This window comes from Blautia sp. AF34-10, from assembly GCF_003477865.1.
Classification (GTDB): Bacteria; Bacillota; Clostridia; order Lachnospirales; family Lachnospiraceae; genus Fusicatenibacter; species Fusicatenibacter saccharivorans.
This window is the reverse complement of record NZ_QUED01000008.1, coordinates 56,876-114,546: the sequence shown is the minus strand read 5'-3', so window position 1 is coordinate 114,546 and position 57,671 is coordinate 56,876. Positions and strand designations below refer to the sequence as shown.

Sequence of the window (57,671 nt, the reverse complement as noted above, 5' to 3'; positions counted from 1 at the left end):
ACATAAACTTTCTCGAGACCCTTACGTTTTGCCAGCTCCAGAAGTCCGAATACGTGGGTGATGTGGCTGTGAACACCGCCGTCAGAAAGAAGTCCGAACAGGTGCAGTGCGGAATTATTTGCTTTTGCATTTTCAACAGCCTTTACCAGCTCTTCATTCTCGAAGAAATCACCGTCCTGGATTGCTTTCGTGATTCTGGTCAGCTCCTGATATACAACGCGGCCTGCGCCCATGTTCAGATGGCCTACCTCAGAGTTACCCATCTGTCCGTCCGGAAGACCTACAGCAAGTCCGCTGGCCTGTCCTTTTACGTACGGGCACTGGCTCATCAGCTGGTCCATAATCGGAGTTTTTGCTTCGCAGACAGCGTTATGCTCGCATTTGTCATTCAGTCCATATCCGTCAAGAATCATTAATACGGTTGGTTTTTTACTCATTGTGAATTCCCTTCTTTGATTTAATTTTGGGGTAACAATCCAGATCCCCATCTCGATTCCGCTTACGCTGCATCTCGATGTTGCTTTTCGCCATATGAAACTCCAGAAAAAGCGCTCCTTCATGCAAGCATGATTCGCGATTTTTCTTCCATTTCGCATGGATCTGAATTGTTACATTTTGTTAGTATACCCGGATTGTCGAAGAAATCTCCTGGATCATCGACATTCCGCCTAAAATCTGCATGGCATCCTCAAAATGGCGCTCTTTGACCTCGTCCGTAATGACGACGATCTCGGCGTATTTTCCATTGACACGTTTCTGAAGCATCTGTGCAATCGAAACCTTGTTGTTTCCAAAGACAGAAGCTACCGATGCCAGCGTTCCATACCGATTTTCAATCTGCATGCGTACAAAATATTTCGACTTAATTTCGCCGACACGCTTGATCGGGCATTCCCGGTAGCATGTGCAGCCGATTCTGCCGCAGCAGTTCCATAAAATATTGCGCACGACATCGAAAATATCACCCACAACAGCACTCGCAGTCGGAAGCTCTCCGGCACCTCGTCCGTAAAACATCGTATCCTGTACGGCATCGCCTGTCAGGAATACGGCATTGTAGGAATCATTGACAGTCGCAAGCGGATGATTGCTGTCGATCAGCATCGGATGAACGCGAGCTTCGATTCCTTCCGGGGTATCTTTTGCCACGCCGAGCAGCTTGATCGTGCATCCCATCTCTTTTGCGTACTGGATATCGGTCGCCGTGATTTTGGTAATGCCTTCGGTGTAAACATCTTCAAATGTCACTCTGGAATTGAACGCTGCTGAAGCAAGAATTGCCACTTTCCGGCCGGCATCAAGACCTTCCACATCTGCGGTCGGGTCTGCTTCCGCATAACCCATGTCCTGCGCCAGACGGAGTGCATCGCCAAACTCCATGCCTTCCTGCGACATTTTTGTCAGAATAAAATTTGTGGTACCGTTGAAAATACCCATCAGCTCTGTGATATGATTGGCTGCAAGGCACTGTTTCACCGGACGGATAATCGGAATTCCTCCCGCCACGGATGCCTCGTAGAGAAAATCCTTTCCGTTTCTCTTTGCTGCCGCAAGGATTTTTTTACCCTCAGATGCCACCAGGTCTTTGTTTGCCGTTACAACATTCTTTCCTGCATCCAGGCAGGCAAGAATGTAATTCATAGCCGGCTGTTTTCCACCCATAACCTCAACAACAATCTCAATCTCCGGGTCATTGGCAATGTCCTCAAAGTTCATGGTAACGATCGACGGATCATCAACCTTTGCAGCTGCTTTTTCCACATTGCGCACGAGAATTTTTTTCAGCTCCACACGCGCTCCCAGCTTCGGAAGCATTTCCTCCTGCTGGCTTTTCAGCACTTTGTACACACCGGTACCGACGGTGCCAAGACCCAGCATTCCGATTTTAATTACTCTTTCCTCTGCCATACTCATCTCTCCCTCTTATTTCAGGGATACGATGCATTCAATTTCTACTTTTGCTGCTTTTGGAAGAGCGGCAACTGCTACACAGGAACGAGCCGGTTTGGACTCGCCAAAGAAAGCACCGTATACTTCATTTACCTTGGCAAAATCGTTCATATCGGTCAGGAAAATGGTTGTTTTCATCACTTTCGTGCGGTCAGTTCCTGCTGCTGTCATGATTGCGTCCAGATTCTTTAAAGAGAGGGTTGCCTGCTCTTCTACGGTTTCCGGGATCACGCTGCCATGCTCTACATCAAAGCCAAGCTGTCCGGAAATAAATAAAAGGCCATTGTCTGCGACTGCCTGTACATAAGGTCCGATTGCTGCCGGTGCTTTTTCTGTATTAATGATTTCTCTTGCCATAATCATATTCTCCTTTATGCTTTCTTTCGCGTCGTCTGATTTGCCGCGTTTTTTCCCTCTATCATGCGGTTTTTCCGACACTTTTGTCGTTCCCATCATATCACATGTGGGAGATGTCCGCAAGTGCGAAAAAGCCGCTCCCGGACACAAGAAAAGTTCAGAATCGTTCATTTCACATATCCAAATTCTATTAATTCATGTATGAACGCACTCCGTCTAGGATATCTTTTGTGATATGTCGACATAACAGCAATCACTTGTTTCTTTGATAACTGTTCTGTAAGTTCGTCTGATTTTCTTAAAAAAGCCGGTAAATTCATTTGCCTTTTCCAATCAAATCATCAATCCTATTTCATTTTATCCGTCAATATCCATTTTCCTTTTCGATTAGACCCCTCACGGATAACTTTACCTTCATGCTGCATTTTTGTAAGCATACGCTTAATCGTTGCCGTAGAAACTGCAAGCGCTTTTGCTAATTCTTTCTGAGTCAGTTCCGGATTTTTATAAATCATTTCTGACAATTGAATTTCAAGGTCATCTTTGGGATCATGATTGGGGTCATTGGGATCTCGATCGAGGTCAACAGGCTCATGATTGAGATTATCGGGCTCACGATTGAGATCATTTGACCCATGATTGAGGTCATGATCTCGATTTTTGACCTCAATGACCTCATTCTGGCCGCGATAAAGATTGATGCGGAAAGCTACTTCCATATCAATAAATTCCGGTTCACGCAATCCGTATTCCTGCATAGCCTGCATAAGTTTCGGAATACCACTTCCCCATGCTTCCACAAGGTTCATATAGGCAAAAGCATTGGCAAGCGAACGATTTCGGATTTTTGAAAATCCTTCCTTCATCAACTCAATCGTTACGCCAGGAAGCAGTCCACCAGGAGATGTGATCTCCAAGCGATCATCATAAATTGCCACCTGAATATTAGAATTCTGAATGTAACTGCAATTCATAACTGCATTAACGATCAACTCACGGATACTATCCGGCGGCAGTTCATAAATATCCTGTCGATATACTCCTTCCAGCCGACATCCCATACGAATATTTCTAAGGACAAACTGCACCGCTTCCTCTACTTGCTTCCAAAGCGGTCCTTCATAATTACGTCGATCCAAAAAGACAGCTCGCGTCGTTCCCTTAAACACAGCGCACTGTATCATGGAACGGAGTCCACCTTGTCCCGTTAAATAAATATACGCATTTGTCGGATAGATTTTTTCATTCTCATCTTTTTTCAAAATTCCCCAACTGAGCAAAACATTTTTCGTTACATCTTTAACTGCTGATCGCTGAAGATTGGATTTGCAGTTGGCAATAGCAACTTCCTTCATTTGTTCACAGAGACTTTTAATATCTTCATCGGTCACTTCTATATCTCTGCGGATTATTGAATCAAAAGAGCGGGCATCGCATTCATAATATAATTCTCTTGACATATCACGGTCAGCAGGGCGTGTTGTTCCAGAAACTCGAATATATACGCCATTCTCCAGCCCCTCTGCCTTAATATAATATGGTTTCCGACGTCCCGTCCTGATTTCTGCAACAATTACAGGTTTATCATTTATATTTTGCAAATAAACATCCGGGATAATTGTAGGTTCACAACTGTCAGAAATAGCATTCGTAATCGCATCAATCTCCCGAAAAACTTTATCCTCCGGAATGCCAACAACTTCTCTTGTTTTATCGTCAATACCAAATATAATCCTCCCACCTTTTCCGTTAGCGAAAGCAACAACCGTTTTCATATATTTCATGCTCTTGTCTGGACGTTGTACTTTGAATTCAACGTTCTTGGATTCTCCAGCAAGGATTTCTTCTATTGTCATCCGATCACCTCCATGATTAAGTTTTGTCCATGATGACTCTATTATTTTGCTTTTTGCTTCCAATGTGGTTCCATTCATTTATGACTATTTTCCGTATGGTGCTTCAGATTCTGCCGCCATCAACACTGTTTCCTGATCGCTCAGATCGTATGTCACGGCTTTATGCTCTGGCTCATTAAAGGAATACGAACCACCGATACCGAAATATTTTTCAAAAAACGTTTTCAGTTTTTCAATGACTCTCTGTTTTTTCTTGGCTCTTCCGCCACCACCAAAACGAGAAATTGGCGGCATGATTTTATCTATATCCGTTCCCGCTGTTTTGATCTCTCCGTCCCGAAACGCATTCTCTATGAACTTTCGTGTGTCTTTCGGCTTCAATTTTTCTTCCACAATAATTACATTAAGATCATAATCACGCTGTTCCACAACAAATTCATGCCACTCATCCATAACATCGTCCACATCATTGATTCCTGCAATAAAGGTTTCAATAGCTGTTTCTTGCTGCGCAGCTCCGGGCTGGCATCAATCGCTTTATTGATGGTTATCAGCACTTCCTTATCTTCACAGTGGGTATCATGATACTTCTTTACAAGCATCAGAATATAATCAATGTTGATTTCTACCTGCCGGATCAATTCAATTTCAAACACCACATCATCTGTAATATCCGTACTTTCCCGGCGTTTCCGTTTCCACTCGTCACGCAAATCCTGATAACGTCCAATGTAGTCTTGCAAATTGCGCTCAGAAATCAGCTCATTCCCCTTAAATTCGTCAAAGGAAAGCAGAAGGTTTCTCATACGAAGAATAGCACCAAACAAAGCAATAAAATCCTTCTGGTTCTGCTCTCCGACAATCTGCGGTTCTGACAGCGGAAACTTATGATTCAATTCCTCCATCAGATCCACATACCCTGGCATTGGCTTACCATCTACGGATTCATATCCGTAATAGTAATCCTTAAAGCTCTGCAGCAAAACAATGCCCCCGGCATTCTTATCCCCAAACAAGGAAATGGCACTATCTACTCGCTTCTGCAGATTTCTGAAACATACAATATTTCCAAAGGTCTTGATAGAATTCAGAATACGGTTTGTACGGGAAAACGCCTGTATCAGTCCGTGCATTTTCAGATTTTTATCCACCCACAGCGTATTCATAGTCGTCGCATCAAAACCGGTAAGAAACATATTGACTACGATCAGAATGTCCAATTCCTTATTCTTCATGCGAAGCGACACATCTTTATAATAATTCTGGAATTTATCACTTGAGGTATCGTAGTTCGTATGGAACATTTTGTTATAATCCTTGATTACTTCTTCCAGAAACTCTCTGGACGGCTGGTCGACAGATATAAAACAAGCATATCACGAAAACGTGAATTTTTCAATCCGCGCAAAAAATCACTCCGCTTCAAAACACAGAAACGAAGTGATTTCTTTTTGCACAAACTGGCACTCTCTATAGCTAAATCAAGGATTATATGTTGCATAAAAAACAGCAAAGCGCCACCAAACATCTCACCTTCAGCATTTCTGCCAAATTCACCGTGTTTGGTGGCGTCTTAGTCTGTTTTATTTATTGATTTCGTATAAAAATCAATTATTTATTGTAGTTTACGATAGCTCCGAAATCTGGTTTCAGGGATGCTCCGCCTACCAGGCCGCCGTCGATGTTCTCCTGTGCGAACAGTTCCGGTGCGGTTTTTGCGTTTACAGAGCCGCCATACTGGATACGGATAGCTGCTGCTGTTGCATCATCATAGATTTCAGCGATGCACTCGCGGATGCCTTTGCAAACTTCCTCAGCCTGCTCTGTTGTAGCAGTTTTGCCGGTTCCGATTGCCCAGATTGGCTCGTAAGCGATAACGGCTGTTTTTGCCTGATCTGCTGTTACATTCAGGAATCCAACCTTTACCTGCTGACGGATGAAATCCATCGTTACACCCTGCTCTCTCTGCTCCAGAGTTTCTCCGCAGCACATGATCGGGGTGATGCCGTGCTCGAAAGCTTTCAGCATTTTTTTGTTTACGGTCTCGCTGGTCTCTGCGAAGTATTCTCTTCTCTCAGAGTGGCCAAGTACAACGTATTTCACGCCAGCGTCTGTCAGCATAGCCGGGGAGATTTCGCCTGTGAAAGCACCTTTCTCCTCAAAATACATATTTTCAGCACCAATCTGGATGTTGGAGCCTTTTGCAGCCTCTACAACCGGGATGATATCGATGGCCGGTACGCAGAAAACCACGTCAACGTCGTCATTTGCCACCAGTGGTTTTAATGTATTAACTAACTCTACTGCCTCGCTCGGAGTCATGTTCATTTTCCAGTTTCCGGCGATAATTTTCTTTCTTGCCATGATCGTTTGATCTCCTTAGTTTTACTTATTGAAACGGTTCAGAGCCACCTCTCGATTCCGCTTGCGCTCTGAATCGTTGTTTTATTTGTCGTTTGCTGCTGCAACGCCCGGCAGTTCTTTTCCTTCCAGGAATTCCAGGGAAGCGCCGCCGCCAGTGGAGATATGAGTCATCTTATCGCCATATCCAAGCTGATTTACAGCTGCTGCGGAATCTCCGCCGCCGATGATCGTAACTGCATCTGTTTCAGCCAGTGCTGCTGCAACTGCTTTGGTTCCTGCTGCGAAATTCGGCATCTCGAAGCATCCCATCGGTCCGTTCCATACAACGGTTTTAGCAGTTTTAACAGCGTCAGCGAACAGTTTTGCAGTTTCCGGTCCGATATCCAGACCTTCCCAGCCATCCGGAATCTGTCCGGCCGGAACAACCTGTGTATTTGCGTCGTTTGAGAATGCATCTGCAACAACGTTGTCTACCGGAAGAAGCAGTTTCACGCCTTTTGCTGCTGCTTTTTCTTTCATTTTGTTTGCATAATCCAGATAATCCATCTCAAGCAGAGAATCACCAACGGTGCCGCCTGCTGCTTTTGCGAAGGTATAAGCCATACCACCGCCGATGATCAGGACATCAACTTTATCGATCAGGTTGTCGATAACAGAAATCTTGCTGGATACTTTGGATCCACCAAGGATGGCAACAAACGGACGCTCCGGATTGTTGACAGCATTTCCAAGGAATGCGATCTCTTTCTCCATCAGATAACCAACAACTGCAGTGTCAACATATTTAGTAACACCAACATTGGAGCAATGAGCACGATGTGCGGTTCCGAATGCATCGTTTACGAATACGTCGCACAGGGAAGCCAGTTCTTTGCTGAACTCCTCACCGTTTTTGGTCTCTTCCGCACGATAACGGGTGTTCTCCAGAAGGATTACATCTCCGTCTTTCATAGCCTCAACAGCTGCTTTTGCGTTCGGTCCTACAACCTCAGGATCTGCTGCAAATTTAACTTCCTGTCCGAGAAGCTCGGAAAGGCGAACTGCAACCGGTGCAAGAGAAAGCTCTGGTTTTGGTTCTCCTTTCGGTTTTCCAAGATGAGAGCAGAGAATTACTTTTCCGCCGTCAGCGATCAGTTTTTTGATCGTCGGAAGAGCAGCTACCAGACGGTTCTCATCTGTGATTTTTCCATCGATCAGCGGAACGTTGAAGTCGCATCTTACAAGGACTCTTTTTCCTTTTACGTTGATATCATCTACGGTTTTTTTGTTTAACATGGGCGTTTCCCTCCATATATCCAACTGCATCTGCCGCGCCGTTTCTTTGTTTTTGCGGCATCGCGGTCCTTATTTAAAAATGCAGTTTATAATTTTTGCACACGGAAAAGGGCTGTTTTTGTGCCGTATTTTTCCGCCGCATTCGCAAAAAGGGTCCGGTCCTTAACAGACCGGACCCTTTGGGCTCTGAAATTTTGCCGTTCAGTTTGTTAAATTATGCTAACTCGCTGAAGTATTTGATGGTACGAACCATCTGGCTTGTGTAGGAGTTCTCGTTATCATACCAAGAAACAACCTGTACCTCTGTTGTTCCGTTGTCCAGCGGAAGAACCATGGTCTGAGTTGCATCGAACAGAGAACCATATCTCATACCAACGATGTCGCTGGATACGATTTCATCTGTGTTGTATCCGAAGGACTCGGTTGCAGATGCTTTCATTTTTGCGTTGATCTCGTCAACAGTTACAGTTCCTTCTACAACTGCTGTAAGGATTGTGGTAGAACCGGTTGGGGTTGGAACACGCTGTGCAGAACCGATCAGTTTGCCGTTCAGTTCCGGAATAACAAGGCCGATTGCTTTTGCAGCACCTGTGCTGTTTGGAACGATGTTAACTGCAGCTGCACGGGATCTTCTCAGATCGCCTTTTCTCTGCGGTCCGTCCAGAGTCATCTGATCTCCAGTGTAAGCATGGATAGTAACCATGATACCGGATTTAATCGGAGCCAGTTCGTTCAGAGCTTTTGCCATAGGTGCAAGGCAGTTTGTGGTGCAGGATGCAGCGGAGATGATGTTATCGTCTGCTGTCAGGGTCTCATGGTTTACATTGTAAACGATGGTCGGAAGGTCGTTACCAGCCGGAGCGGAGATAACTACTTTACGAGCACCTGCATTGATGTGTGCCTGAGCTTTTGCTTTGGAGGTGTAGAATCCGGAGCACTCCAGAACTACGTCTACGCCAAGCTCTCCCCATGGGCAGTTGTTAGCATCCGGGAAAGCATAGATTTTGATGTTTTTGCCATCTACTGTGATGGAATCTTCATCGGATGTTACGGTATCAGCCAGAGCATATTTTCCCTGAGAAGAGTCATATTTTAACAGATGAGCTAACATCTTCGGGGATGTTAAATCGTTGATTGCTACTACTTCATAACCTTCTGCTCCAAACATCTGTCTGAATGCAAGACGTCCGATACGGCCAAAACCATTGATTGCTACTTTTACTGCCATGATTTTCAATTCCTCCTAAAAAGTGAATTTTAATTTTGAGTCTCTGTACTTTGTTAAAGAAACATCAACCTTATCTGTATAATACCTAATTTCGTCGGAAAATTCAAGTTCTATTTTCAAGAAAATACGAAATTATTTCTAAAATTTGTGAAGAGGCCGGATGCCGATCCGTATTTCTGCAAAATTTCGAAAGATCCGTCTATTGCAGAAAAAGCCGGAATCCAGCCTTTCTGGGGCTTTTTTCCGGCTTTTCCTGCGCGTTTTCTATTGGATCGGCAGATATTCCGGCTTCTTCTCTTTAAACCGCACGTAGTACCGGAATCCGGCTTCCTGCGCGATGGCTGCCGCGTCCGCGAAATGAAACGCTATATGTTCCGGTTTGTGGGCATCGGCACCGAAGGTGATCTTTTCGCCGCCCAGTTCCCAGTATCTTCTGATAACATCCGGCGTCGGATTCGGCACGCCAAGGCCTGCCTTGTAGCCGCCGGTGTTGATTTCCAGCGCGATATCGTACTGAATCAGCTCTTTTAAAATGGTATCGATCTCGTCCGCAAATGCGCGGTAGCTGTAATCTTTTCCCTTTTCTCTGCAGTAGCGTACCACATAATCCAGATGACCAAGCGTCTGGAAATTGTGGAAGAACCGGATATTTTCTGCTGTAGCCCGAAAATACGCCCGGTACAGCTCTTCTGCTGTCCAGTCCGGGAAAGCATCCTCATAATAGGGGTCTTTTCCGTCAATGACATGCATGGATCCGATCACATAGTCGAACGGCCACGCATTTACATACTCTTCCATCCGTTCTTTTAAGTGGAGCTGCAGTCCCAGTTCCACGCCGAATCGGATATCGATTCTGTCGTAGTATTTTTCCTGCAGTTCCCGGATTTTTGCCGCATATGCCGGTGTATCGAGCTGGAACTCGCCGGTACTGTAATCCATATCGTAGTGATCCGTCAGGCAGATTGCCGGAAGTCCCAGCTCGACTGCCCGTTTTACCATCTCTTCTGTTGGTGCTTCGCTGTCACTTGAAAAGAAACTGTGCATATGACAGTCCGCTATTTTCATCTTTCGGCCTCCGTAATCGTTCCGCCTCCGCCGACACAGCCGTCCACGTAGAAGACAACAGCCTGTCCCGGTGTCGGAGCACGCACGCCGTCCGGGAAGGTACAGGTAATCTCATCTTCCCCGGTCCGTTTGATCACGCACGGGGAGCCTTTGTGCCCGTACCGGATTTTTGCGGTGCAGGAGAGCTCTTCTCCAAGTTCCAGCGGCGGAATTGCCATATAGTTTACTTTGTTTGCTTTTACTACTTTTGCGAAAACCTCTTCATTTTCGCCGACCACAACCTCGTTCGTCTCCGGACGGATTTCCAGTACGAACACGCGGTGTCCCATCGGAAGGCCGAGTCCGCGGCGCTGTCCTACGGTGTAATGGGTAATCCCCTCATGGGTACCGAGGATTTCACCCTTTGTATTCACGAAATTGCCTTTCGGTGCCACGATTCCTGTCTCGTTCTGGATAAAGGAAGCGTAATCCTGATCCGGCACGAAGCAGATTTCCTGGGAATCCTTCTTTTTTGCTACCGGAAGACCGATTTTTGCTGCAATCTCACGAATCTGATCTTTTGTGTAGTCTCCGACCGGCATCAGCGTATGCGAAAGCTGCTCCTGGGTCAGATTATACAGTGCATACGTCTGGTCTTTTGCCGCTGTTACCGAATTTGCAATCGCATACCGTCCATTGGCAAGCTGTTCGATTCTTGCATAATGTCCGGTCGCAATGTAGTCCGCTCCAATGGAAAGACTGCGCTGAAGCAACGCTTCCCATTTCACATAGCGGTTGCAGGCGATACACGGGTTCGGTGTTCTGCCGCAGAGATATTCGTTCGTGAAATAGTCCATGACGTTCTCACGGAACTCTTTTTTGAAGTTCATGACATAATACGGAATGTCCAGCACCTGTGCCACGCGCCTTGCATCATCAACAGCAGAGAGGCCGCAACAGCCCCCGTTTTCCTCCTGGACTGTCTCGGCCTCATCCTGCCAGATCTGCATGGTCACCCCGATGACATCGTATCCTGCTTTTTTCAGGAGATACGCTGCCACCGAGGAATCTACGCCGCCGGACATTCCAACGACTACTTTCTTTTTTCCCATACTTAGTATTCTTCCTCTTCCTCGCCCTCGCTGATATCAGACTTCGGTTTTGCAAGACCTCGATCTTGATGTGGTGTTTCTCTGCGTAATCCCAGAGTGCAGCGTGAATTGCTTCTTCTGCAAGCAGAGAACAGTGAACTTTGACCGGCGGAAGTCCGTCGAGTGCTTCCATAACAGCTTTGTTGGTTACTTCCAGAGCTTCCTGGATGGTTTTTCCTTTTACCAGCTCGGTTGCCATACTGCTGGTTGCAACTGCGGCGCCGCAGCCGAAGGTTTTGAATTTGCAGTCCTGAATGATTCCGTTATCGTCGATGTCAAGATACATTCTCATGATATCGCCGCATTTTGCATTTCCAACGGTACCTACACCGCTTGCGTTCTCAATTTCTCCTACATTTCTCGGATGCTGGAAATGATCCATTACTTTTTCACTGTACATTGTTATTCTTCCTCCTGAACTATTTCAAAGCAGTCCTCCTCCGGCACAGCTTTTACCTGAATTTTTCTGTACCGGCTTTCTGGATGGACTGTCTTATTTTTTTAAACTTATTTACCCTGCTGTTTTTTGATGTAATCCTCATACAGCGGGGACATGCTGCGCAGACGGTCTACGATCGCTTTAATCTGCTCTACAACAAAATCAACGTCCTCTTTTGTGATCTCCTCACTTAAAGTCAGACGTAAGGAACCGTGTGCTTTCTCGTGCGGCAGTCCGATGGCCAGCAGTACATGGGACGGATCCAGGGATCCGGAAGTACATGCAGAACCGCTGGATGCGCAGATACCTTTCATATCCAGCATGATCAGAAGGGACTCTCCCTCGATGAATTCAAAGCTGATGTTGCAGTTGTTCGGCAGACGTTTTACCGGATCGCCGTTGAGACGGCAGTTCGGAATCTCGGTTAAAATACGGTTGATCAGATAATCACGTACTTCGATTTCTTTTGCGGTACGCTCCGCCATAGTTCTTGCCGCACGCTCTGCCGCAACTCCATATCCTACGATGCCCGGTACATTTTCTGTTCCGGCACGGCGTTTTCTTTCCTGCGCACCGCCGTGTACGAAGGAGCGGATTTTCACACCCTTTCGGATGTAAAGGAAGCCGATTCCTTTCGGTCCGTTAATCTTATGACCGCTGGAACTGAGCATATCAATATTGCACTCATCCACATTGATCGGGATCTGGCCAAATGCCTGTACAGCATCTGTGTGGAATAAAATATTGTGTTCTTTTGCAATTCTTCCGATTTCCTTGATCGGCTGAATCGTTCCGATTTCGTTGTTTGCCGCCATAACGGAAATCAGAATGGTCTCAGGTGTGATGGCTGCTTCGAGTTCATCCAGATTGACAACGCCGTTCTCATCGACGCGATATAGGTGATTTTCGCACCGCGCTCTTTTTCCAGATACTCACAGGTATGAAGAATCGCATGATGCTCGATTTTTGTGGTGATGATGTGGTTTCCTTTATTTTTATATGCTTCAAAGGTAGCTTTTAACGCCCAGTTATCGGACTCGCTGCCGCCGGCTGTGAAATAAATTTCCTCCGGTTTTGCGCCGAGCACGTTTGCGATCTGCTCTCTTCCTTTGGTGATGGCTTCTTTGCTTTTTCCTGCAATTGCATAAATACTGGATGGATTTCCGTAGTATTCGCTGAAATAAGGAAGCATAGCCTCGACAACTTCCGGGGCTGTTTTTGTTGTTGCCGCATTGTCCAGATAAATCATTGTTGTTCACTCCTTGTCATTTCTATCGCTGTTTCTGTTTTTCTCTAATTGCCGGCTCTGCTGAACCAGCTCTCCGAGGCTGATGGAATCCACAGCGTTCGTAATTCCCTCATTGATCCTCTGCCACACAAAACGCGTGACGCAGAAATCGGCCGCATCGCAGCCGCCCAGGCCTTCATTGACCGAGCACGTGACTGCCTCGAGTCCGCCCTCCAGCACACGGAGAACATCTCCTACCGAAATGGAATCTGCCGGTTTTGCAAGTACATATCCACCGCCTGCTCCCCGCACACTCTCAATGAATCCGGCTTTTCGAAGCGGACGCACCAGCTGCTCCAGATAGCTCTCTGAGATATTCTGGCGTTCTGAAATGCTGGCAATGGACACTGCACCCTCTTCTTCGTGACTCGCCAGATCGATCATGGCACGCAGACCATATCTTCCTTTGGTCGATAATTTCATTCCTGGTTCTCCTTTTTCCTGTGCTGTCGTTTTCCAATTCCGACAGTTTTAATCGGATTTATTTCTCACTCAGAATAGCACCTATCACGGGGTTCTGTCAAGGAGTTTTTTCGCATATTTTAGACTATCTGCGCAATGCCGTGAAAGGAGTCTATCCCATGCTGAAAATCACAAGAAAGAACACGCTTCTTCTTGGCACACTGATCCTGACCGCGTCCGGGATCATCTGCAGAATTCTTGGATTTCTCTATAGAATATTCCTGTCGCGCCGGATCGGTGCGGAAGCCTTTGGTATCTACCAGCTCGCCACACCACTCTACGCACTGATGCTCTCCCTTGGCGCAGGCGGCATGCAGACGGTGCTCTCGCGCTTTGTCGCATCGTACCTTGCCAAAAAGGATTCCAGACGGGCAAAGATCTGTCTGGCGGCCGGATGCGGCATTGTAGTGATACTTTCCTTCTCCGCCTCCATCTTTCTCTTTTTCAGCGCGGATTTTATCGGAACACGGCTTCTTTTTGAGCCGCGGACGATTCTGCTCCTCCGGATTTTATCACTCGGCATTCTCCCCTCCGGGATCCACAACTGTCTCTCGGCATGGTATCTTGGCCAGAATCAGACGGCACTGCCTTCTTTTTGCCAGCTTTTGGAACAGTTCGTGCGCATGGGCGCTTCCTACCTTGCCTGGCTTTTCTGTCTTTCCACAAGCCTCCCCTCTGCCGCTGTCGCTGCATTCGGTACTGCCGCCGGCGAACTCTTTTCGTGTCTCTTTCTGATGGCCTGCCTGTCCGTCTCGCACAGCAGGTCCCCTCAGAAACACCGCCCGATTTCTGTTTTTTTCAAAGAAAAGACCCTCTGGTACGATACCTTCCGAGAGCTTGCCGTTTTGAATCTTCCGCTTACGCTGAACCGTATTCTTCTGAATGTCCTCCACAGCATTGAAAGTGCTCTGCTCCCCGGCTGTCTGGTCACCTTCGGTCTTTCCCGGAAAGCAGCGCTCTCGCAGTATGGCATTCTCACCGGTATGGCACTTCCTATGATCTTTTTTCCATCTGCCATCACCCACGCGGTGTCCGTCATGCTTCTGCCCGGCGTAGCAAAACAGCAGGCCGACGGTACGCCGGAGCAAATATCAGACACGATCCGTTATACAATTTCTTTCTGTGTGCTGCTTGGCACTTCCGCTGTTTTTGCCTTTTTCTTTTTCGGTCCGTGGCTTGGACGTTTCCTTTTTCAAAACGAAGAAGTCGGCGTTTTTCTGCGTATCCTTTCATTTTTAAGTCCTTTTCTCTATCTGGAAACGACACTTGGAAGCATTTTAAACGGCCTTGGAAAAACTTCTCTCGTTTTTTTCCAGAACCTTGCCGGAGATGTAATTCGTATTCTTGCAATTCTTTTTCTCGTCCCGGTTTTCGGCATCCGTGGCTATCTCTATGGTATTCTTGCAAGTGAACTTACCATTATGACAATGGCACTTTTGTTCCTGCATCGGGAATCTGCAAACGGATTTGCTGTTCATTGATACCTTTTTTCTATCTTTTTTAAGAGAAACAGAATTTTCGCCGAAAAAATATCGACAATCTTCGCGTTATGTATTATAATTTATAGATAGTTTGCGACGGGGCACACAAGAACGCTCCTCTGTCCGCAGCTAGAAAAGAAGTGCATCTAAGATAAAGGAGAACGAAAATGAGCCTTGAATTTGTAAGAAAACTTCCCACCCCAACAGAGATCCGGGAACAATATCCCTTAAGCGCCCGCGCAACCGAAATCAAAAAACAGCGTGACGCTGAAATCGCAAAAGTCTTTACCGGGGATTCCGATAAATTTCTTGTTATCGTAGGACCTTGCTCCGCAGACAACGAAGACGCTGTTCTGGAGTACAATCACCGTCTGGCAAAGGTTGCCGACAAAGTATCCGACAAACTGATCATCATCCCGCGTGTCTATACCAACAAACCGCGTACCACAGGTGAAGGCTACAAAGGTATCGTTCATCAGCCGGACCCGGAAGGAAAGCCGGACCTGCTGCACGGCCTGATCGCCATGCGTAAAATGCATATGCGTGTAGTAGAAGAGACTGATCTGACTTCTGCAGACGAAATGCTGTATCCGTCCAACTGGAGCTATCTGTCCGATATTCTCTCCTATGTTGCGGTCGGCGCACGTTCCGTAGAAAACCAGGAGCACCGTCTGACTGTTTCCGGCATCGACATTCCGGCCGGCATGAAAAACCCGACCAGCGGTGATCTTTCTGTTATGATCAACTCCGTCATTGCCGCACAGGGCTCCCACTCCTTTATTTACCGTACCTGGGAGGTAAAGACAAGCGGAAATCCGCTGGCGCACACCATTCTCCGCGGTGCGACCAACAAGCACGGCAACTCCGTGCCGAACTATCACTACGAGGACATTCAGCTTCTGCTGGAGAAATACAACGAAACACATCTCGTAAACCCGGCTACCATCATCGATGCCAACCATTCCAACTCCGGAAAGAAATACGAGCAGCAGATCCGTATCGTCAAAGACGTTCTGCACACAAGACGATGCAGCAAGGATATCGAAAGTCTCGTAAAAGGTGTTATGATCGAAAGCTATCTGGAGCCTGGCAATCAGAAAATCGGATGCGGAACCCATGTTTACGGAAAATCCATTACCGACCCGTGTCTTGGATGGGATCAGACCGAACGACTGATTTACGATATTGCTGAGGAGTGCTAAATTTTCTCCTTCGTTGCAAAAACACATATGAAAGAAACCTCTGTCGCAGATTTTACCGGTCTGCACAGAGGTTTCTTTCTTTTGTTATGATAAGGTTGTTAAATCAATACCGTTGCAATGCTATTGCCCCAGAAGGTCAGGCGGGTTGTGGTTCCGTTCATGCGGAGATTGACTACTTTCGTCTCTTCTGACGTATTTAATACAACGAGTGCAATCGTTCCATCCGGGTTTTTCGCTGCTGTAACCTCAAGATCCGGCGAATACGTGGAGCTTGCGATGCGGACGGCGCCCGGTTTGATGTATTTTGAGAAGTGGGCGATCGCGTGGAACATCGGTTTTACTTCGATTGTGTCGGTCGTTCCGTCGCAAATGATCGGTGCGCCGCAGAAGTTGTCCACGTGGTTCGGGCCGCCGATCTCATCAAGCACGAGGTTCCAGTCAATCCAGTAATTCATGCCATGGTTCAGATCGCCGATGATGTCGTGCGCATACTGTTTTGCATGGCGCAGAGAGTTTCCGGCAGCCGCACCGTACCGTGCCAGCTCTACGCAGCCCTCACTGTGCATCAGCATCAGATCCGGGTAATCTTCTCTTACCATCGAGAGGGTGTCAAAATGATCGCCTGAATACCAGTGGTATGCAACACCAGCAATCATATCTTTCGTTGTCTCATCCACAATGTCGCGGGTTCTCTCGTACGTTCTCTCTTTGTTGTGGTCCCAGATGTACAGTTTTACGTGATCAAGGCCTTTTTCTTTTAAGGTCGGGTACAGATAGTCACGCAGGAATTCTTTTTCCTCTTCTGCCGTATATTCGCAGGAATCCCAGGTCTGAACAGCCAGCGGCTCATTCTGTACCGTCATCCAGGAAATCGGCAGGCCGAGTTTTTCGTACTCGGTGATGTATTTTGCAATATAATTTGCGTAATCCGGATAGCTTTCTTTTTTCAGGTGGCCGCCGCCGTTTCTCACGCCGGTCTCTTTCAGGAAGGCTGGCGGGGACCACGGGGAAAGCAGCAGTGAGACCGGTTTGCCAAGAGTTTTGGAAACAGCTTTTACGAGCGGCTGCACGTATTTTGCATCTCTTTCCAGGCTAAAATCCCTGAATTCCGGATCGTCCGGGTTTTCGACTGCGCAGTAATTGCCGATGGAGAAGTCACAGCTGTCCATGTGAATCCGGCCGATCGTATAGCCAATGCCGTCTTTTCCATAATACGCTTCTACTACTTTCTTACGGTTTTCCTCACTCATGCGGGACAGTGCATAGCCTGCGGACTCGGTGAGTGCGGCGCCAAATCCCTCAATTTTCTGATACGTCTTGTCCGGGTACAGGTTGATGACCTGCATTTCCTGATTTTTCGCGTCCGGGATCAGTGCAGTTTCATAGTCTCTTGTTTTGATGCCATCTTCCCCAAAGATGGTTGCGTGTAATGTTACTTTTGCCATAAGTTTTCTTCTCCTTTTCTCTGCTTTTTGCAGATCATTTTATCGCTCCGGATCCTTTTCCAGGCAGTCCGGGTAATAACTGAGTCTTGCGGTTCCGTGTTCGGCATAGAGCATGCCTTCCCGCGGTGCGGTTTTTCCTTCTGCTTCGCCGGACAGAATCTGCTCGGCGGTTTTGATGCAGTCATCGAGAATCGTCTCTGGCTGGCTGAAATAGCCCTGCATGCCGCCGAAACCGATGTGCCCGCTGTAGGATCTCTCATAGCGGGTTTCGTATGTTTTCAGGTGATACAGCCCTTCCAGCGTTTTTCTCACGCTGCAGCCGAGGACAAGAAGATTCTGGTTGCAGGCATCGCCGGAGAACAGGATTTTCGTCGCTTCATCAAGAAAACAGATGCCGCCCGGCGTGTGGCCGGCCACCTCGATGCACTCGACGCGGCGGTTTCCCAGTTCGAAAACATCGCCCTCGTGCAGGGCATGGAATGTCGGCATTTCGAACGGCTGAATTTTGTTGAGATCATACTCATATGCCTGATAGCCGCCGTTTCTTCCAATTTCATCAGCAAAGCCGCGCAGCTGTTCTGCGTTCAGGTTCCGTGTCATAGCAAAATCTGCCTCGCCAAGATAGACATCCGTAAACGCACCGATTCCGCCGACATGATCGAGATGGCCGTGCGTCAGGACAACGTCGTACGGCTTGTCCGTCAAGCTTGCCGCGATGCCTTTCAGATCAGAAAGGCGCATGCGGTGTCAATCAAAAGCGCACGCTCCTCTCCGACCAGAAAATAACACGCGGACAGACCGAATTCGTTGATGGCGTAGGTGTTTTTCGCAATTTCCATTACCATTGGTTCTTTTATCATAGTTTTGTTCCCTCCCATACATGATGGCTGTTTTCGGAAAAAGCAGGCACCGCACGCATACCCCCACGATATGTTCTGCTCCAGTACCTGCTTTTTGTCCGTCTGTTCTGCCTGCGGCAGAAGTTATATAGTCTTTGCGTTTCCCTTTCGGAAATTCGTTTTATTTCAGGCCTGCTACGTAAGCGTCAAGCTGTTTCTGAGCTGCCTCTTTCATGGTCTCGATTCCTGCTGCTTCCATCTGGGACTGATAATCAGCCAAACCAGATTCTGCATCTGTGTATCCGAGCTCAAGCGGCCACCAGTACTGCTGCTGTACATTGTTGCATGCAGCAAGCTGGGTCTCGAAGGAAGAGGTATCCAGTACAAATCCTGTGAATTTCTCATTTCCCTGTCCAGAAACGATGTGGGACTCAAACTCATCAATGTTAGTCTTATAATCGTCCGGAGTACCGATCGCCTGACGGTTCAGAGCATCACTTCTTGCAGACCACATTGCGCTCGTTCCATAGTTGTCCGTATCCAGAACCTTGAACTGTCCTTCATCGTTCAGCTCATAAGAAGTTCCTTCAATGCCGTAGTAGAATGCATCGTATACTTCCTGATCATTGGTGATCAGATCCCACAGTGCCATTGCTCTCTCCGGATTCTTGGAAGTATTGGAGATTACCATACAGTCCTGCGTATATGGAAGATGTGCAACATCTTTTACCATGTTAGAATAGTGAATATCGTATTCCGGATGAAGAATTGCCTGTCCCACATAGGAATCAATGTTATGGATCTTCAGAGCTGCTTTACCATTCTGAAATTTCGTGCTGTCCGTGTCTGACAGAGCAGATTTTGAATAAAATCCTTTCTCATTCCATCTTGCCATCATTTCCAGGAATTCCGGTGTTTTCTCCAGCTCATAGGAAGTCATAACAGTTGGATTTTCTGCATTTGGATCATACCACAGATAACGGATTCCGTTGAAGGCTGCCAGTCCCTGATTTTCCATATACATGAAGAAGATTTCCGGTGCTGTAGAGTACAGATCGATGCACTCCATTTCCGGATGCGTTTCTTTGATGATATCGCAGTACTCTTCAATATCTTCAAAGGTCTCCATCTTTCCGTCCCATTCGGTTCCCTCTACCAGGTCACCACGATAGATAGGACCATATGAATTGTAGGTAGACAGCAGGGAAGGAACACAATAATAGCTTCCATTTACTGTTGCCTGCTGTTTTGCTTCCTCAGACTGTGCTGCAAAGTTCTTCGGTGCGTAGGTTGGCCAGAGCTCATCAAGGCTCTTGAAGGCACCCTTCTGCGCCAGAGATGCAAAGTTCAGCCAGGATGCACTGTATGCCATATCAAACTCTTCTCCCGAAGAGAACAGCAACGGATATTTGTTTGCGTACTCCGCCCAGCCGATCCAGTTGATTTTCAAAGAGCAGTTCAGTTTCTCTTTTAAGAGTTTGTTCAGATTCTCGTCGATTGCATCCTGTCCTGCCGGACGGTCACTGATGACATACATGGAAAGCTCCACAAACTCGGATGTGTCAAGCTCACCGCTTGCGGATGATGTAGATCCGCTCTTTGCAGCTCCACCATTGGAAGAGCTGGAATTGTTGCTTCCGCAGCCTGCAAGCAGGCCTCCGGTCATGGCGATTGCCATGGATACAGCAAGTGCTTTTCTTAATTTTTTGTTTTGCATTTCTTTTTCCTCCTTTTTCGTTGCCTTTATCTAATCGTTCCATCAGCCTTTGACGGAACCGATTGTAACACCTTTTACAAAATATTTCTGTATAAACGGGTAAACCAGAATGATCGGGCCGGTTGCCACAACTGCCATGGCCAGCTTCAGGGAGTTGGATGGCATATCCTGCAGCGGAATGTTTGCAGAGCTTGCCATCTGGGACATTGCCTGCGTTTTCTGCATCAGGGCATACAGCATGTACTGCAGCGGATATTTTGTTTCTGTATTCATATACAGCATTGCATTGTACCAGTCATTCCAGTAACCAAGCGCAAGGAACAGACCGATGGTTGCCATTCCGGATTTCAGAAGCGGAAGGATGATGCTGAAAAATGTTTTAAACTCGCCTGCGCCGTCAATCTTCGCAGATTCGATCAGTGCGGTCGGAATTGCGGATACGAAGGTTCTCATGATCAACAGGTAGAAGACATTGAACACACCCGGTAAGATCAGGGCAAGGTAGCTGTCTTTTAAGTGCAGATACTGGATGTAGAAAATATAGGAGCAAACCATACCGCCGTTAAACAGGGTCGTAAAGTAGAAGAAGAAGGACAGAGCATTTCTGTACTTGAAATCTTTACGGCTGATCACGTAAGCGGTCATTGTCGTAAGCAGAAGTCCTACTGCAGTTCCGGCGAGGGTGATAAAAATAGATACCCCGTAAGCACGGACAACGGTCATCGGGCTCTTGAAGATCAGTGCGTAAGCGGCTGTGGTAAATTCTCTTGGGAGAATGCCATAACCCTGAAACCGAATCGCCTGCTCAGATGAAAACGAACCGGAAACCACCATAATAAACGGCAGTAAACATACCAGAGCCATCAGCGCAACAAAGGTGTAACAGATGACATAAAATACTTTTGTAGAAGTACTTTTCTTGATTTTCTGTGATTTTGCAACAGCTTGCATAACTAATTCCTCCTTTTTTCTGTCTTAGAACAGTGCAAGATCTTCTTCTACATGTTTTACGATTGCGTTTACGATCAGAATAGTCGCAAAGCAGATGACGGACTGATAGAAAGATGCTGCCGCTGTCATACCGAGGTTGGAGTTCTGAATCAGGGAACGGAATACATAGGTATCAATAACATCGGTCTTGTTGAAGAGCTGTCCGTTGTTTCCAACGATCTGATAGAACATCTCGAAATCACCACGGAGAATTCGGCCAACCTGCAGAAGAAGCATGGTGATAATGGTCGGAAGAATGCTCGGAAGAGTGATGAAACGGATTCTCTCAAAAATATTTGCACCGTCGATGGAAGCTGCTTCGTGAATCTCAGCATCGACACCGGTAATTGCTGCGATGTAAATAACGGAGTTATATCCACACCATTTCCATGAGTTGAACAGACAGATGATCCATGGCCATATACCGGCTTTGGATGCATCGTACATATTGATCTTCTCCCCTCCAAAGAAGGTTACGATACTGTTCAGGATACCGGTTTCATAGTTGAAGATATTGTAAACAAAAACTCCAACGATAACCCAGGAGATGAAGTACGGTAAGAAAATGATTGACTGTGTCACTTTTTTAAAGATTTTTTTGTTGATCTCAGAAATAAAAATTGCGATCAATACCGCAAGAAGCTGTGAAGTAACCAGGTTTAACAGGTTGTACACAACTGTGTTTCTCGTAATCAGCCATCCGGTTCCGGATGAGAACAGGTATTCGAAGTTTGCAAATCCATTCCATTCACTTCCGAATACGCCAAGATCATATCGATAGTTCTTAAATGCAAGCACCAGTCCGGACATCGGAAGGTACTGCATAATCAATACCAGCAAAAATGCAGGCATCGCCATAACAAAAAGGGCTCTGTTTTTCTTTACTTCTGCTACAAAACTTTTCACATGCTTTCCCATTTGTTGACTTCCTTTCTTTTTCATCGTTCCTGCACTGTATGCAACTGCCGGCCTGTACAAGAGTGCTCCCAAGACCCTCCACGCATCGCTTTGTCTTGGGCTTGTTCTCAACTGATGACCCTATTATACCGAAGGATTTAGCTATTTTGTACCCAACAAAACTTCGATTTCTAGTAATTTCTTATGATTTTTGTGATCTTGCACAGGAAAAATCTTGTTTTTCTTCCTGTTTCTTGTCAATTTGTCAGCGTACTTTCCACATCTCTCCGCTCATTTTCACAATTTTTATACAAAAAGAAAGAGAGTTTTTCCTCTCTCTTTCTTTTCAGATCTTCTCTTCCGCTTCTGCCATTGTCATAACCGGAATTTTGATCTCAACATGCGTTCCTTTTTCACTTTCCAGATACGTAACACCATACTTTTCACCGAAGCAGAGCTTCAGGCGAAAGTTGATGTTCCGCACACCATAGCCATGCTGTGCTGTCCGGATGTCCTGCTGTGTCTCTTTCTGCATCTCTTTCACATCGACACCGGGTCCGTCATCCTGCACAGAAAAAACAATATCCTGTTCCTCTCTTCTCGCGCAGATCCGGATCTCACAGCTTTCAATATCCGGTTTCTCCGCAATCCCATGGACGATCGCATTTTCCACAAATGGCTGGAGAATAATATTGAGACATGCATAGCTCTTCAGTTCTTCCGGTACATCTACCTCGAGAGAAATGGCGTTATCAAAGTGATAATTTTCGATATTGACATAAACCTCAACATGCTCGACTTCTTCCCCGATGGAAATCAGGCTCTTTCCATGATTCAGACTCAACCGATAGAACCGGGCCAGATTCCACGTCAGCGTTCCGATCTCCTCTGCACCGTAGTCCATGGAAATCCAGTTAATCAGATCCAGCGTATTGTAGAGAAAATGTGGGTTGATCTGCGCCTGCAGTGCCCGTACCTCTGCCATTTTAACTTCCTTACCAAGTTGATAATGCTCCTGCATCAGCCGCTGGACTTCCTGCACCATACCGTTAAAATTGTGATAAATTTCCTCAATTTCATCTTCCTCGGTTGTGATTGGCAGATTTGCGTTCAGATTTCCGCTTTCCAGACCCGTCATTTCCACATTCAGCTTTTTCAGTCTTCCAACGTAGTAACCGGAAAGAAGATATGACATCAATACAATAACGGCAATCATACTTCCAAGCATCAGAGCCGCTGAGAGCCACAGAAACCTGTACTGATCCTCATATTCATTTTCGGGAATTATCAAGATCATCTGCCAGGATGCACCGTCCACATTTTGCCGGGTAATGTAATATTCCTTCTGTCCCTCCTTCTTTTTTTCCATAAAAAGCTCCGCGCCATAGTTTAAAAGTATTCCTTTTTTCTGCATTTTTTGAAGAATACTGCTGTTAGAGCTGGTAATCATCCTGCCGTTTTCACTCATCAGATAAACAAGACCTTCTGATGTGATATTGGCATTTTTCATAATATCCTGGAAATATTTCGCAGAAACACTGATGCTGCAGATACCAAGTTCCTCTTCTTTTTCTTTTTTGGATGCAATCCGGTGATACAGGGTAACCATCTGCGAGGTATCCTGCTGATCCACACCGTCTCTCTCACGACTGATTGCAACGTAATCTTCTCCCGTGTTCAGAGCATACCGCAGATCAACGTAATCGCTGCGTTCCTTAAGCCTTGATACTCCATCGAAATAATATTGATTTCCCGCATACATCACCTCATCCGGCACGTACAGGCAGAAACGATAGATCGAGTTCGAAATCTCGTAGGAATTAAATTCTTTATTCAGCTCATAGTATTCCAGCCACTGCTCCATGTATGGTCTTTCTTCTCCAAAGCCATCCGCTGACAGTGTATTCTGAATTACCCCATTGTCCTCCACCATATTCGCCAGATACGTCATATTCCGCAGATAACTCTCCGTAAAAGAAATCGCCTGGCTTACCGACTGTTCCATTGAGTAATCTGTTTTTTCACGATAATGGCGCACCACCTGCGGATAACATAAAAAGCAGAGTAAAATCTGCACCAGAATCAGCGGAACGGAGAAATACAACATCATTCTCTTATGCATTGACAATTTCTGTAATGGATTTTTCATCGCATCTGCAGGCTCTCCTTATACTCTGTCGGGGTAACCCCCGTCTTCTTTTTAAAGATTTTCGCAAAATAATTGGCATCCTCATAACCCACCATTTCAGATACCTGATAGAATTTCAGCTGCGGATCACGCATTTTCTGTTTCGCATTCTCTACACGCACTTCCAGCAGGTACTGTCCAATTGTAAGCCCCGTTTGTTTTTTAAACACGGTAGAAAGATACGTCGGTGTCAGATAAACAAGCTCAGCGAGTGTTCCAATAGAAAGATCCTGATCTGCATAATGTTCCTGAATATATTCCGTGATACGGCTCACATTATAACGGTTCTCCGTTTTATGCGTATTCGTTTTTCCATTCTGTTTTTCAAAAAGCTGCTCGATTCTGCGTATCATCTCCTCTTTCATTTCCGCAAACGTTTCTGCCTGCATAAAGAAATCGGTTCCTCTCTGTTCCCACGGCTTTTCCAGCATACCGGGATATCGATATTCTGCTGCTTTTTCCAGCATATCACGCATCACACAATAATGGTACCGTATGTCAGAACTCATACACAGATGATGGCTAACCAGTTTTTCATACAATTCTTCCTGAAAAAGGCAGGCACCTTTTTCATTGTTGTCTATAAGGAGTTGATAAAATTCATCCCTCTGTTTCTTGGCGTCATCCATCCACGGCTTCTCTGGCGGAATGTCATCGTAGCAGACACTTTTTCCCCATCCAAGCCACGAAAGAGCTTTTCCCGCTTCCTTTGCCTGACGATAAGACAATAAGATGTCTTTCTGACAGCTGCCTCTTCTTCCATGCGATAAAAAGCAGCCCGAAATCGAACCGTCCTGTGTACAGCTCTTCAACGTCTCAACTAAAATCGGTTCCATTTCTTTCCAACGTTTTTCTTTTTCACTTCCAAGGAGCAAAATCAGACAGAATGGATCAAAAAGTGTCATTGTTATCGAAATCTGATATGGTCGCAGTGCTTCCTTGGCCATTTTTTCAAATTCCGGTAAGAATCCGGCTCCACAGCCTTCACTGTCAAAATGGATCATGACAATGCGAAAATAGGCTCCCTCCGCCTGTTCCAGTGAAACATCGGTATCCACCTCCAAAAGATAGTTTCGAAGTTTCGCGCGTTCGCTTTTTCTGCGCTCTCTCACACGCTGCACTGCTTCCTCGACGTTTTCCGAGAGCAGCTTCACATTAACCGGTTTTTCCACGTATCCGACTGCATGCAAATCGATTGCTGCTTTCAGATATTCTTTATCTGCATAGCCCGTCGAAAAGATAATCTCGATCTCCGGGAATTTTTCTCTTAATTTTCGGCACAGATCCACACCGCTCATGCCCGGCATGCGAATATCCGAAAGAACGATATCCGGCCGGAAATTTTCCGTTTTCGCCAATGCTTCCTCTCCGTTCGCGGCCGCTTCAACTTCCGAAACACCAAGGCGCTGCCACGGAACGTGCTTTAAAAGGCCAGTTCGAATAATCTTTTCATCTTCTACCACAATCAGTTTCATGTTGTGATACCCCTTTGCTTATATCATACTTAAATGTAAAACCTGTTTTTCAGTATAACACAGATTTTGTAGCTTGTGAATCAAAACTGCTGTTTCCTGGCACATTCTAATCTGCATAATCTCAAAAAATTAAGCGTATTTGGCAAATCTTTTCATTCAAGTTTTGCCAAATACGCTTTTTCCATTTCTTTTTTTTGTTCAATCTGCTACTTTCTCGGATGTGCCTTCCGGTACACATCCCGGATCTTATTCACACCAAGGTGGAGATACATCTGCGTCGTCGAAATATCGGCGTGTCCCATCATCTCCTGGACACTCTTTAAGTCCGCACCGTTTTGCAGCAGATGGGTTGCAAACGAATGACGCAGGGTATGCGGCGTAATATCCGCCGTAATGCCTGCGGATTTCGCATAGGATTTCAGAATTTTCCAGAATCCCTGACGACTCATCGGACCTCCGGAGCAGTTGACAAACAATACATCATCATCCCGTCCATGCATCAGGGCTGCGCGCGCACTCCCCAGATACTGCTCCAACGCCTTTTTCGCCGGTCCGCCGAACGGAACGATCCGCTCCTTTTCATCGCGGCAGGTGATGTAGCCCATCATAAGGTTGACATCCTGTATCTTCAAATGGATCAGCTCACTGACGCGGATACCGGTCGCATACAGCATTTCCAGCATTGCTTTGTCGCGGATCCCCTTTGGCGTGTCGGTTTTGGGCTGGCGAAGCAGCAGATCGACCTCTGCGATGGAAAGGATCTCCGGCATTTTCCGCTCAACCCTCGGTGGCTGCAGTGCTTTCGACGGGTCAGATACCATTTTTCCCTCCTGACATGCATATTGGCAAAACATATGAATCGCCGCAATGCTGCGCGAGATCGTTGCCGGGGAGAAGTGTTCCCGCTCCAGATATAATAAATAAGAATTTAAAACCGTTGCATTCATCTGCTCCGGTTTTTCTATTCCGTGCTCCTTCAAAAAAACTGCCAGCTTTCGAAGATCGCGCTGATAGGAGACTTCTGTATTTTTTGACGCTTTCTTTTCCGTCTGTAGATAGTCCGTAAATGACTGTATCGTTTCCTGCATAGCTTTTTTCCTTTTTGCTTTTTTCTCCCTCTCACTGCCCGATAAAGGGTAACAATGCTTTTAATTATATACACGTTTTTTCAAAAATGCAATTCCCTTTTCAGACCGTTTTTACAGGATTTTCGCAAGAAACCACGGATTGACATAACTCTCAAGCAGAATACCCCACAGAAGCAGGATCATTGCAAAGAAGTAGCGCACGCCGAAGCAAAAATATTCCTTTTTCTGTATGCCGCCGGCAAGGTGATTCGTCTCTGCCATCCGGCTGCACGCAGCAGCCATCAGAAATAACGCGGCAAGGTAGAGGAAAATCTGCGGAAAAAGAGCCAGAAAAAAGAATAAAAGACCTGCCATTCCGTTCTGCAGATAGGCAGCCGAGAGAAAGACGCCACACAGAAAACCATATGCCCAAACGGCAGCAGTGGCAAAATACGCACCGATTGCCGTCAATCCAAAGAGAAGTCCCGCAAATGCCGGTGCTAACCGTACCTTTAGAAGATAGGAAAAGCAGGCCTTTGCGGAAATTTTTCTTCCAAAAAACGCCTCCGCCTGAAAGAGGCGGACGCTATTTCCCTCCTTCATTCCCGTGTGGGATGCCGCAAGCAGCAGCAGTACACCGAGAGTCATACCGGCCGCAAACCAGAGGGCAAAAAAACGAATATATGCATTCTCATCCCGTTCTCTCATTTGCTTTTTGCGCCTCCTTATTTTCTGCCTTACTGTCAATGTATTCACGGTTCATAGACAATATACGTAAAAGAAGTGCCTGCTCCGCAGACCCCCATCTGCGAATGGCACTTCTTTCCTCTTTTCAGGGTCCCCCAATGTCTCACGCACCGAAATGTCCGTTCATTTCAAACCCTGCTTTTTGTATATCCCCATAAGATATTTTTCACTTCTTTTATTTCACGACAAGATAGGTATCCAGATCATCGAACTGATCAAGGTAGCTGACTGCGCCCTCGTACATATTGGACTGCAGTACGATATTTACCGTGTTATAGATGCAGCGTTTCAATTCTGCCATCGTCAGAGTTCCATCTGCAAGTTCTTTTTTGATGTTCTCGTGATCCTCCGGCAGACCCGGCATTACCATGTCATTTCCGGCTCTCATGCAGCCCGCTGCCGTACACTCGCCCTGGATCTGTACGTTGGTGGTTGTCCAGTCGGTCATGATAGCTCCTGCAAATCCCCACTCATCTCTCGCTGCTTTCGTGCAGGTATCGTAGCAGTTTGCAGCGTGTACACCATTGATCAGGTTGTAAGATGTCATAATGGACATCGGCTGTGCATCTTTGACTGCGATTTCAAAGCCTTTCAGATAGATCTCACGCAGGGCACGCTCGGACAGGATGGAATCGGAGCCCATACGGTTATCCTCCTGATTGTTGCATGCGAAGTGTTTGATCGTGGTTCCGCAGCCCGGTACCTTCTGTACACCGAGCGTCATAGCAGCCGCCATCATACCGGCAAGCAGCGGATCCTCGGAATAATATTCAAAGTTTCTTCCGCAGAGCGGATTTCTGTGGATGTTCATGCCAGGTGCCAGCCACAGTGTTACGTTGAACAGCTCCATCTCATGGCCGATCATCTCGCCGACTCTCTTGATCAGTTCTACATCCCAGCTCTGTGCCAGAAGTGTTCCAACCGGAATTGCGGTACAGAACTGATAATAGGTTGTTCCGCGTTTTTCCTGCGGTTTGCTGAAGAATCCGCCTTCCAGTGCCGCCAGGAAATCGCTCGCTACGATCTCTCCGTTGTCTACCTGGTATTCTCTCTTCAGACGAAGACCTGCAGGTCCGTCCACCAGAGCAATGGTGGTTACATTCCACGGCTCCTCCGAAGCACACGGGGATGTCTCCGCTGCTGCTCCCGGAACAGAAATTCCTGCGGAGCCAAGCGCGTTGCCCTGTGCTCTTCCCGGATCACCGGTTGCAAGGAGTGCCAGCTGATCCACAGAAAGGGATTCCACAATCTTTCCTGCTTTTCCAGGAAGCTCTTCCGGTACCGCTGGTAATCTACTTTCTCAGTTGGGATCTCAGATGCTTTAAGCTCGATCACGCTCATTCTCTTTTCTTTTACTTCCTTCTGCCATGCAGCCTCTCTTGCCTGAACTTTTTCTGCATCAGGAACAATCTCATTCAATTCCTCTTTCAGCGGGCAGATATTTTCACACGCTGTCATGACTGCTTTCTCGTCCAGCTCCAGCGCGCCGGAGAGAACAGATGTATTCAGATCATTTCCAATCCAGATACCATACATGCCCGGCTCCAGAATCCAGGATGCGCTTTCCTCCTCATAGGAAGTCAGCTGATACAGCGGGAAGGTGATGGTCATGGTCTGGGATCCTTCGGAGCCAGCAGTTTTGTTTTTCCAAAGCCTGCCAGACGGCGGAACTCTTTCACCAGTCTGCCCTGCGGGCAGGAAGCGTAGATCTGTACAACTTCTTTTCCTGCATAAGTATCGCCGGTGTTGGTGACGGTAACAGTCACGCTTACTTTCGGATTCATCATACCGCGGCCGCTTACTTTGATGTCATCGGTTCTGATCTCGAAATCGGTGTAGGACATACCGTAACCGAAGGAGTAACGGACTGGTACTTCAAAGGTATCGAAGTAACGGTATCCAACGAAGATACCCTCTTCGTATTTTTCTTTCATGAGGTCGCCGCTCTTGTAGCTGTAAACCTCTGCACCCGGATAATCATAGTAATCTTTTGCCCAGGTATCTGTCATTTTTCCGGATGGGGTTACATCGCCGCTTACAACATCAGCAAATGCATTTCCGCCTTCCTGGCCTGCCTGTACGTACTGTAAAATAGAGCGGATATTGTCAAATTCTTCTACGAATGCCAGATCCATCAGGCCGCCGGTGTTGATAACAAGAACAACGTTTTTATAGCATCTGGAAACCTGTGCCAGAATAGCTTTCTCTTCTTTGGAGATGAAGTAGTCACCCTCCGTATCAAAACGGTCTTTGTTCTCTCCTGCGATACGTGCCAGAACGAAGAATGCGGTGTCTGCACCGTCGGCTGCTGCTTTCTCTTCATCGATTGGGTTTCCGGATGGCATAAAGAACGGGGTTGCAGAGTACGCATCAAAGAATTTTGTGTCGTCTCCGTTCAATTTTGTGAAAATCTCATTTTTCCAGTCCAGTCTTGCCTGTACGTAGAGTTTATCGTAATCCTCCAGCCATTCACTGCTTGTTACGTCGTAGCCTGCATTTTTCATGCCCTGGAAAATATTAACGCTGTCACGCTCATTGACATCGCCGGAACCGGTGCCTCCTTTGATGGTGCGGATCGCACCTGCTCCGTAAAGACCTACCTTGCTGCCCTTTGCCAGCGGCAGGAAATGATCTTTGTTTTCCAGAAGAACGAATCCCTCTGCTGCTGCCTCGCGGGCAAGTTTGCGGTGATCTGTTTCACGCTGGGTTACTTCCGGAGATGTAGTTCCGTTAAAGGTTCTTACCTTTGCTTTCATGTCTTTGTTCCTCCCAAACTTTGTTTCGTGCTAATGTCTCCATTATCTTCCCTTTTTCGTGTAACTTCTAGTTCCTTTCTTGTCCTTTCTCTGGTTGATATTGATATTTCGCCCAATTTCTGGTACAATATTCTTATCTTTTTTGATTATAATTGACGTATATTTCTATCACATCCTGGAGGTACTTATGGAATCCTGCTTTTACGAAACAATACACGAAACCGATCTGCTGCACGTCCGTTTTGAGCTGCAGGATGCGCCCGCTTTTGTTTTTCCGGCGCACTGGCACGAATATGTGGAAATTCTCTATCTGATCAGGGGACAGTTTTCCGCGATTGTCCAGGCAACGGAGTATCGGTTAAACGAGGGCGATCTGATTATCATCAACTCCGGCGACCTCCATATGACGCGCTCCAACACCTGTACATATCTTCTGCTGCAGATTTCCGCAAGCCAGATGCGCCAATATCTGCCGGACTTTGATACGATGCGTTTCGACACGATCATTCCCTACTCGGAACAGCCGGCTCCGCTCCGCGCACTGCTCTCGGAGATGAACGAGATCCGGCAGAATCCTTCCGATTCATACCAGCTTCTCTTTACCTCACGACTGTACGAATTTCTGTACCATCTCTGCCGGTCGTATTCCCACCAGATCCCTTCGGCATCCCTCACGGGTTCACAGCGCGATCTGCAGCGCGTGACACACGTTATGAACTGGGTGAAAGTGCATTACCCGGAACCGTTAAGCCTCGAAACAGCCGCGGATTCCCTGGCGCTCTCGAAGGAGTATTTCTGCCGGCTCTTTAAAAAGTATACCGGACAGACCTTTCTCGAATATCTGAACGATGTGCGCACGATGCACCTGTACGAAGATTTACAGAATTCCGACGAAACGATCACGGTACTGATGGAGAAAAACGGGCTGTCGAATTACAAAATTTTTATGCGGACCTTCAAAAAGCTGTATGGCTCTACACCTCAGAAAATGCGCTCGAACCGGATACGGCACGTATAAATTCTTTTGAAACTTACTGTTCTTATACACACTGAAAAGGCTGTGGAACATGATTGCTCATGTCCACAGCCTCTTTTTGATTTCGTTATTAAATTGTTTCGTAGAAAGTCTTTTATTTCGCGTAATCCGTTACACGGCTCTCGCGGATAACATTGACCTTGATCTGTCCCGGGTATTCCAGTTCAGCTTCGATCTGTTTCGAGATATCCCTTGCGAGCAGTACCATTTCAGAATCGGATACCTGCTCAGGAACAACCATGATGCGGACTTCTCTACCAGCCTGAATAGCAAAAGATTTTTCGACACCCTTGAACGAATTCGTGATGTCTTCCAACTGTTTTAATCTGTTGGTATATGTTTCGAGTGTTTCTCTTCTTGCACCCGGTCTTGCTGCGGAAATTGCATCCGCTGCCTGAACGATACATGCAATCAGAGACTGGGGCTCTACATCCCCGTGATGTGATTCTACTGTGTTGATCACAATCTGAGATTCTTTGTACTTTTTGCAGAGATCTGCACCGATCTGAATGTGAGATCCTTCTACCTCATGGTCGATGGATTTACCGATATCATGAAGCAGTCCGGCACGTTTTGCCATGCGGACATCGCATCCTACCTCTCCTGCGAGGAGACCGGAAAGCTGTGCTACCTCGATCGAATGCTTTAATGCATTCTGTCCGTAGCTGGAACGGAATTTCATTCTTCCAAGGAGACGGATCAGCTCCGGATGAAGTCCGTGTACACCGACTTCCAGTGCGGCTGCCTCGCCTTCCTCGCGAATATTCTGTTCTACTTCTTTGCGGGCCTTTTCTACCATCTCTTCGATGCGGGCCGGATGGATTCTTCCGTCTACGATCAGTTTTTCCAGAGCAATTCTTGCCACCTCACGGCGAATCGGATCGAATGAGGAAAGAACGACTGCTTCCGGTGTATCGTCGATGATCAGGTCAACGCCTGTCATGGTTTCGAGTGTACGGATGTTTCGTCCTTCACGGCCGATGATGCGGCCTTTCATTTCATCGCTCGGAAGCTGTACCACGGAGATGGTACTCTCGGATACGTGATCGACAGCACATTTCTGAATAGCTGTTACCACATACTCTTTTGCCTTACGGCCTGCTTCCTCTTTTGCTCTGCTCTCCAGCTCTTTGTAGAGCTTTGCTGTGTCGATTTTTACTTCGTCTTCCACAGATTTTAACAGATACTCTTTTGCTTCCTCGGAGGTAAAACCGGAAATTCTTTCCAGTTCCTGTACTCCTTTTTCGTGTAGACCGTCTACTTCCTTTTCTTTCTTTCTGACGCTTGCCTCTTTTGCTGCAATTTCGTTTTCACGACGCTCCAATACGTCCGCTTTTTTATCTACAGATTCTTCTTTCGATAAAACGCGCTTCTCATATTTCTGCAGTTCCGCTCTGCGCTCTCGGGTCTCTTTTTCTACTTCATTCTTCGTACGAAGAGACTCCTCCTTCGCCTCCAGCAGGGCTTCCCGTTTCTTAGTTTCGGCAGTTTTCAGTGCTTCATCTATGATGTTTCTCGCCTTTTCTTCCGCTGTGCCAATTTTCTCAGCATCCTGCTTGATTTTATTGTCCACAGCAATTTTCCTGGTAACAGGAACCGCAATAAGCAGCGTGACTACTACAGCAATGAATACCAGCAGAATTGTAATACCTGTACCCATTACCGGAGCACCTCCTTATTTAGTTTTCATTGCACATTTACAACACTACAATTTTATACTGTTTTCACAAATTTGTCAATGTTTTAAAAATATTCATGTAATTTATTGCACATAATTTCGCGGCATGTGGCGGAATCGCCGGGAATATTCAGGATTCTTCGTCAGCGGAATCTTGGTATTCTTCCAGTGCCCGACGGATTTCGGAACTGCCGAATCCCTTCCGCGTCAGAAAACCGGCGGCACGGCGGTACTCTTTTTCATCCAGCCGGTGCGGCGTGCCGAGCTTTGCGAAGGCGGCACTTTTTGCAAGTTCATACTCATCGCGGGCATCCTCCTGCTCTTCCAGGACGGATTCCACCAGTTCCCGGTCCACGCCTTTCTGTGCCAGCGCATAGAGGACTGCCTTTTTCCCTTTTTTCGCACCGCTGCCCGCAAGATACTGCTCCACGTATGCGCGGTCGTCGATATAGTGAAAGCTCTCCACGTACGAGACAGCCTCTTCAATGGCTCTCTCGGGATAGCCGTCTTTTCGTAACTTATCTTCCAGCTCTTTTTTCGTCCGCATCTGTCTGAGCAGCAGATACATCGCGCGGTGTTTGGCCCTTTTAGTCAGCACTTCCCCTGCCAGCTTTTCGTAAACCTCATCGGGAAGCTCCTCCTGCTCTTTGATGCGGGAAGCGCGGATTTCCCCGTTATAAAGAACCAGATCCTCTCCGTCATCGAAGAGGATCCGTGATTTCTTTTTATTCAGAGGACGAATCTCTGTCACAAACATTTATTCGTCGTCTCCTTCGGTTTCCGGAACTGCTGCTGTTTCTTCTGTGCCTTCCGGTGCTTCTTCCTTGATCAGGCCGTAAGCCACGCGCACTTTGTGCTCGATCTCATCCATGATTTCCGGATGCTCGCGCAGGTATGCTTTCGCATTTTCGCGTCCCTGGCCGATCTTGTCGCCGCCGTATGCGAACCATGCGCCGCTCTTCTGTACGATGCCGACGGAAGCTGCCAGATCCAGAACGTCTCCTTCTTTGGAGATTCCTTTTCCGAACATGATATCAAATTCTGCCTCGCGGAACGGCGGAGCTACTTTGTTTTTCACGACTTTGATTCTGGTACGGTTTCCAACCATCTCTCCGCCCTGCTTTAAGGCTTCGATTCTTCTGACATCGAGACGGATGGAAGAATAGAATTTCAGTGCACGGCCGCCGGTTGTGGTCTCCGGATTTCCGAACATGACACCGACTTTTTCACGCAGCTGGTTGATAAAGATAACAATACAATTGGATTTGCTGATCGCTGCAGTCAGTTTCCGGAGTGCCTGAGACATCAGACGCGCCTGCAGTCCGACGTGGGAATCTCCCATGTCGCCGTCGATCTCGGCTTTTGGAACGAGGGCTGCAACAGAGTCCACGATGATGATGTCTACCGCACCGGAACGAACCATCGTCTCGGTGATCTCAAGTGCCTGCTCGCCGTTGTCCGGCTGTGAGATGTAGAGGTTTTCAATATCAACACCGATGTTTTTGGCATAGGCCGGATCGAGCGCATGCTCTGCATCGATGAAGCCGGCAATTCCGCCGCGTTTCTGTACTTCGGCTACCATGTGGAGCGCTACGGTTGTTTTACCGGAAGACTCCGGTCCATATACCTCGATAATTCTTCCCTTCGGCACACCGCCAAGACCGAGTGCGATATCCAGGCTTAAAGAGCCGGTCGGGATGGTTTCCACGTTCATGTTTGCTGCGGAATCTCCGAGCTTCATGACAGCTCCTTTTCCGTACTGTTTTTCAATCTGTCCAAGTGCGGCATCGAGTGCACGCAGTTTATCTTCGTTATTATTTCCCATACTGAATATTCTCCTTACCATGCGAACGTCCGTTCGCTTCTGTATACATACTATTACAAATCTGCTTTGTTGTCAACTGTTTTTCTTGTGTCTTTTTTCAGCCCCCAAATCCTCTGCACCGGAGCTGCTTCGAATATATCCTTATGCACAAGTGTAGCATATTCCACTCTCCTGCCGCAACCCAAAAATACTGCAAAAAAATCCCGAAACGGCTTTTCTTTCCTCTTCTGCCATTTCGGGATTTTTTTCTTATTTTTCAGAATGCAGACCAGCTTATCCGATCAGCCAGTTGTACATTTCCTCGTACTGTTTTGCGGAATTCGCCCAGGAGAAATCCTGTGCCATTGCGCGGTCGATCATCTTGTTCCACTCGCGTTTTTTGTCGTAATAGATGCGCTCTGCGTACCGCACGGTACCCATCATCTCATGCGCATTGTAGTTTGTGAAGCTGAATCCAGTTCCTGTTCCCTCGTACTCATTGTACGGCTCTACGGTGTCTTTGAGGCCGCCGGTCTCGCGGACGATCGGAAGGGTTCCGTAGCGGAGGCTCATGAGCTGGGAGAGTCCGCATGGCTCAAACAGGGACGGCATCAAGAAGGCATCGCAGGATGCATAGATCTTGTGTGACATTGCATCGGAATAGTAGATGTTTGCCGAAACCTTCTTGTCGTATTTCCATGCGAAGTGGCGGAACATGTTCTCGTAGCGCTCCTCGCCGGTTCCAAGGATCACAAACTGTACGGCATCCTGGCACATCTCATCCATCATATAGCTGATGAGGTCGAAGCCCTTCTGATCGGTCAGACGGGATACGATACCGATCATCATCGTCTTCGGATTGACCTCGAGTCCTAACTCCTCCTGCAGTGCCAGTTTATTTTTCACTTTCTCTTTACGGAAGTTCTTTACATTGAAATTCTTTGCAATCTGAGCGTCTGTCTCCGGGTTCCACTCATTGTAGTCGAGTCCGTTTACAATACCGCGCAGATCGTTTGCTCTTGCACACATCAGACCGTCGAGTCCTTCGCCATAGAACGGGGTCTGAATCTCCTGCGCGTATGTATTGCTGACGGTGGTGATCGCATCTGCGTAAACCAGACCGCCCTTCAAGTAGCTGGCATCGTGTTTGAACTCCAGCTTATCCGGTGTGAAGTAGTAGTCGGAAAGGCCGGTAATGCTCTGAATCGTCTTGCGGTCCCAGATGCCCTGGAATTTCAGGTTGTGGATCGTCATGACGGTTTTGATTCCCCGATAGAATTCATCTGCCTGGAAACGCTCGTGCAGGTAAACCGGAACGAGACCGGTCTGCCAGTCGTGGCAGTGGATGAGGTCCGGGCGGAAGCCGATGGTCGGTAAAATGGAAAGCGCTGCTTTACTGAAGTAAGCAAATTTTTCCAGATCCCACGGCATGCCCGCATATGGAGTGCTTCCTCCGAAATGCTCCTCGTTGTCGATAAAGTAGAATTTGATGCCTTCATATTCCATCTCGAAAATGCCGACATACTGCTGTCTCCAGTTCAGATCCATGTAGAAGTTTGTCACATACTGCATCTGATTTTTAAACTGTTCTTTGATTCCTGCGTATTTTGGAATCACCACGCGCACATCAAAATACTCTTTCGGGAAGTATTTCGGCAGAGAACCTACTACATCCGCCAGACCGCCTGTTTTGATGAACGGTACACACTCTGAAGCCACGAACAAAATATTTTTCATGAAAAGAATCCTCCTGTAATTTCATGCTGATTATCGCATCTTTGTTTTTCTGTAATTCCTTCCTTTTTGTCACGATCCTATGAAACGCGAAAGGATAATCAACGTCCTGTCTGTATTATACCGTACTTTGTCCAGAAAAAAAAGTCTAAACTTCTGTAATTTCTCCGTTTGTTCGGATTTTTTTGTTACTTTTTACTGATTTTTCAGTTCAAGACGTATTTTATCTGCAATTAATGCAATAAATTCAGAATTTGTCGGTTTACCCTTGCGGTTGTTCACGGTATAGCCGAACAGCTCGTCGATTGTATCCATTTTGCCGCGGCTCCAGGCCACTTCAATCGCATGGCGGATGGCACGCTCGACACGACTTGACGTTGTCTGGTGGCGTTTCGCGATGGTCGGATAGAGAATCTTGGTAATGGAATTGAGCATTTCCGTGTCCTCTACGGAAAGCAGAATCGCATCGCGCAGGTACTGGTATCCTTTGATATGGGCAGGAACGCCGATCTCGTGGATCATATTTGTCACATCGATTTCCAGACTGTTTTCCGGCGGACAGATCGGCTCTTTTCCGGGGTTTGTAAAATTTCTTGGATGGTATCTTCTTACTGATGTCATTCCTTTTGTTGCTTTGATCCGGTTCAGAAGAGTTTCGTTGTCGAACGGTTTTAAGACGTAATAGTAAGCGCCGAGCCGGAACGCATCTTCGGTGATCCTCTCCTCTCCTACGGCGGAGACAACGATAAAGGCAGGTCTTTTTTTCAGATTTTTATCCTCATTGACTTTCTCCATTACAGTCAGACCATCCATCTTCGGCATGAAAATGTCAAGCAGTACGACGTCCGGTTCTTTGTCGCGGATGATACTGTAGATATCATTTCCGTTTCCGGTCTGCCCGATCAGTTCAAGCGTGTCATCCTGTTTTATGACGTTCCCAAGCATTTCCTGCATGCGTTCGTTATCATCCGCGATGGCAATGTTGATCTTTTCCATAAAGCTCTCCTTTGCAAAAACTCATAGTCTTTCCGGAATTTCACTGCATCCGTTTTCTTCTGAACTTTTTCCAATCACACAGACATTATAATTTTATTTTTTCGCATTTTCAATATATTTCCCGTAATTTTTTGAAAATTCGATCGACATTTTCCGTAAAAATTCGGAAGTTTGTAACAATTTCAACCAAATTAACGCATATTTTTTCAGTTCCGTTCAAGCATGTTTTCCGCAAAGACACCGTAGCCTTTTTCTGGATGGTTTACGAAAACATGGGTAATGGCGCCGATCAGCCTTCCGTTCTGGAGCACCGGCGAGCCGGAATTTCCCTGTACGATGCCGCCGGTTTTCTGTAGCAGCCGTTGATCGGTAATTTCGAGCACAAAATTTTTGTTCGTATTCTCGCTTCCAAGATCGATTTCTGTAATCTCCGCCTCATACTCTTCTACCGTATTGTCCACGCACATCCGCACGGTGGCCGGGCCCGTCTCGATCTCCTGCCGATAGGCAATTTCCGTCACGGTAAGCGGCAGTGCACTGCTTTTTTCCCTGTCCAGAACGCCGTGGATACCGTAGATGGTATTCTCCGCCACTGACCCGATACGGTTCTTTTCTTCGTAATGGATCACGCCCTGCAGTTCACCCGGTACACCCGCTTTTCCCGGGATCACAGACAGAATCTGTGTCAGATACAGTTCTCCGCCGTTCAATTGGAGCATTTTTCCGGTATCGATATCACTGATTCCATGGCCGAGCGCTGCAAAGGTTCCGTCCGGTTCCACGAAAGTCAGTGTTCCGATTCCCTGCATATTGTCGCGGACCCAGGCCCCGAGGCGGCAGGTGCCGTCCTGGCTTTTCTGCGGTGTCACCTGCACTTCGATCGTTTCCCCGTCCCGAAGCAGGGAAAGATACACCGGGGAACCGTTTGATACTTTTACTGCATCAATCAGATCCTGCTTGCTGCGGATGCTCTGTCCGTTTACTTTTGTGATATAGTCGCCTTCCCGAAGAATATTTTCTGACGGACGGCTGACGGTTCCGTCGGACGAACGGATTTCGGCTGTACGGATCACCATCACACCGTCGGTCTCCATATAGATACCGACCGGCGCTCCGCAGACGGCAACTTTCGGCCGTTCTTCCTGGATCACACGGATCTTTTTCAGCGGGATCCCGGCGGCGGAACATTCTACAACCGTTTCTCCCGTTTCTCCGAATTCGGTTTTTTCTGCTTCCTTCGTATCTTCCGAAATCGTCAGAAGCGGATGTTTCGTGAGCGGCTGAAACGGGCTTTCGCTGTTCTCATCCACATACATCGTATCCGGCAGGGATTCGCGCATGGCATCGTAGCCAAGAAGAACAGCGAGGATCAGAAACAGCGCCGCCAGCGCAAGCAGGACTCTTCGGTATTTTTGTTTTCTCGTCATTTGCATTCCCATCCTTTCCGCCGCAGGGCAGAACTGCGGCATTTCTTTTGTTTTCGCGGCGGTCGTCAAGTTCTCGTGCAGGCACGGACTTTGACTCGCCGCCCGCGAAAAAGAGGGAAACCACGCTTTGTTTCGTGATTTCCCTCTTAGTATGCGGACTTCTCTTTATTTGAGTCTTGCAGATTTTTGTACCTGTGCCAATTCCTTCATCTCGCTGGCATTTGCCAGAACAGAATCCGTAATTTTCGCGCCGCCGAGCATTCTTGCCAGTTCTCTGACAGAATCTTCCTCGGATAATGGATGGATCGATGTGACGGTCTCGTTTTCTTCGACGTTTTTTTCGATTTCAAAATGAGAATCTGCCATCGCCGCGATCTGCGGCAGATGGGTGATGCAGATGACCTGATGGCGCTGCCCGATCTGTGCCATTTTTTCGGAAACCTTCTGCGCCGTCCTTCCGCTGATTCCGGTGTCGATTTCATCGAAAATCAGGGTTTCTGTCTCGTCGCGGTCGGCAAGAATCGTCTTGATTGCAAGCATGATTCGCGACAGTTCACCGCCGGAAACAACTTTCGCCAGCGGACGGATCGCTTCGCCCGGGTTTGTGGAGATTAAGAACTCCACAGCATCGGTTCCGTTTTCGGTGTAGCTTTTTGTCTTTTCAAATGAAATTTCAAATGCGACATGCAGGAAATTCAGGTCGCGCAGACCTCGATAATCTGTGTTTCGAGCCGTTTTGCATAGTTTCTGCGGATTTTGGACAGATTATGTGCGGCCGCATCCAGTTTCTGCTCCGTTTTCTGTAACTGCTCCTGCAGTGCGGCACGGCAGCTCTCAAAATTTTCCAGTTTTTCCAGTTTTTTCTGCTGTTCTTCGCGGTATGCGGTGATCTCTTCCATCGTCTTTCCATACTTTGCTTTCAGGCGGTTGATCTCATCGAGCCGCTTTTCCGTCTCGTAATACTCTTCTTCAGAAAAGGTCAGTTCGGAAAGATATGCGGAAATTTCGCGGTTGAAATCATTCAGCAGTCCGTCAATATCGGAAAGGGTCTGCGACGGACCGGAAAGTGCATCGTCGTACACCGCGGCCTGCTGCAGCTCCCGGATTGCGCGGCCGACCTGCTCCCCGGCGCTGTTCTCTGCACCGTAGCCGGTGATCGCATATACCGTCTGCAGAGATTCCGCGATCTTTTTCGCATGGCCCATTTTCCGGTACGCAGTTTCCAACGCTTCGTCCTCGCCCTCTTTTAGCTCTGCCTGATCAATCTCGTTGATTTCAAACGTAAGAAATGCTGCCTCCCGCTTTCTTGCCTCCTCGTCGAGTTCGTACGCCGAGAGCTCCTTTCGGACATTCTTCCACTCCTGGTACAGCGCCCGGACCTCTCCTTTTGCCGTGGCCGCCTCGGTTCCCGCAAACGCGTCAAGAATCGCGATCTGCCGGTCCGGATAGAGCAGCGACTGGTGCTCATGCTGGCCGTGGATGTCGAGCAGCAGGGACGCAAGAGCTTTTACCTGCGAGATATTGCATGCCTCGCCATTGATGCGGCAGACGCTGCGGGATCCGGTGATCTTTCTGGAAATAATCACCTGTCCCTCCTCCGCCTCGAGATCCATCTCTTTTAACAGCTCCAGCACATGCGGATTTTCGGTTTCAAAGACCAGTTCCACCAGCGCGCTTGTCTCTCCCGTCCGGATCATCTCGCGGGATATCTTCTTTCCAAGCGCCGCGTTGATCGAACCGATCAGGATGGATTTTCCGGCTCCGGTTTCTCCGGTCAGTATATTCAGGCCCGGACCGAACTCCACTTCCGCTTCGTCGATCAGGGCCAGATTTTTTACGTGTAAGTTTGTGAGCATTCTTTTCCTCCGGTGTCACACCTGCTGTCATCTTTTTGTCTCTTTTTGCAGAGACGTGCGTTCTTTAGAACTCTTCGCCCGTCTCCTCCATGCCGTCCACCATTTTTTTCAGTCGTTCTGCTGCCACAAGCGCCGCATCATCGTCTCTTGCCACGCAGAGAATCGTATCGTCTCCGCCGATGCAGCCGACAATTTCATTCCAGTTCATCTCATCGAAAGCCGCTGCCGCCGCCATCGCCATTCCAGACACGGTTTTGATGACCAGAATATTTTTGGCAAGATCAACAGAAATAAACGCGTCTTTTAACACGCGCGCATAGCGGCTCCCAACCTCGGACGGTGCGTTCTGCAGAACCGCATAGCGGCTTCCGCCGTTCTCTTTTGGTACTTTTGTGAGCTTCAGCTGGCGGATATCCCTCGAAATCGTCGCCTGCGTTACGGCAAAGCCGCTCTCCTCCAGCTTCTTTGCCAGCTCCTCCTGTGTTTCAATATCATATTGGTTAATTAATTTGATAATCTGTGCATGTCTCGCGATTTTCATTTCAAGCATCCTTCCCCAGTAACTATATCTTAAATGTTTGCCATTTTCTTTCTTAATGTCTCCAGAAAACTGATGTTGCTGATTTTCACAATCAGAGTATCCCGTCTGGCCTTTTTGATCACGATCCGGTCGCCGGTTTTCATCGGAACGCGGGTGTCGCCGTCAAAATATGCCATGCCCTGTTCAATGCCGCCGTCTCTCGAAGGCCCGAGCTCCACCTCGATCACATCCTCTGCCGGAAAGACAATGCTTCTCGTATTCAGGGTGTGCGGGGCAAGCGGTGTCATCAGCATCAGGCTGGCTGACGGTGAGATGATCGGGCCGCCCGCGGAGAGGCTGTAGCCGGTCGAACCGGTCGGCGTTGCGATGATGATGCCATCGGCGCTGTAGGAATTTAAAAACTCCCCGTTGACGTAATTGTCGAACCGGACGACACGCAGGTTTCCCTCACGGGTGATCGTAATGTCGTTGAGTGCCGCGTCCTCCGCAATCAGCTTTCCGTCTCGGTAAATCGATCCGCAGAGCATCATGCGGTGCTCAATCGTATACTCATCCGCCATCAAATGATCCAGCGCCAGATAAAGCGTGTCACGGTCGATTTCCGCAAGATAGCCGAGCGTTCCCAGATTGATGCCGAGCAGTGGAATCTGTAAATCCACCACGTCGCCTGCTGCCTGCAGAAGCGTGCCGTCACCACCGAGCACCAGAATGCCGTCGATATCTGACGGAACCTTCGCCGGATCCGTATAATGGTATTTTTCCCCTTTTTCGCTGTTATCGCAGAGAAGACACGTTTTTCCGCGCTCCTCCAGATATTGCCTGATCTGGTCTGTCACGGTAAGGTCCGGGTCTTTTGCTCTGTTTGTGATCAGGTAAAATCGCTCCATATCATGCTCCTTAACCCTTTTATTTATCCAGTGTATCGTGTGCGCTCTTTACAACGGCGTCTACATCGACATTGGTCTCTTCCTCTGTCACGCCGTCCGGCAGCCGGACAAGGTGAACGAGATACTCGATATTTCCCTCCGGTCCTTTGATCGGAGAAAATTCCAGATGGCGCACGCCGAAGGAAATGCTTTTCGCATAGGAAATGACCATCTCAATGACTTCTTTGTGTACAGCCGGATCACGGACAACACCTTTTTTGCCGACTTTTTCGCGTCCTGCCTCAAACTGCGGCTTGATCAGAGCTGCAATTTCGCCGTTCTCTTCCATCAGATTTCGAACCGGAAGCAGCACCTTGGTCAGGGAGATAAACGATACGTCGATCGATACGAAGGACGGTCTCTCCTCGATATCCTCCGTCACGACGTAACGGATGTTCGTGCGCTCCATGCAGACAACGCGCGGATCGTTCCGCAGCTTCCAGTCGAGCTGGCCGTGGCCGACATCCACGGAATATACCTTGACGGCGCCGTTCTGCAGCATACAGTCGGTAAAGCCGCCGGTGGATGCTCCGACATCCATGCAGACCTTTCCATCCAGGGTAAGGTTAAAGTTTTTCATTGCTTTCTCTAATTTTAAGCCGCCGCGGCTCACATACGGCAGTGGTTTTCCTTTTAAGACAATCTCCACTTCTTCCGGGAACATGGAACCGGCTTTATCCTCCCGCTCATTGTCCACCAGAACTTCTCCTGCCATAATCATGGCTTTCGCTTTTTCCCGCGATGTGGCAAGGCCCCGTTCTACCAGTAATACATCTAATCGTTTTTTCATCTTTCTTCCTGCCCCTGTTTTCTGTAGTATTCCTCAATTCTGCCGCAGATATCTTCCGGCGTAAAGCCGACCTGTTTCATCTGGTATGATACACTTCCGTGCGGAATAAAGCGGTCCGGCAGTGCAATGATCTCCACGCCGAACGGAAGGTCTTCTTCCTCGGCAAAAGCAAGGACGCGCTCTCCAAAGCCGCCGTCTTTTACATTTTCCTCGAGTGTTACGACAAGCTCATACGTATCGGCAAAGCTTCGAAGAAGTTCTTCATCGATTGGTTTGACGAACCGCGCATTCACAAGCGCCGCATCCATATCCATCCGCTCTTTTAACTGTTTCTGCACTTCTTCTGCCATTTTTACCATACTGCCGACGGCAAGAAGTGCAACACGGCTTCCCTCATGGATCACTTCTGATTTTCCGAGGCAGATGGGCGCACGGAACTCTTTTAATCCCGTATACGCTTCCCCTCTCGGGTAGCGCACCGCGATCGGGCCGTCGTAATCGACCGCAAATTTGATCATATCCGAAAGCTCCCAGAGGTTCTTCGGTGCAAGAATTGTCATATTCGGCATCGAACCCAGATAGGAAAGGTCGAAAATGCCGTGGTGTGTCTCCCCGTCGTAGCCCACAAGACCGGCGCGGTCAATCGCAAAGACGACATGGAGATTCTGCATACAGACGTCATGCATGATCTGATCGTACGCCCGCTGCAGGAATGAAGAATAAATCGCAACGACAGGCGTAATGCCGCCGAGTGACAGTGCCGCTGCAAATGTCACCGCGTGCTCTTCTGCGATTCCCACATCGAAACAGCGGTCCGGGAACATGTTGTAGAAGCGTTTCAGTCCGACACCGGTCATCATCGCCGCCGTGACTGCCGCAACATCCTTTCTTCGATCTCCCATTTTCCGCATGACTGTGGAAAAGACATCCGTGTACGTCGGATTGGATTTTCCAACCGGCAATCCTGTTTTCACATCGAACGGACCCGCACCGTGGAATCTTGCCGGGTGGCGCATCGCCGGCTCATAGCCGCGGCCCTTCTGTGTCAGGACATGCACCAGAATCGGTCCTTCAAACCGTTTTGCTTCCTGGAAGGTCTTGATCAGCTGCGGAATGTTGTGGCCGTCCACAGGACCTAAATACGTAAGTCCCATATCCTCAAACAGCATGCCCGGAATGATGATCTGTTTGATGCTGCTTTTCGTCTTCCGCATCGCATCCACCATGCCAGGTCCGATGCCCGGAATGCGGTTCAATGCCTTTGTGACGTCCATCTTGAAATCCGTGTACGCCGATGCCGTCCGAAGGCCGGACAGGTACGATGACATACCGCCGACATTCTCGGTGATCGACATTTCGTTGTCATTTAAAACGATAATAAAATTCGATTTCAGGCTGGCCGCATTGTTCAGCGCCTCGTACGCCATGCCGCCGGTCAGCGCACCATCTCCGATGATCGAAACAACGGAATAATTTTCTTTTTTCAGTTCCCGTGCACGCACATAGCCGACGCCTGCGGAAATCGAGGTCGAGCTGTGGCCGGTGTCGAATACATCGCAGTCACTCTCGCTCCGCTTCGGGAATCCGCTGATGCCGCCTTCCCGGCGCAGCGTTTCAAACCCGTCTTTCCGCCCGGTCAGAATCTTGTGCGTGTAGGACTGGTGTCCCACATCCCAGATCAGCTTGTCTTTTGGAAGATCGAAGACGCGGTGCATCGCAATCGTCAGTTCCACGACACCAAGATTGGACGCCAGATGGCCGCCGGTTTTACTCAAAGACTCGATAATAAATTCCCGGATTTCCTCTGCAAGCGCCGGAAGCTGGTCCGCCGGAATCTTCTTAATATCGTTTGGTTTCTGTATTTTTTCTAACATGAAATCATCCCTTACTTTTTTCTGGAAGTCAGAGATTCAAACAGCTCTTCCAGAAATATTTTATCTCCCGGACAGGACAGATTTTTCAGTTCGTCTACGGCCTCTTTCGTAAGCCGTTTTACCTCCTGCTCCGCCCCGTCTGTGCCAAACATCGTCACATACGTTGTTTTTTCATTCTTTTCATCACTGAAAACCGGCTTTCCAAGCTCCTCCATCGTGGATGTGACATCCAGGATGTCGTCCCGGATCTGGAACGCGATTCCGACTTTGGAGGCAATCCGGCAGAGCGCGTCAAGATCATCGTCGTTTGCTCCTGCAAGTGCCGCACCTGCCATCATGGCAGCCTCTAAAAGCGCCGAAGTCTTGTTCTCGTAAATGTAGTCCAGCATCTCACGGTCGATGGCGAAATGGCCGGCTTTTTCATTCATCACGTCAACACTCTGACCGCCCAACATGCCGGAAATTCCGGTTTTCTGACAGAGAATACCAAAAGCCCGCACTACGCGGTCGGTGTGCTCCTCCAGTGGAAAGGCTTTCCAGGCTGTCTCGTATGCATAGTTTAAAAGGGCGTCTCCTGCCAGCACGCCGACGGCCTCCCCGAAGACGACATGGGTCGTTTTTCTGCCGCGGCGGTAATCATCGTTGTCGATCGCAGGGAGATCATCGTGGATCAGGGAATGGGTGTGAATCATCTCCATGGCTGCCATAAATGGTTTTACAGCCTCCCCGGTTCCGCCGAACAGACGGAAACTCTCCTGCAAAAGCAGCGGACGAAGCCTCTTTCCGCCCGCTGTCATACTGTAATTCATGGCTTTTGCCAGTTCCTTTGCAAAGCCTTCCTCTTTCGGCAGGTAAGCGGCAATGATACTTTCCGCTTCCCGCGTTTTTTCTTCGAGTACCGCTTTAAAATTCTCTGAATGTTCCATCCTCATTCATCTGGAGCATTTTTTTCTCGACGCGGTCAATTTTCTGACTGCATTCGTTCAAAAGCTCCATTCCCTCCTTGTATAAACGAAAGGAGTCTTCCAGGCTGACATCGCTGCTCTCCAGCGTTTCGAGCATCTGATCCAGTTTTCCAAATGCTGCTTCCAGTGTCTCACCGGAAGGGGTTCCTTCTTCTTTTCTCTCTTCTGCTTCCATATTTCCCATGTTTTCTCGATTCTCTGCTTTTTCACGATTGTTCCATCCAGGATACGGCCGATGTCTTCTCTGCGCGCGCTGTGATCTTTCCGTCTGATACACAGATTTCGAGCAGATCACCTTCTTTGACATCCTGCACCGAAGTGATGGCTTTTCCTTCTTTTTCCACGTAGGAATAGCCCTGGTTCAGCTTGTCCAGCGGGGACAGACCCTTCATCGCCTGAATGTAAAGGGCAAGGCGGTGGCGCGCTTCTTTGAGCTTTTCTTCCATCGCATCTGTATACCGACGCTCCAGCTCGGCGTGGCGTGCTCTCTGGTCACGGATCTTATTTTCCGGTCCGAGATACTTCCACTTTGTCTCGTACTGCAGAAGGCGGCTTCTCGCTCTCTGCGTCTGGTTTGCCATCGCATGGTTCATGCGGCTTTTATAATTTTCCAGTGTGTTGAGTACCGCGCGGACATCAGCGACCGCCAGCTCCGCCGCTGCGGACGGGGTCGGGGCGCGCAGATCTGCCACGAAATCGATGATCGTTGTGTCGGTCTCATGGCCGACGGCGGAGATCACCGGGGTATGGCAGGAAAAAACGGCACGCGCTACTTTTTCCTCATTGAACGCCCAAAGATCCTCGATCGAACCACCTCCGCGGCCCACGATCAGCACATCCAGATTCAGTGCGTCCAGACGGCGGATGCCCTCCACGATGCTGTCCGCCGCTCCCTCTCCCTGCACCAGGGCCGGGTAGAGGATGATCTGGACAAAGGGATTCCGGCGGAGTGCAATGTTTTTGATATCCTGCACAGCAGCTCCCGTCGGTGCTGTGACAACACCGATTTTCTTTACATACGCAGGAATCGGCTGTTTGTACTCCGGGGCAAACATGCCCATCTCTTCCAGTTCTGCTTTTAGGGCCAGATACTTTTCGTATAAAAGGCCGGCGCCCTCTTTTGTGATCTCTTTTGCATAGATCTGATACTTTCCGTCCCGCTCATAGACGCTGATGCTGCCGCCGACAATCACATTATCGCCGTCCCGCATCGGGAAGGCAAGGCCGCGCCGCGAACCGGCGAACATGACACAGGAAATGGTTCCTTCCGCATCTTTTAAGGAAAAATAGATGTGGCCGGACGGATGGTATTTACAGTTGCTTACTTCTCCGCTGACGTAAATCCGGCGGAGCATATAGTCCTGGTCAAAGATGTTTTTGATGTATGAATTGACCTGGCCTACGGTGTAAACATTCTGATTTTTATTTCTCATCTTCTTCTCTTGCCAGTTTTCCAAGAATACCGTTGATAAAGGACGGAGACTGGTCTCTGCCGAAGCGTTTTGCCAGCTCAACGGCCTCGTTGATGGCTACACCGACCGGAACGTCCTCGTCGAATTTCATCTCGTAAACGGCAAGACGTAGGATCGCCAGGTCTACTTTTCCCATACGGGTCGTTTTCCAGCCCTCGGAAGTACGGTTCAGCATCTCGTCGATTTCCGGGATGTGCTCGGTCACATGATGGTATTTCTCTTCCATATAGGTCTGATCTTTTTCGCTTACGGTTACTTCTTCATCCTCGTCGTTGTCGTCAGAGTACGTAAAGTAAAGAGACATCTGCTGCGGCATCTCCTCTTTCTCCTGGAACTCTGCGGTATAGAGAAGTTTAAAAATATTTTCGCGAAGTTTGCTTCTGTTCATTGTCTGTTTTAATTCCTTCCTGTATAGTTAATTAACTATTTTTCTTCCATTTCATCTGGCTCTGAATAGTTAACAAGAACCGCGGGGTTGTAAGGGGTCGCCTTATTCCCTCGCGGTTCGTTGTTTTTTATTTCGTCTGTTCCATATTCACGCCTGCAATGGCTACATTGACATCGGAAACTTCCAGGCCTGTCATATTCTCGATCGCTGTTTTTACTTTTTCCTGTACGTTTTTGCAGGTTGCCGGAATCTCGTATCCATATTTGAGATTGAGGGCAAGATCCACGCAGACAACGCCGTCGAGTACATCAACTTTGACACCCTTGGAAAGATTTTTCATGCCAAGCTTGCTGACTAATTCGTTGGTAATATTTCCGGCCATGGAGGCTACCCCGTCCACTTCCGTTGCCGCAAGTCCTGCGATAATAGCTACCACCTCGTCTGCAATCTGCACGGTTCCGATTCCTTCGTCATCATATATCGTATAAGTGTTTCTTTTCTGAATTTTTGCCTCTGCCATCTTAAAGAACCTCCTCCTTGGCTGACTTTCCTTTATTATACCAAAAGTTTTCCGAAAATAAAAGTTTTTTTTATTCTTCTTCCTGTGCCGCGCACCACTCGCGTGCTGCCGGCGTGTTGGCAAGGCCGCCCTGGCCGGTTTCGCGCAGACTCGGATGCATCTGGTCGCCGACTTCCCGCATCGCATCGATCACCTGATCCGGCGGAATGCGGCTTATGATTCCCGCAAGTGCCATGTCCGCCGCAGAAAGTGCATTCACGGAACCGATCACATTCCGCTTGACGCACGGGACCTCGACAAGACCGCCGACCGGGTCACACACGAGACCGAGCAGGTTCTTTAATGCCATCGCTGCCGCATGCGTGATCTGGGACGGAGTGCCGCCGCCAAGTGCGGTCAGTGCGCCTGCCGCCATCGCGCTTGCTGTTCCGATTTCGGCCTGGCAGCCGCCGGAAGCGCCCGCAATGTAGGCCCGCGCCGCAACGACCTGGCCGATACCGGCTGCCGTGTAGAGCGCACGCACGATCTGCTCATCCGCTGTCCCCTTCTCTTTCTGGTAATTCACGAGCACAGCCGGAAGCACACCGCACGCTCCTGCGGTCGGTGCTGCAACGATCCGCTTCATGCAGGCGTTTGACTCACCCATCGCAAGTGCAGATGCCATAACTTTTCCGACAAACGGTCCGCAGAGCGTGTTCCCGCTCTCGACATACGCACGCATCGTCTTTCCGGCGCCGCCCACAAGACCGCTTCTCGACTGCAGCGAACCGTCGTAATTCCGTTCAGCGCCTTTCATGGCTTCCCACATGCCGCGCATCGTCTCAATGGACTCTTCGCGGCTTACATTTCTCTCATTCATATCGTCCAGAAGGATAACTTCATCAAACGGCAGGTCTTTTTCCTGGCACTCCCGGACAATTTCTTCCAGTGAATTATAAAACATCGTCCTCTTCTCCTTCCGTTACGTTGATGTATGTTACCTTTACAATGCCCTCACGATGCTCCAGCCATTCCAGCGACTCTTTGGGAAGCGGCTGATCCATCTCCACGACCATGACGGCCGATCCGCCTCTCTTGTCGCGGTAGAGGGACATATTCGCAATGTTGACTGACTTATGTGCCAGCATCGACGTAACCTCGGCTACGTGGCCCGGCTGGTCCAGATTGTGGACGATCAGGGTCGGAATCTCGCAGCTGCAGTTGACATCCAGCCCGTCGAGGCGGTTGATCATGATACGGCCGCCGCCAAGGGAGCACGCCTGCACCTCGAGCGTCCGGCCGCTCTTTCCCTTTACTTCCAGAACGACGCTGTTCGGATGGGCACTCGTCAGATTGGCGATGCCGAATGAATAGGAAAGACCCATCTTCCGGGCAATTTCAAAGCTGTCCGGAATCCGCTCGTCATCCGGCCGCATGCCGAGAAGACCCGCGACGAGACCGCGGTCCGTTCCATGACCCTTTCCCGTTGCGGCAAAGGAACCGTACATCAGTATTTTTGCTTCCACCGGCTGTTCCCCGAGAAGTTTCTGCGTCATCCATCCAATCCGCACTGCCCCCGCTGTGTGCGAACTCGACGGACCGACCATCACAGGGCCCAGAATATCGAATAAGTTCATTCCTTCTCCTTTTTAAGCGGCATCCCGCTCTTTTGTTCTTAGTTTTTGCTGAATTCGGTCAGCACAAGGTCTTTGTTTCGATCCTGTACCATGCCGACACTCCACGGATTGACAAAGAGAAGCAGCGGATTTCCCTTGAGGTCCATGACCTTCTTCATATCGGATGTACCCTGAATACGGTCCAGGTTGATCTCCTCTTTGTTTGCGATCCAGCGGATGTGCTCATACGGCAGGTTCTCCAGACGGATATCCACGTTGTACTCGTTCTCCAGACGGTATTTTAAAACGTCAAACTGCAGGACGCCGACAACGCCGACGATGATCTCCTCCATGCCGCCTTTGTACTCCTGGAAAATCTGGATCGCACCTTCCTGTGCAATCTGGGAAATTCCCTTGACGAACTGTTTTCTCTTCATCGTATCGAGCTGGCGCACTCTTGCAAAATGCTCCGGCGCGAAGGTCGGAATTCCCTCGTATGCGAATTTTTTGCCCGGCATACAGATCGTATCTCCGATAGAGAAGATGCCCGGGTCAAATACACCGATGATATCGCCGGCGTATGCTTCATCAACAATATGACGGTCACTCGCCATCATCTGCTGCGGCTGGGAAAGACGCATTTTCTTTCCTCCCTGCACATGGAAGACTTCCATTCCGGCGTCGAATTTGCCGGAGCAGATGCGCATGAATGCGATACGGTCACGGTGTGCTTTGTTCATGTTTGCCTGGATTTTAAAGACAAACGCAGAGAAATCCTCTTTGACCGGATCGATCACGCCGCAGTCTGCCGTACGCGGAAGCGGCGGCATCGTCATCGTGAGGAAGTGCTGCAGAAAAGTCTCCACACCAAAGTTGGTGAGCGCAGATCCGAAGAATACCGGGGAGAGCTCTCCCTTGCTGACAAGCTCCTGGTCAAACTCTGCACTTGCGCCGTCGAGCAGCTCGATCTCATCCATAAGCTGTTCTTTCTGGTCCTCATCGACCACATCGAGAAGATGCGGATCGTCGATATCAATTTCTTCCTCGATACCTTCCTTCGTTCCCTTCATTGTATCGGAGAAGGTAAGGACTTTCTTTTTGTCACGGTCGTAAACACCGCGGAATTTCTTTCCGGAACCGATCGGCCAGTTGATCGGGCAGGTTGCAATGCCGAGCTCTTTTTCGATCTCGTCGAGCAGCTCGAAGGTATCGTTCGCATCGCGGTCCATCTTGTTGATGAAGGTAAAGATCGGGATGTGGCGCATGACACAGACTTTAAACAGCTTTCTGGTCTGTGCCTCGACACCCTTTGAGGCATCGATCACCATAACGGCGGAATCGGCTGCCATCAGGGTACGGTACGTATCCTCCGAGAAGTCCTGGTGTCCCGGGGTATCCAGAATGTTGATGCAGTAGCCGTCGTAATTGAACTGCAGAACGGAAGAGGTAACGGAAATACCACGCTCTTTCTCGATCTCCATCCAGTCGGATACGGCATGGCGCGCAGTCGCTTTTCCTTTTACGGAACCGGCGAGATTGATCGCTCCTCCGTACAGCAGGAATTTCTCAGTCAGTGTGGTTTTACCGGCATCCGGGTGGGAAATGATGGCAAAGGTACGCCGTCTTTCAATTTCTTTTGTATAATCAGGCACAGTTTTATCTCCTTTGGAATATAAAATCTTATTTACTATGTTTTCCATGTTTATGCTTTTTAGACATACTAATTTATTCTATTATATGCCACCATTCCTGTCAATCGTTATCTTGACAGTTCATTCATAATCGAAGCATAAATCTTCTGACTCCGGTTTTCCCAGTTGCTGCAGATCTTTTTGGCCGCCTCCTCGGACGGAACCGTCACGACAATCTCAAAAATAGTCGTCTTCCGCTCTCTTGCCTGACAGCGGACCTCGTAGTCATCTCCCGCGGTCTTGTAGTAATCGGCCACAACGGACGCTTTTTTTCGCAGTTCATAGGAGTGTTCCTTCATATAGCGGTCGATTTCCTCCCGGATTTCCGGAGAGATCTCGTTTTCGAAGAAGGAAAGCGTCTTGCTGCCCTCCTCAGTCATGTGGTAGTACGAGGTGTTGCGCACCTTCTCGATCTCGATCAGCTTTGTATCCTGCAGCTCGCTTAACGCCTCCTGGAGATGAAAGTAGTTCGTGTACTCTTTTTCCAGGATAAATCCGAAATCTGTGTATTTGACAGCGGAAAATTCACATTCTGCAGCATGTAGAGAATAATCAGTTTGTATAACGTAAAGGATGATTCAATCACGGTGTGTTTCCTCCTTTTTCTTCGTCCAGAAGCTGTCCCTGATACGCATGTTCTTCTTTCATGCGATGATGCAGCTCATTTAAGACGGCGCGTTTTGCCTGGCTCCATGTTGGTGCAATCAGAAGATCCCCGGGGCCGTCTCCCGTCACACGGTGGATCACAAGATCGGGACGGAGGCGCCGCAGACAGTCGATGACAAGGGTAAGATACGCCTCCTGCTCCAGCACCTCAAATTTTCCGGCCGCGTAGTCCGCCGCAAGATCCGTGTTTTTCAGCACATGAAGCAGCTGAAGCTTGATGCCGGAAATGGAAAGTCCATTCAGGTAATCCATTGTTGCAAAGACTTCTTCCTGTCCCTCCCCCGGCAGACCGAGGATCGTGTGGACAATCACGGGAATCCCCCGCCTGTGCAGCTCGTTTACTGCCTGTTCAAAACAGGAAAGCGGATAGCCCCTTCGGATATACTGTGCCGTTTTTTCATGCATCGTCTGCAGTCCCAGCTCCAACCAGACCGGTTTGATCCGGTTCAGCTCTTCTAACAGAGAAAGAACCTCTTCCCCTAAGCAGTCCGGTCTCGTTCCGATCGAAAGGACCACGACCTCCTCGTCCGAAATTGCCTCCCGGAAAATTTTTTCCAGATATTCCACCGGCGCGTACGTGTTCGTATACGCCTGGAAATAGGCGATGAACTTATGCACCGGCCGCTTTTGCTGCAGGAGGGATTTCTGCTCCCGGATCTGTTCCGGGATGGATTTGTTTCTGTCCCCGGCAAAATCACCGGAGCCGCCCGCACTGCAGAAAATGCAGCCCCGGTCACCGCAGGTGCCGTCCCGGTTCGGACACGTCATCCCGCCGTCGAGCGAGAGCTTGTACACTTTTTCCCCGAACGTCTTTTTCAGATAGGCGTCCAGCGAATAATACGGCTTTCCAAGCCAGTCTGTCATGATTTCTTCCCCTTTTATTCGATGTCTTTTCCAATTTTTTTGAAGTTTTCCCGGATCTTCTGCTCATAGCCGTTCGTTCCAAGATGAAGGAAACGGCTTCCTAAGATCTCGTCCGGCAGATACTGCTGCTCGACGTAGTGATTCGGGTAATCATGTGCATACTGATAGCCTTGACCGTGGCCGAGTTTTGCAGAACCTTTGTAATGGGCGTCCTGCAGATGCGGCGGAACCGACGTCCGCACACTTCCGACCGTCTTCATCGCCGCAAAGACTGCCTCGCACGAAGAATTACTCTTCGGTGCACAGGCAACATACGTGGCTGCCTCCGCCAGAATAATCTGCGCCTCCGGCATGCCGACGCGTTCCACGGCAAGGGACGCGGAAACTGCTACATTTAAGGCATTCGGATCGGCAAGGCCGACATCCTCCGCCGCGCAGATCATGATGCGGCGGGCGATAAACTTGATATCCTCCCCGGCATACAGCATTTTGGCCAGATAAAAGACCGCCGCATCCGGGTCAGAACCGCGCATGCTCTTAATAAATGCAGAGATCGTATCGTAATGCTGATCGCCCGTCTTGTCGTACCGCACGACGCGCTTCTGGATGCACTCCGATGCCGTTTCGAGATCGATATGGATTTTTCCGTCCGCCTGACGTTCCGTCGAGAGGACGCCCAGCTCGATTGCATTTAAGGCCGCTCTCGCGTCACCGCCTGCGATGTCGGCGAGGAACTCTTTTGCATCCGCATCGAGCACAACGTTGTACGTCCCGAGCCCCTTTACCGGGTCCGTCACCGCGCGCTCCAGCAGTTTTTCGATGTCCTCTTTTTCGAGCGGCTTTAATTCAAAGATAATGGAACGCGAAATCAGCGCCCCGTTGACCTCGAAATACGGGTTTTCCGTCGTCGCGCCAATCAGAACGAGTGTGCCGTCCTCCACAAACGGAAGCAGATAATCCTGTTGCCCCTTGTTGAAGCGGTGGATCTCGTCGACAAAAAGAATCGTCTTTTTGCCGTACATGCCGATCCGCTGCTGCGCTTCTTTTACGACTTCTTCCATATCCTTTTTGCCGGCTGTCGTGGCATTCAGCTGGGTAAACTCTGCGCTTGTCGTGTTGGCGATGACGCGGGCAAGCGTCGTTTTTCCCGTTCCCGGAGGGCCGTAGAAAATGACGGAGCCAAGTTTATCCGCCTTGATCGCACGGTACAACAGCTTTCCAGGGCCGATGATGTGCTCCTGTCCAACCACCTCGTCCAGCGTTGTCGGGCGCATGCGCGATGCGAGGGGGGACTCTTTTTCCATTGTGGTTTCTTTCATATAATCAAACAAATCCATGTATTTTTCACCCCATTTTTCTTCCTGCCATTTATCTTATCACATTTTGGCGGGTATCCTCAACCCCTTAATCTCGGATTCTCCGCAACTATGTTCGATGGAATCCGCGGAAGCTATTCTTCAATCAGCTCACGCACCGTCACAAACGTGTATCCCTCTTCTTTTAATTCTTTTAAGATCCGCCGCAGCGCTTCCACTGTCGCGCGGTAGCCGTCATGCATGAGAATAATGCTGCCATCCTTCACATTCGGAAGCACCTCGCTGCAGATCGACGCGGTGTTCTGGCTCTCCCAGTCGCGGGAATCCACATCCCAGAGTACCGGGATCATCGTCACTGCAAGGTCCAGCCCCTCTCTCCATTCCCCGAACGGCGGACGGATATAGACGGGATATTCCCCTGTGATCTCGTAGATTGCATTGCTTGTTTTCACGACCTCCTCCCTCGCTTCCTCTTCTGATACTTTCGTAAGCTGAACATGATGAAACGTATGATTTCCGATCAGATGGCCTTCCGCATGCATCCGGCGGACGATTTCTTCGTTTCCGGCAAGACACTGCCCCTGCAGAAAAAACGTTGCCGGAATTTCATTTTCTTTTAAAATTTCAAGCACCTCCGGCGTATAGCACGCATTCGGCCCGTCATCAAATGTCAGTGCCGCACGGCGGGGCACACTTTTTTCTGCTTCCGCCGCTGTCTCTTTCGCGCCTTCTCTTTCACACCGTGCCAGCTCTGCAAACAGAATAGCCGCCATTATCACAGCCAGAAGCGGCAGAGGAACGTGCCGCACTTTTCGGAATCTCCGCATGGTCTGCCCTTCGCACTTTCTTCTGCATTCCCTGTATTATATGAAAAACAGGAGAAAAGATGCCGCACCCGGCGGTTCTTTTCTCCTGTTTTTGTTCTTTATGTATCCTGCACCTGAAGAATATGCGTACCGGACGCAGTATCCTGGTAAACGATATCTCCGATGGACTGCAGCAGCGATTCGTTCAGTGCATCGCCGTATTTCTCCTTTTCTTTGCTTCCCACAAAAATGTAGGTCACATGATACTGCTCCAGCAGGCGCAGCACTTCATTCGTATCGGTCGAGGTGTACATCTGTTTCACGTCCTCGGCGCGGACATTTAAGTCTGCGGGATCCCCTCTCCAGAGCCATTCATGGACATACCATCCAAGCACGGTCGGAAGGCCGGTCATTGCGGAAACACGCTCGTAATCGCTGTAGCTGTCGCCGTTCGCCTCAAGCACAACCGACTGTCCTTCTATTGTTTCATCCAGCCAGCGGATGGCACCTGCGTCCTCGGAAAAGACATTTTCCAGATATGCTGTCGCATCGAGTCCGCGGTACTCGGACAGATCGAAAACATTTCCGAACCAGGAGTACACGCTCGTTCCAAAATAGCCGAACGTCCATAAAAGCAGTACCAGCCCGATTCCGCCGAACACCTGCAGAATCCGCTCTTTTTTCCAGAGCAGGAACCGCGTGATGATGTAGCTCATGCAGATACCGAACAGGATAAATGCCTGATACGTCAGCTTGAACATCGTGTTGGAGCGCGCATACGATTCTTCGTAGATATCGCGCACATAGACGAGCTCCGGAATGATGATAAGGCCGATGGCACAGAGGCCTAAAATACCGATCACCATATCGCTCACCGCAATCTCTCTCCAGAAATTACAGAAGGCAGAAACTTTTTTTGGCTTTTCCGCCGTTTCTTTTTCGCCCGGCTCCGGTTTTTTCTCTCCCAGAATCAGGCAACGGCCTGCTCTTCCACCTCTTCCTGCGTCTTTCCATCGGCAAGTACAATCTGTCCCTGCCTCTCCATGCCCGGAAGATGACAGTTTTTCCGCCATGCTAGCAGAACGGCTGCGATAAACAGCACAACGAGCACCGTCGGAAGCCCCCAGAGAATCGCCAGCTGATACAGCATCGAATGGTGCTTGGCAATGCCGACACCGGAAACCATCGTCTCAAACTTCATTGTAAACGGAAGGGCGACAATCGTTCCAATTGCAAAAGCTTCTGCAGCCTGCAGGAGAACCGTTCCGATCGTCTCTTTCGCCCGCGCATGATACCGGTACAGCGCACTGTACAGAGAGAAGCCTGCAATCACGACGAAATAGATAACAAAATCCCAGTAGTTGGACCAGTGGAACACACCGATCAGAAAGCCCGCCGCGATGATCTGCGGCTGAAGCAGAACGTCTTTTAACGACCATTTCCACTCTTTTTCCGGATCACGGCAGGTATTTTTCACGTAGGAATATAAAAGGCCCAGCACCAGCAGGACGAACATGACATTCACCACATGGGCATGCAGGTCGCCGAGCACAAAGGAATACGATGGAAACTCATGAATCGTGCGGTCATTTTCCACAAGCGGGTCATACCCGATATAGCGGGTCGAACTCGGGAACCAGTAAGCCGATTCGTTCAGTCCCAGCCACTGGCGGATGCAGCCGTAAATCACATAGTGCATATTTCCGGCAAGGGAAACGGCGCCTCCCGAAAGAAGACCGCCAAGCACCGGTGCAATCTGGCTTTTATTGCCGCCCTCTTTCCGGATGCGGTGGCACGCACGCGACTCTGCCAGATGGTAGGTGATCGAAAACGGCAGAACAAACGCGAGCGATGCCACCATCGTACGCATCAGATGGTACGTCTGCTTTACATCCGTGAAGGTAATCTTCGTCAGAAATACGGCATAGAACTGGCCGCCGTAATAGTAGTTAATACCGCTTCCGCTGTACCAGAGATCCTCTGCCGGAACGGCGGTGCTGCGCATCATGGCCTTCATAAAACCATAATCCATGAATTTTTCGGTTCCGTGTGCCTCCGGGTGAAAGCCCGCAAGATAGGTCCAGAGAAGGAAAAAGGCGAAAAACAACACTTCTTCCATCATCAGGAAGTCGATTTCCGGCGCATGGACGCGTACCTAAAACATCCGAAAATCCAGGAAGCCAGGATCAGTACACCGACTGTGATCAGGCAGACCGGTGCGGTAAACGGAACCAGTCCGAAGCTTCCAAGAGCAAATACAGCAAAACCGGAAACAACGATGCCAAGCACTTTAGAAAACATCCATCCCCGGTCATGAAACCGCGGAAACAGCGCTGCGGCAGCCGGATAAAATCCAATACCGAGCACCAGGGTCATAAGCCACCACTTCAGGAACGAAACGTTGTCCGTTCCAAGAAGCGGCGTTGTGGCCAGCACAAGCAACACCAGCAGAATGCCGGAAACTGTCGTCTTTTTGCTCATCTTTAATTATCTTCCTCTGTCATTGTA

The 57,671-nt window shown here is 48.7% G+C and carries 49 protein-coding genes and 7 pseudogenes (2 of these 56 running past the window's edge); 3 read left to right on the top strand and 53 right to left on the bottom strand.

Features of this window, described 5'->3' with window-relative positions:
* The 13 genes and pseudogenes from gpmI to DWZ60_RS06995 form a co-directional block, all read right to left on the bottom strand.
* Positions 1-437 (bottom strand): annotated as a pseudogene (gene gpmI / locus DWZ60_RS07055) (2,3-bisphosphoglycerate-independent phosphoglycerate mutase) (it extends 1,103 nt beyond the left edge of the window).
* 181 nt (positions 438-618) lie between these two features.
* A complete protein-coding gene (locus DWZ60_RS07050; RefSeq protein WP_117509088.1) occupies positions 619-1,908 on the bottom strand; it encodes a homoserine dehydrogenase in 1,290 nt (429 codons plus the stop codon).
* 15 nt (positions 1,909-1,923) lie between these two features.
* Positions 1,924-2,307 (bottom strand): RidA family protein, encoded by a 384-nt coding sequence (locus tag DWZ60_RS07045; RefSeq protein WP_055218381.1) that lies wholly within the window; start codon positions 2,305-2,307, stop codon positions 1,924-1,926.
* Between the two features lie 347 nt (positions 2,308-2,654).
* Entirely contained in the window at positions 2,655-4,163 is a 1,509-nt protein-coding gene (locus DWZ60_RS07040) for an ATP-binding protein (RefSeq protein WP_117509089.1), read from the bottom strand.
* 84 nt (positions 4,164-4,247) lie between these two features.
* A pseudogene (locus tag DWZ60_RS07035) lies at positions 4,248-5,467 on the bottom strand (type I restriction endonuclease subunit R, EcoR124 family).
* Positions 5,468-5,774: 307 nt separating this feature from the next.
* The gene (gene tpiA / locus DWZ60_RS07030) at positions 5,775-6,527 is read right to left on the bottom strand and encodes a triose-phosphate isomerase (protein WP_022463322.1); all 753 of its coding nucleotides are present in this window, start codon (positions 6,525-6,527) and stop codon (positions 5,775-5,777) included.
* 81 nt (positions 6,528-6,608) lie between these two features.
* Positions 6,609-7,802, bottom strand: a complete 1,194-nt coding sequence (locus DWZ60_RS07025; RefSeq protein WP_022463323.1) for a phosphoglycerate kinase — start codon at positions 7,800-7,802, stop codon at positions 6,609-6,611.
* A gap of 214 nt (positions 7,803-8,016) precedes the next feature.
* Positions 8,017-9,030 carry a type I glyceraldehyde-3-phosphate dehydrogenase gene (gap, locus tag DWZ60_RS07020; RefSeq protein WP_022463324.1) on the bottom strand — a complete coding sequence of 338 codons (1,014 nt, stop codon included), beginning with the start codon at positions 9,028-9,030 and terminating at the stop codon, positions 8,017-8,019.
* A 264-nt stretch (positions 9,031-9,294) separates the two neighbouring features.
* Positions 9,295-10,095 carry a histidinol-phosphatase HisJ family protein gene (locus tag DWZ60_RS07015; protein WP_117760395.1) on the bottom strand — a complete coding sequence of 267 codons (801 nt, stop codon included), beginning with the start codon at positions 10,093-10,095 and terminating at the stop codon, positions 9,295-9,297.
* Positions 10,092-11,186 carry a tRNA 2-thiouridine(34) synthase MnmA gene (gene mnmA / locus DWZ60_RS07010; protein WP_055218213.1) on the bottom strand — a complete coding sequence of 365 codons (1,095 nt, stop codon included), beginning with the start codon at positions 11,184-11,186 and terminating at the stop codon, positions 10,092-10,094. Before mnmA ends, DWZ60_RS07015 begins: the two co-directional genes overlap by 4 nt.
* Positions 11,187-11,188: 2 nt before the next feature.
* Positions 11,189-11,625 (bottom strand): annotated as a pseudogene (nifU, locus tag DWZ60_RS07005) (Fe-S cluster assembly scaffold protein NifU).
* 107 nt (positions 11,626-11,732) lie between these two features.
* A pseudogene (gene nifS / locus DWZ60_RS07000) lies at positions 11,733-12,913 on the bottom strand (cysteine desulfurase NifS).
* A gap of 6 nt (positions 12,914-12,919) precedes the next feature.
* On the bottom strand, positions 12,920-13,375 hold the full coding sequence (locus DWZ60_RS06995; protein ID WP_022463329.1) for an RrF2 family transcriptional regulator: 456 nt from the start codon (positions 13,373-13,375) through the stop codon (positions 12,920-12,922).
* Positions 13,376-13,533: 158 nt separating this feature from the next.
* Between DWZ60_RS06995 and DWZ60_RS06990 the strand changes: the two genes are divergently transcribed.
* Both DWZ60_RS06990 and DWZ60_RS06985 read left to right on the top strand, forming a co-directional pair.
* Positions 13,534-14,895 carry a polysaccharide biosynthesis protein gene (locus DWZ60_RS06990; RefSeq protein ID WP_055218215.1) on the top strand — a complete coding sequence of 454 codons (1,362 nt, stop codon included), beginning with the start codon at positions 13,534-13,536 and terminating at the stop codon, positions 14,893-14,895.
* Positions 14,896-15,062: 167 nt separating this feature from the next.
* Positions 15,063-16,097: a 3-deoxy-7-phosphoheptulonate synthase gene (locus DWZ60_RS06985; RefSeq protein ID WP_117509093.1), complete on the top strand. Its 1,035-nt coding sequence runs from the start codon at positions 15,063-15,065 to the stop codon at positions 16,095-16,097.
* A 98-nt stretch (positions 16,098-16,195) separates the two neighbouring features.
* On the opposite strand, the gene DWZ60_RS06980 is transcribed toward DWZ60_RS06985, so the two are convergent.
* The 13 genes from DWZ60_RS06980 to DWZ60_RS17990 all read right to left on the bottom strand — a co-directional run bounded on the left by DWZ60_RS06980 (position 16,196) and on the right by DWZ60_RS17990 (position 30,218).
* Entirely contained in the window at positions 16,196-17,542 is a 1,347-nt protein-coding gene (locus tag DWZ60_RS06980; protein WP_117509094.1) for a glycoside hydrolase family 30 protein, read from the bottom strand.
* 39 nt (positions 17,543-17,581) lie between these two features.
* Positions 17,582-18,283, bottom strand: coding sequence for an MBL fold metallo-hydrolase (locus DWZ60_RS06975; protein ID WP_119188731.1), 702 nt, complete (start codon positions 18,281-18,283; stop codon positions 17,582-17,584).
* Positions 18,265-18,402: a hypothetical protein gene (locus DWZ60_RS17255; protein ID WP_158576341.1), complete on the bottom strand. Its 138-nt coding sequence runs from the start codon at positions 18,400-18,402 to the stop codon at positions 18,265-18,267. Before DWZ60_RS17255 ends, DWZ60_RS06975 begins: the two co-directional genes overlap by 19 nt.
* Positions 18,403-18,562: 160 nt before the next feature.
* Positions 18,563-20,098, bottom strand: a complete 1,536-nt coding sequence (locus tag DWZ60_RS06970) for an ABC transporter substrate-binding protein (RefSeq protein WP_117509096.1) — start codon at positions 20,096-20,098, stop codon at positions 18,563-18,565.
* A gap of 42 nt (positions 20,099-20,140) precedes the next feature.
* Positions 20,141-21,049, bottom strand: a complete 909-nt coding sequence (locus tag DWZ60_RS06965) for a carbohydrate ABC transporter permease (RefSeq protein ID WP_117509097.1) — start codon at positions 21,047-21,049, stop codon at positions 20,141-20,143.
* Between the two features lie 24 nt (positions 21,050-21,073).
* The gene (locus DWZ60_RS06960) at positions 21,074-22,006 is read right to left on the bottom strand and encodes an ABC transporter permease (protein ID WP_117509098.1); all 933 of its coding nucleotides are present in this window, start codon (positions 22,004-22,006) and stop codon (positions 21,074-21,076) included.
* Between the two features lie 325 nt (positions 22,007-22,331).
* Complete coding sequence (locus DWZ60_RS06955) at positions 22,332-24,134, bottom strand: sensor histidine kinase (RefSeq protein ID WP_117760396.1); 1,803 nt, start codon at positions 24,132-24,134, stop codon at positions 22,332-22,334.
* Entirely contained in the window at positions 24,131-25,648 is a 1,518-nt protein-coding gene (locus DWZ60_RS06950) for a response regulator transcription factor (protein ID WP_117509100.1), read from the bottom strand. Before DWZ60_RS06950 ends, DWZ60_RS06955 begins: the two co-directional genes overlap by 4 nt.
* A gap of 206 nt (positions 25,649-25,854) precedes the next feature.
* Positions 25,855-26,736 (bottom strand): site-specific tyrosine recombinase XerD, encoded by an 882-nt coding sequence (gene xerD / locus DWZ60_RS06945; RefSeq protein WP_117509101.1) that lies wholly within the window; start codon positions 26,734-26,736, stop codon positions 25,855-25,857.
* A gap of 111 nt (positions 26,737-26,847) precedes the next feature.
* Positions 26,848-27,423 carry a stage II sporulation protein M gene (locus DWZ60_RS06940; RefSeq protein ID WP_055267028.1) on the bottom strand — a complete coding sequence of 192 codons (576 nt, stop codon included), beginning with the start codon at positions 27,421-27,423 and terminating at the stop codon, positions 26,848-26,850.
* Positions 27,424-27,637: 214 nt separating this feature from the next.
* Complete coding sequence (locus DWZ60_RS18000) at positions 27,638-28,543, bottom strand: glycoside hydrolase family 3 protein (protein ID WP_243038243.1); 906 nt, start codon at positions 28,541-28,543, stop codon at positions 27,638-27,640.
* A 14-nt stretch (positions 28,544-28,557) separates the two neighbouring features.
* Positions 28,558-29,073 carry a hypothetical protein gene (locus tag DWZ60_RS17995; RefSeq protein WP_243038240.1) on the bottom strand — a complete coding sequence of 172 codons (516 nt, stop codon included), beginning with the start codon at positions 29,071-29,073 and terminating at the stop codon, positions 28,558-28,560.
* Complete coding sequence (locus tag DWZ60_RS17990; RefSeq protein ID WP_243038239.1) at positions 29,070-30,218, bottom strand: glycoside hydrolase family 3 protein; 1,149 nt, start codon at positions 30,216-30,218, stop codon at positions 29,070-29,072. The genes DWZ60_RS17995 and DWZ60_RS17990 overlap by 4 nt, the downstream gene beginning before the upstream one ends.
* Before the next feature lie 187 nt (positions 30,219-30,405).
* Here DWZ60_RS17990 and DWZ60_RS06930 point away from each other — a divergent pair, with 187 nt between their 5' ends.
* Positions 30,406-31,236, top strand: coding sequence for a helix-turn-helix transcriptional regulator (locus tag DWZ60_RS06930; RefSeq protein WP_117760398.1), 831 nt, complete (start codon positions 30,406-30,408; stop codon positions 31,234-31,236).
* Positions 31,237-31,348: 112 nt separating this feature from the next.
* Here the strand turns inward: DWZ60_RS06930 and rny are convergent, their stop codons facing one another.
* The 27 genes and pseudogenes from rny to DWZ60_RS06795 form a co-directional block, all read right to left on the bottom strand.
* On the bottom strand, positions 31,349-32,914 hold the full coding sequence (rny, locus tag DWZ60_RS06925; RefSeq protein WP_022463336.1) for a ribonuclease Y: 1,566 nt from the start codon (positions 32,912-32,914) through the stop codon (positions 31,349-31,351).
* A gap of 148 nt (positions 32,915-33,062) precedes the next feature.
* Positions 33,063-33,689, bottom strand: coding sequence for a regulatory protein RecX (locus DWZ60_RS06920; protein ID WP_117760399.1), 627 nt, complete (start codon positions 33,687-33,689; stop codon positions 33,063-33,065).
* Positions 33,690-34,757 carry a recombinase RecA gene (gene recA / locus DWZ60_RS06915; protein WP_022463338.1) on the bottom strand — a complete coding sequence of 356 codons (1,068 nt, stop codon included), beginning with the start codon at positions 34,755-34,757 and terminating at the stop codon, positions 33,690-33,692. It lies immediately after the preceding gene.
* Positions 34,758-35,030: 273 nt separating this feature from the next.
* Positions 35,031-36,473 carry a glycogen synthase GlgA gene (gene glgA, locus DWZ60_RS06910; RefSeq protein WP_117800845.1) on the bottom strand — a complete coding sequence of 481 codons (1,443 nt, stop codon included), beginning with the start codon at positions 36,471-36,473 and terminating at the stop codon, positions 35,031-35,033.
* A gap of 192 nt (positions 36,474-36,665) precedes the next feature.
* The gene (gene spo0A, locus DWZ60_RS06905) at positions 36,666-37,466 is read right to left on the bottom strand and encodes a sporulation transcription factor Spo0A (RefSeq protein WP_022463341.1); all 801 of its coding nucleotides are present in this window, start codon (positions 37,464-37,466) and stop codon (positions 36,666-36,668) included.
* A 206-nt stretch (positions 37,467-37,672) separates the two neighbouring features.
* On the bottom strand, positions 37,673-38,893 hold the full coding sequence (gene spoIVB / locus DWZ60_RS06900; protein WP_158568303.1) for a SpoIVB peptidase: 1,221 nt from the start codon (positions 38,891-38,893) through the stop codon (positions 37,673-37,675).
* A 165-nt stretch (positions 38,894-39,058) separates the two neighbouring features.
* Positions 39,059-40,749: pseudogene (gene recN, locus DWZ60_RS06895) on the bottom strand (DNA repair protein RecN).
* Between the two features lie 64 nt (positions 40,750-40,813).
* Complete coding sequence (argR, locus tag DWZ60_RS06890; RefSeq protein WP_055218239.1) at positions 40,814-41,290, bottom strand: arginine repressor; 477 nt, start codon at positions 41,288-41,290, stop codon at positions 40,814-40,816.
* A 29-nt stretch (positions 41,291-41,319) separates the two neighbouring features.
* A complete protein-coding gene (locus tag DWZ60_RS06885) occupies positions 41,320-42,177 on the bottom strand; it encodes an NAD(+)/NADH kinase (RefSeq protein ID WP_055218241.1) in 858 nt (285 codons plus the stop codon).
* A 19-nt stretch (positions 42,178-42,196) separates the two neighbouring features.
* Positions 42,197-43,006 carry a TlyA family RNA methyltransferase gene (locus tag DWZ60_RS06880; RefSeq protein ID WP_022463346.1) on the bottom strand — a complete coding sequence of 270 codons (810 nt, stop codon included), beginning with the start codon at positions 43,004-43,006 and terminating at the stop codon, positions 42,197-42,199.
* Positions 43,003-44,880: a 1-deoxy-D-xylulose-5-phosphate synthase gene (gene dxs, locus DWZ60_RS06875; protein WP_117800839.1), complete on the bottom strand. Its 1,878-nt coding sequence runs from the start codon at positions 44,878-44,880 to the stop codon at positions 43,003-43,005. Before dxs ends, DWZ60_RS06880 begins: the two co-directional genes overlap by 4 nt.
* Positions 44,881-44,891: 11 nt before the next feature.
* A complete protein-coding gene (locus DWZ60_RS06870; RefSeq protein ID WP_330415388.1) occupies positions 44,892-45,806 on the bottom strand; it encodes a polyprenyl synthetase family protein in 915 nt (304 codons plus the stop codon).
* Positions 45,784-46,029, bottom strand: coding sequence for an exodeoxyribonuclease VII small subunit (gene xseB / locus DWZ60_RS06865; protein ID WP_226906307.1), 246 nt, complete (start codon positions 46,027-46,029; stop codon positions 45,784-45,786). Before xseB ends, DWZ60_RS06870 begins: the two co-directional genes overlap by 23 nt.
* A 22-nt stretch (positions 46,030-46,051) precedes the next feature.
* Complete coding sequence (gene xseA / locus DWZ60_RS06860; RefSeq protein ID WP_022463350.1) at positions 46,052-47,278, bottom strand: exodeoxyribonuclease VII large subunit; 1,227 nt, start codon at positions 47,276-47,278, stop codon at positions 46,052-46,054.
* Entirely contained in the window at positions 47,268-47,705 is a 438-nt protein-coding gene (gene nusB, locus DWZ60_RS06855) for a transcription antitermination factor NusB (RefSeq protein WP_022463351.1), read from the bottom strand. The genes xseA and nusB overlap by 11 nt, the downstream gene beginning before the upstream one ends.
* 127 nt (positions 47,706-47,832) lie before the next feature.
* Positions 47,833-48,225, bottom strand: coding sequence for an Asp23/Gls24 family envelope stress response protein (locus DWZ60_RS06850; protein ID WP_022463352.1), 393 nt, complete (start codon positions 48,223-48,225; stop codon positions 47,833-47,835).
* Positions 48,226-48,295: 70 nt separating this feature from the next.
* On the bottom strand, positions 48,296-49,168 hold the full coding sequence (gene sdaAA, locus DWZ60_RS06845; protein WP_117760404.1) for an L-serine ammonia-lyase, iron-sulfur-dependent, subunit alpha: 873 nt from the start codon (positions 49,166-49,168) through the stop codon (positions 48,296-48,298).
* Complete coding sequence (sdaAB, locus tag DWZ60_RS06840; RefSeq protein ID WP_117760405.1) at positions 49,158-49,841, bottom strand: L-serine ammonia-lyase, iron-sulfur-dependent subunit beta; 684 nt, start codon at positions 49,839-49,841, stop codon at positions 49,158-49,160. Before sdaAB ends, sdaAA begins: the two co-directional genes overlap by 11 nt.
* Before the next feature lie 38 nt (positions 49,842-49,879).
* On the bottom strand, positions 49,880-51,472 hold the full coding sequence (locus tag DWZ60_RS06835) for a peptide chain release factor 3 (protein WP_022462532.1): 1,593 nt from the start codon (positions 51,470-51,472) through the stop codon (positions 49,880-49,882).
* 107 nt (positions 51,473-51,579) lie between these two features.
* Positions 51,580-52,052: pseudogene (locus tag DWZ60_RS06830) on the bottom strand (DUF4364 family protein).
* Positions 52,053-52,093: 41 nt separating this feature from the next.
* Positions 52,094-53,041, bottom strand: coding sequence for a TIGR01212 family radical SAM protein (locus DWZ60_RS06825; RefSeq protein ID WP_022462530.1), 948 nt, complete (start codon positions 53,039-53,041; stop codon positions 52,094-52,096).
* A 14-nt stretch (positions 53,042-53,055) separates the two neighbouring features.
* On the bottom strand, positions 53,056-54,378 hold the full coding sequence (locus tag DWZ60_RS06820) for a replication-associated recombination protein A (RefSeq protein ID WP_022462529.1): 1,323 nt from the start codon (positions 54,376-54,378) through the stop codon (positions 53,056-53,058).
* A 113-nt stretch (positions 54,379-54,491) separates the two neighbouring features.
* On the bottom strand, positions 54,492-55,166 hold the full coding sequence (locus DWZ60_RS06815; protein WP_158568302.1) for a polysaccharide deacetylase family protein: 675 nt from the start codon (positions 55,164-55,166) through the stop codon (positions 54,492-54,494).
* A 116-nt stretch (positions 55,167-55,282) separates the two neighbouring features.
* Entirely contained in the window at positions 55,283-56,029 is a 747-nt protein-coding gene (locus DWZ60_RS06810) for a DUF2298 domain-containing protein (RefSeq protein WP_243038242.1), read from the bottom strand.
* Positions 56,030-56,133: 104 nt separating this feature from the next.
* The gene (locus DWZ60_RS06805; protein ID WP_119221425.1) at positions 56,134-57,285 is read right to left on the bottom strand and encodes a DUF2298 domain-containing protein; all 1,152 of its coding nucleotides are present in this window, start codon (positions 57,283-57,285) and stop codon (positions 56,134-56,136) included.
* Positions 57,285-57,644: a hypothetical protein gene (locus tag DWZ60_RS06800; RefSeq protein WP_119188739.1), complete on the bottom strand. Its 360-nt coding sequence runs from the start codon at positions 57,642-57,644 to the stop codon at positions 57,285-57,287. Before DWZ60_RS06800 ends, DWZ60_RS06805 begins: the two co-directional genes overlap by 1 nt.
* Before the next feature lie 2 nt (positions 57,645-57,646).
* Positions 57,647-57,671: pseudogene (locus DWZ60_RS06795) on the bottom strand (ABC-F family ATP-binding cassette domain-containing protein); it runs 1,605 nt beyond the window's last position.

Coding starts and splice junctions, on each gene's coding strand:
- DWZ60_RS06970 (WP_117509096.1), bottom strand. CDS start 20,098: ATGCAAAACAAAAAATTAAGAAAAGCACTTGCTGTATCCATGGCAATC.
- DWZ60_RS07040 (WP_117509089.1), bottom strand. CDS start 4,163: ATGACAATAGAAGAAATCCTTGCTGGAGAATCCAAGAACGTTGAATTC.
- DWZ60_RS06960 (WP_117509098.1), bottom strand. CDS start 22,006: ATGGGAAAGCATGTGAAAAGTTTTGTAGCAGAAGTAAAGAAAAACAGA.
- DWZ60_RS06930 (WP_117760398.1), top strand. CDS start 30,406: ATGGAATCCTGCTTTTACGAAACAATACACGAAACCGATCTGCTGCAC.
- DWZ60_RS17995 (WP_243038240.1), bottom strand. CDS start 29,073: ATGACCATCACCTTCCCGCTGTATCAGCTGACTTCCTATGAGGAGGAA.
- DWZ60_RS06990 (WP_055218215.1), top strand. CDS start 13,534: ATGCTGAAAATCACAAGAAAGAACACGCTTCTTCTTGGCACACTGATC.
- DWZ60_RS06920 (WP_117760399.1), bottom strand. CDS start 33,689: ATGTTTGTGACAGAGATTCGTCCTCTGAATAAAAAGAAATCACGGATC.
- DWZ60_RS07050 (WP_117509088.1), bottom strand. CDS start 1,908: ATGGCAGAGGAAAGAGTAATTAAAATCGGAATGCTGGGTCTTGGCACC.
- recA (WP_022463338.1), bottom strand. CDS start 34,757: ATGGGAAATAATAACGAAGATAAACTGCGTGCACTCGATGCCGCACTT.
- DWZ60_RS06805 (WP_119221425.1), bottom strand. CDS start 57,285: ATGATGGAAGAAGTGTTGTTTTTCGCCTTTTTCCTTCTCTGGACCTAT.
- DWZ60_RS06810 (WP_243038242.1), bottom strand. CDS start 56,029: ATGGTGATCGGTATTTTAGGCCTCTGTGCCATCGGCCTTATCATCATT.
- DWZ60_RS06800 (WP_119188739.1), bottom strand. CDS start 57,644: ATGAGCAAAAAGACGACAGTTTCCGGCATTCTGCTGGTGTTGCTTGTG.
- DWZ60_RS06820 (WP_022462529.1), bottom strand. CDS start 54,378: ATGGATTTGTTTGATTATATGAAAGAAACCACAATGGAAAAAGAGTCC.
- DWZ60_RS06825 (WP_022462530.1), bottom strand. CDS start 53,041: ATGACAGACTGGCTTGGAAAGCCGTATTATTCGCTGGACGCCTATCTG.
- sdaAB (WP_117760405.1), bottom strand. CDS start 49,841: ATGAACTTATTCGATATTCTGGGCCCTGTGATGGTCGGTCCGTCGAGT.
- xseB (WP_226906307.1), bottom strand. CDS start 46,029: ATGGGAAATATGGAAGCAGAAGAGAGAAAAGAAGAAGGAACCCCTTCC.
- gap (WP_022463324.1), bottom strand. CDS start 9,030: ATGGCAGTAAAAGTAGCAATCAATGGTTTTGGCCGTATCGGACGTCTT.
- mnmA (WP_055218213.1), bottom strand. CDS start 11,186: ATGGGAAAAAAGAAAGTAGTCGTTGGAATGTCCGGCGGCGTAGATTCC.
- DWZ60_RS06850 (WP_022463352.1), bottom strand. CDS start 48,225: ATGGCAGAGGCAAAAATTCAGAAAAGAAACACTTATACGATATATGAT.
- DWZ60_RS06980 (WP_117509094.1), bottom strand. CDS start 17,542: ATGGCAAAAGTAACATTACACGCAACCATCTTTGGGGAAGATGGCATC.
- DWZ60_RS06870 (WP_330415388.1), bottom strand. CDS start 45,806: ATGGAACATTCAGAGAATTTTAAAGCGGTACTCGAAGAAAAAACGCGG.
- DWZ60_RS06885 (WP_055218241.1), bottom strand. CDS start 42,177: ATGGAGCGATTTTACCTGATCACAAACAGAGCAAAAGACCCGGACCTT.
- DWZ60_RS06955 (WP_117760396.1), bottom strand. CDS start 24,134: ATGAAAAATCCATTACAGAAATTGTCAATGCATAAGAGAATGATGTTG.
- rny (WP_022463336.1), bottom strand. CDS start 32,914: ATGGGTACAGGTATTACAATTCTGCTGGTATTCATTGCTGTAGTAGTC.
- DWZ60_RS06950 (WP_117509100.1), bottom strand. CDS start 25,648: ATGAAACTGATTGTGGTAGAAGATGAAAAGATTATTCGAACTGGCCTT.
- tpiA (WP_022463322.1), bottom strand. CDS start 6,527: ATGGCAAGAAAGAAAATTATCGCCGGAAACTGGAAAATGAACATGACT.
- xerD (WP_117509101.1), bottom strand. CDS start 26,736: ATGCAGGAAACGATACAGTCATTTACGGACTATCTACAGACGGAAAAG.
- DWZ60_RS06995 (WP_022463329.1), bottom strand. CDS start 13,375: ATGAAATTATCGACCAAAGGAAGATATGGTCTGCGTGCCATGATCGAT.
- DWZ60_RS17990 (WP_243038239.1), bottom strand. CDS start 30,218: ATGAAAGCAAAGGTAAGAACCTTTAACGGAACTACATCTCCGGAAGTA.
- sdaAA (WP_117760404.1), bottom strand. CDS start 49,168: ATGTTTTATAATTCACTGGAAGAAATTGTCCGGGAGTGCCAGGAAAAA.
- DWZ60_RS07015 (WP_117760395.1), bottom strand. CDS start 10,095: ATGAAAATAGCGGACTGTCATATGCACAGTTTCTTTTCAAGTGACAGC.
- DWZ60_RS17255 (WP_158576341.1), bottom strand. CDS start 18,402: ATGATAAAAGAACCAATGGTAATGGAAATTGCGAAAAACACCTACGCC.
- DWZ60_RS06965 (WP_117509097.1), bottom strand. CDS start 21,049: ATGCAAGCTGTTGCAAAATCACAGAAAATCAAGAAAAGTACTTCTACA.
- DWZ60_RS06975 (WP_119188731.1), bottom strand. CDS start 18,283: ATGCGCCTTTCTGATCTGAAAGGCATCGCGGCAAGCTTGACGGACAAG.
- dxs (WP_117800839.1), bottom strand. CDS start 44,880: ATGTTAGAAAAAATACAGAAACCAAACGATATTAAGAAGATTCCGGCG.
- DWZ60_RS07025 (WP_022463323.1), bottom strand. CDS start 7,802: ATGTTAAACAAAAAAACCGTAGATGATATCAACGTAAAAGGAAAAAGA.
- nusB (WP_022463351.1), bottom strand. CDS start 47,705: ATGAACAGAAGCAAACTTCGCGAAAATATTTTTAAACTTCTCTATACC.
- xseA (WP_022463350.1), bottom strand. CDS start 47,278: ATGAGAAATAAAAATCAGAATGTTTACACCGTAGGCCAGGTCAATTCA.
- DWZ60_RS06940 (WP_055267028.1), bottom strand. CDS start 27,423: ATGAGAGAACGGGATGAGAATGCATATATTCGTTTTTTTGCCCTCTGG.
- spoIVB (WP_158568303.1), bottom strand. CDS start 38,893: ATGACGAGAAAACAAAAATACCGAAGAGTCCTGCTTGCGCTGGCGGCG.
- argR (WP_055218239.1), bottom strand. CDS start 41,290: ATGAAAATCGCGAGACATGCACAGATTATCAAATTAATTAACCAATAT.
- glgA (WP_117800845.1), bottom strand. CDS start 36,473: ATGAAAAATATTTTGTTCGTGGCTTCAGAGTGTGTACCGTTCATCAAA.
- DWZ60_RS07045 (WP_055218381.1), bottom strand. CDS start 2,307: ATGGCAAGAGAAATCATTAATACAGAAAAAGCACCGGCAGCAATCGGA.
- spo0A (WP_022463341.1), bottom strand. CDS start 37,466: ATGGAAAAGATCAACATTGCCATCGCGGATGATAACGAACGCATGCAG.
- DWZ60_RS06880 (WP_022463346.1), bottom strand. CDS start 43,006: ATGAAAAAACGATTAGATGTATTACTGGTAGAACGGGGCCTTGCCACA.
- DWZ60_RS06985 (WP_117509093.1), top strand. CDS start 15,063: ATGAGCCTTGAATTTGTAAGAAAACTTCCCACCCCAACAGAGATCCGG.